We start from the raw sequence: 55,862 nt of genomic DNA, 5'->3' as shown, positions 1-55,862 counted from the left end.
CGGATGCTTGGGCGGGCGCATGATGGAACTGACGGTTGTCGGCTTGGCAGCGGCACAAGCGGACAGGATAAGGCCAAGTCCAAGAACCAGCGGCATGCCGGCCCTGGGGCTTGATGCCGACTTGGTCGCACTTACGTCGTTACGCATGATCTGGGAACGATACACGTTCCACTCTCCCCAGCATCGGCACTCCGTTGCAGAGTGCCACCCCAAGCCAAGATGCCAATCTAGTCCCCGATGGTTTCCCGGCCCTTAACAGCCGGGATAACCGATCGGGACCAGTCTTTAGCGGCCGCTGCCAGATGCAGCGGGGGCGGGAGCGCCGTCGGCCAGGGCTTCGACGGTACCGGAGATGACGCCGCCGCGCTCGATTTCGAGCTGGCCATAGCGGATCTTGCCGAGCACCTTGCCCGTGGCGCGAATGGTGAGGCGCTGACGCACCACCAGATCGCCGTCGAAGCGACCGGAAATGTCAGCGGATTCGATTTCAGCGGAACCGCGGAATTCGCCCGAGCCGGCGATGTCGATCGCGCGGCAGTCGGAAAGGACGGCTTCGACCTTGCCCTCGACAACCAAGCTGTCGCAGGTGCGGATCTCACCGTTGAGGAAGATGTCGCGGCCGACGATCAGCTTCTTCTGTTCGGCTTCCGGGGCGCGCGGGGTCGCGGCGACGCCAGCACCGGCCGGGCGCGGCGCAAAGGCGCTCATATCCGGGCCACGGCGGGCGATATCGGGGTTCATTGCCGGTCGCGACGGCGCCGAGGCCGGGGCGCCGGCCTCCGGCTTTGCATAGCTCTTGCTTTCGCCATCCGCTGCGGGCGCGGCGGCCTGAGTCGGTTGCTCGTCTTTCTTTTTGCCAAACATGAAAAGCTGGTCCCTAGCCTGAAACGTGAGAACTGGCCCGGATTGACCCCCGGGTGGTGTGCGCCGGCCGTCCCGTCTGCCGCCCGATTTTCAACGTTCGGCCTACCCCTAGTTAATCCTAGCTGGGCGCGGCTCCAGATTTACCACAGATTCAAAGATATGCACCATAAAAGCGATGCCGATGACGGGTGCGATGAGGTTGAGAAACGGGATCGTGCCCAGGAAGGCGATGCCGACCCCAGCAAGGACGAACTTGGCCCGCCGGCGCTCGAAAAGCGCCTTCGCCTCAGCCCGGGGCAGGCGGCGGAACGCCGGCATCTCGTAATACTCGCGCCCCAGCAGATAGCCGTTCACGCCATAGGCGACACAGGCATAAACCGGCGGGAAGAAGAGCAGGGGCAGGGTGAGGACGTTGGCGACAAAGGCGATGCCGGCGAGCTTCAACCCGTCGAGGACCATTTCCAGGATGCTCACCTTGAAGGGCATGGCGCGACCGGGATAGTGCCGCGCCATCACCGCATCGATCACTTGGTCGGCAAAGAGGGCGGCGAACGTCGCCATGACGATGGGAAAGGTGAACCAGGCAAAGAGGAACGTGCCGGCCCCGCTCAACAGCGCACCCAACCAGCCGTCGACATTGAAAAAGGCCGAAAAGGCATAATCGGCCGCAAAATAAAGACCGGCGAAGGTGGCCACGGCAAAGAGGATACTGATCAGGATCAGCTTCTGGATGCGCGGGTCGGAAAGCTGCCCGAAGGCCAGCGACAAGGCTTGGAGCAAAGGAAATATCCAGTTCTGTCAGAATGTTGCCACTTTTTAGCGGAAAGCTCGTAAGCTAACAACAGACGGGAAGTGCAAGGATGGGGCACCAAGGAAATAAGCGTATGAGCCGCTTCTGCAAGGGTTTGGCCGCCCTGCTCACGGCATCGTTTCTTCTGGCTGCGCCGGGCGTCCGGGGAGCGGAGCCCGAGCGCCTCTATGGCTCCTGGTGCGACGAAACCGGCTACCGAATCGATATCGGACCCGAGGCGATCCGCTTCCGCGACCGTCAGATGGGCGATCCGCCCGCCGGCACCAACCTCAAGATCAGCGACGGTGTCGCCACCTACAGCCAGGACTTCCGCACCAGTCCCTGGCCACATATCGGCCTCCTCGACTGCACCCTGCGCCTCTTGGGACCGAATGCCGCTGCCGAGAGCTGTACTGGCACCGGCTATGGCTACATGCCCTTCTTCGCCCTGAAACGCTGCCCCCAGGATGTGATCAGTTGAGCGGGAGCCGGGGCCGAGCCATATGCCGTCGACCTTGCTTGCCCATTCGCCCTCGATCCCTATACTCCGGCCCGAAATGCGCTCGGACAGGGGCGCGCAGCATCGATTGCGGGGATGAATGACCGACAAGCTTTTTGACGTCTGCGGTATCGGCAATGCCATTGTCGATGTGCTCTCGCATTGCGAGCTCGATTTCATCGACCGGATGAGCCTCAACAAGGGCACCATGACCCTGATCGACGCCGCCCGCGCCGAGGAGCTCTATAACGCGATGGGCCCGGCGGTCGAAGTTTCCGGCGGTTCCTGCGGCAACACCATTGCCGGTCTCGCCAGCCTTGGCGGCAAGGGCGCCTATTTCGGCAAAGTCGGCAACGACCAGCTGGGCGGCATCTTCCGCCACGACATGCGCGCCAGCGGCGTCCATTTCGAAACCGCGTCGGCCGCCAGCGCCACGCCCACCGCGCGCTGCATGATCTTCGTGACGCCCGATGCCGAGCGCACGATGAACACCTATCTCGGCGCCTGCGTCGAGCTCACGCCCGATGATATCGATGCCGCGATCGTGTCCCGGTCCAAGGTGACCTACATGGAAGGCTATCTGTGGGATCCGCCGCTGGCCAAGCAGGCGTTCCTGAAGGCCGCCAATATCGCGCACGGGGCGGGGCGCGAGATTTCGCTGTCGCTGTCCGATCCCTTCTGCGTACAGCGCTATCTGGCCGAGTTCCAGGATCTGGTGAAGAACCATGTCGATATCCTGTTCGCCAATGAGCACGAGATCACGGCGCTGTGGGAGACCAGCGATTTCGATGCGGCGGTGAAGGCGACCCGCGAGCATTGCTCTCTCGCCGCCATCACGCGGAGCGCCAAGGGTTCGGTCATCGTTTCCGAAAACCAGGTGATCGAGGTACCGGCCTGGCCGGTCAAGCAGGTGGTCGACGTGACGGGTGCGGGCGATCTCTATGCCGCCGGCTTCCTCTATGGCTACACGCAGGGGCGCGAGCATGCCGACAGTGCCCGCATCGCGTCGCTCGCGGCCGGTGAGGTCATCAGCCATTTCGGTGCCCGGCCGGAAACCCCGCTCTCCGAGCTTCTGTTGCAGCAAGTGGGCTAATCAGGTAAAAGCCCGCCCTGAAACAACACCCTCATTCCAGCCGCGCCCTTGGAAGACTTCTGGGCGCGGATGAGGTCTAGGCCACCACGGCTTGGTGGCTGCTAACTGGTTGCCATTCCACAATAATTTCCTCCGCCGGGCAGGGCCGGACAAGAGGAATAGGTGAGGGGCGGCCGATGGCGATTGTAACAATCGCCATGGGATGATGGGCGTTACGGCAATTTTTGGATCAAGTGACGTCATGAAACTGCGCAATATCGCCATCATCGCCCACGTCGACCACGGCAAAACCACCCTGGTCGATCAGCTTCTGAAGCAATCCGGCGCCTTCCGTTCGAACCAGCAGGTCGCGGAACGCGTGATGGACAGCAACGATCTAGAAAAAGAACGCGGCATCACGATTCTGGCCAAGTGCACCTCGATCCAGTGGCAGGACACCCGCATCAACATCGTCGACACGCCGGGCCACGCCGATTTCGGCGGTGAGGTCGAGCGTATCCTCAGCATGGTCGACGGCGTGGTTCTCCTGGTCGACGCCGCCGAAGGCGCGCTGCCGCAGACCAAGTTCGTGACCACCAAGGCGCTGCGCCTCGGCCTCCGGCCCATCGTCGTCATCAACAAATGCGACCGTCCGGATGCCGACCCGCATGCCGTGCACGACCAGGTGTTCGACCTGTTCGCCGCCCTCGATGCCAGCCCTGAGCAGCTCGATTTCCCGACGCTCTTTGCTTCCTCGAAGCAGGGCTGGGCGACGACCGATCTGGAGAAGGGGGAGCGCACGGATCTGTCGCCGCTCTACAACCTCATCGTCGATCACGTGCCGGCGCCCAAAGTCGAGGACGACAAGCCGTTCTCGATGCTGGTGACGACGCTCGAATACGACAATTATCTGGGCCGCGTTCTCACGGGCCGCATCCAGACCGGCAAGGCGCAGGTCAACATGCAGCTCCGCGCCATGCGCCCCGACGGGACGCAGGTCGAAGTGGGTCGCTTGACGAAGCTGTTGGCTTTCCGCGGCATCGAGCGCACGCCGGTCGATACGGCGGAAGCGGGTGACATCATCGCCATTGCGGGCCTCACGGAGAGCACCGTTGCCGACACCATCGCCGCGATGGAAGTCGAAGTGCCCTTGAAGGCGCAGCCGATCGATCCGCCGACGCTTGCCATGTCCTTCTCGGTCAATGACAGTCCGCTCGCCGGCCGCGACGGCGACAAGGTGACGAGCCGCATGATCCGCGATCGCCTGATGCGCGAAGCCGAGGGTAATGTTGCCATCCGCATCACGGAGACGGAAGACAAGGACGCGTTCCAGGTCGCCGGCCGTGGCGAATTGCAGTTGGGCGTGCTCATCGAAGTGATGCGCCGCGAAGGCTTCGAGCTTTCCATCAGCCGGCCGCGCGTCATCTACCAGAACGATCCGAAGACCGGGCAGCGCCTGGAGCCGATCGAAGAGATCGTCATCGATGTCGACGAGGAATTCACCGGCGTCGTCATCGACAAGTTGGGCCAGCGCCGCGGCGAACTGGTCGAGATGCGCCCGTCGGGCGGTGCGAAGACGCGCCTCGTCATGCTGGTGCCGGCCCGCGGCCTCATCGGCTATCACGGCGAGTTTCTGACCGATACGCGCGGCACCGGCGTCATGTCGCGCCTGTTCCACGGCTATCAGCCCTATAAGGGTCCGATCGAAGGCCGTCGCAACGGCGTGCTGATCTCCAACGCCAACGGCACCTCGGTTGCTTACGCGTTGTGGAACCTTGAGGAGCGCGGCAAGCTCATGATCGATGCCGGCGTGCCGATCTATGAAGGCATGATCATTGGTGAGAACAGCCGCGCCAACGATCTGGAAGTCAACCCGCTGAAGTCGAAGCAGCTCACCAACATCCGCACGACGTCGAAGGACGAAGCCATTCGCCTGACGCCGCCGATGAAGCTCAGCCTCGAACAGGCGCTGGCCTACATCCAGGACGACGAGCTCGTCGAAGTGACGCCGAAGGCGGTGCGCATTCGCAAGGCGATCCTCGATCCCAACGAGCGCAAGAAGGCCGAACGCGCCGCGGAAGCAGCGCAAGCCTGATCGGCGCAAGTATCGTCGCAAGACAAAAGGGCCGCTCTTATCGAGCGGCCCTTTCTGTTTCTATCTGGCGCCGAAGATCGCCGTGCCGACGCGAACATAGGTCGCGCCGAATTGGATGGCGGTCTCGTAATCGCCGCTCATGCCCATGCTGAGCTCAGCGAGACCGTTGCGCTTGGCCATCTCGCGCAGCAGGGCGAAGAAGGGTGCCGGGTGTTTGTCGGCGGGCGGGATGCACATCAGTCCGTCGATGGCGAGGCCGAGTTCGTCACGACACAGATGGACGAAGGCATCGACATCCGCCGGGGCGATGCCGGCCTTCTGCGGTTCCTCGCCAATATTGACTTGAATGAAGAGGCGCGGCGTGCGGCCCTGCTTCTTCATTTCGTCGGCAAGGACACGCGCCAGCTTTTCCCGGTCGACGCTTTCGATGACGTCGAAGAGCGCCACTGCGTCATGCGCCTTGTTGCTTTGCAAGGGACCGATGAGATGCAACTCGAGATCCGGATGTCGGGTCTTCAATGCCGGAAACTTCGCCTGCGCCTCCTGCACCCGGTTCTCGCCGAAAACGCGCTGCCCGGCGGCAATCGCCTCAATGACGGCATCGGCCGGGTGGGTCTTTGAAACGGCAACGAGATGAATGTCCGCTGGCTGTCGGTCGGCCGCTTTGGCCGCAGCGGTCATCTTGTGACGAATCTCGTCGAGACCCGGGCGGATGTGAGTAAAGGTTTGGTCGGTCATGGCAGTGGGCAGAATGATGATGGTCAGTCCTCGGGCAAGACTACAGGGACCGGCGAAGAGATGACAGGGATTGGGGTGAGAAAGCGCCCGCAATTGAGATCGCATGATCTTATTCTGGGGCCCAAAAGCAAGAAGGGGAGCGATTGCTCGCTCCCCTTCAAGTGCTTGTCTCATACCAAGCCGGCTTGCGCCGGGTCGATATTAGAAGCTGATCGACGAACCAACCGCGAACTCGAGCGAGTCGTAGTTGTCATTGGCCGAGGTGTCGTCAGCCGTGTCGAGCCACGTGTAGAACAGGCCGGCGTCGAGGGTGATCCCCGGGCCCATCTCGTACGCGCCGGTCACGCCAACGCGGTTCTCGACGGACTCGTCGCCGAAGCCTTCGACTTCAGACTCCAAGTGAGCCCAGCCAGCGCCAACGGTCCAGGCGTCGACGTTGTAGCTCAGACCCGTGCCGATGACCCAGGTGTCTTCGCCATCGCTGTTCGCGAAGTCGTTGCCGTTGCCGAAGCTGGTGTTGACCAGGTAGGTACCGGCAACACCGACGGTCAGACCGCCGAAGTTGACGTTGATACCAGCGTTGTAGGCCGACTGCTCGTCGTTGTTGGCGCCCTTCTGCTGGATGTCACCTTCCCAGTAAGCCGCACCACCGAGAGCGAGGCCCCAGCCGTCGCCTTCGTAGTCATAGTGCAGGCCAAGGCTGATGTTGTTCTCAGCATCGCCCGAATCGCTATCCGCACGCCATTGCTGGTCAGCGTCGTCGCCGTTGTTGTAGTCCTTATTGTTGTCGTTCGGCGTGTAGCTGACGCCGAAGCTGAACCCGCCCCAGGTCGGCGAGTAGTACGAAATCTTCTGCGACTTGTCCTGATTGGCAGTCGAGCCAACCGGATCGAAGTAGGCCGGCGAAGCCAGCGAGGTGCCGATGCTGTTCGGCGAATACGGGCCGAAGTTGTTCGACGAGCCCGGGGGCAGCATGTACAGGTTGGCAGCGGCATCAGCCTGCGCACCGATACGGATGTCACCGAAGCCGCCCTTGAAGTAGGCGTAGGCTTGGTCGAACTGGTCGTTGTTCTCGTCACCACCTTCGAGCTCGAAGCGGGCACCAACGGTGATACCGTTGTCCAGCGTCACGCTGCCGAGGAAGTAGATTTCAGCGTCCGTGCCAACGCCGACATCGTTCTTGTTGTCGCCGCCTTCACCGTTGCTGTCGTCGTCGAAAACGACGCCCATCTGGTTGCGGATAAAGCCGCCGAGGCTCAGTTTGACACCATCGGACGCCTGAGCGGTACCGGCCAGGAGGCCGACGCCGAGCAGAGCCGAGGTCCCCAGGAGAACTTTCTTCATCTCGAGATTCCCTAAGTTTGCGATTGCCACCGAACTTTCCCTCGACCTTTTTGGTCTTAAGAGAAGGCCCGGATGCCCCTCGTTCGCGGACCGGCTTGCTGGGTCGGTTTTGCCAAGTACTTGACGAAATCGACTCAAAAAGCCCGCTCAGCCCGGAACACGGTGTACCTTCTCGGAATGACGGGGGGGTGTCAAACCATTTGAGCCTAACACTGTGGCATTTTCCGCGTTCTGTTGCGCGAATGCCACAGGGCTGACTGAGATTTCATCGCCTCGTGGCGCCCCGAGGGCAGGGGCGGGTCGGCCCTGGAAACAAAAGGGAATCCGGTACTCCCTGCCAGGCCGGGCGGCGGATTTGGCGCTCCAGCGCGCTATCGATGCAACACCGCGCCGACCCTGTCGGCCCCACGTGGCCTTGGGGCGCACAACCCGGTCGAAGGCCGGAATTGGTCGTCTTGGCCCGGCTGCCTGCTGGACATTTGACCCGTCGAGCGGCGCCTATTTTGGAAGCGGCCAGTAGCCGAACCGCTCCATTTGTTCTTTATGCTGCCCGACAATGCGGTCGATTTGGGCCTCGGTCAGGGTGTCTTTCCATTGCCCGGACTTCCCGACGCGGAAGAATTTGCTGCCCTTGGTGGATTTCTCTTGGAATCCCTTGGCTTCTTCCTGCTGACGCAAGTTCTTGAACGAGGAAAGCTCGATCGCCCGATCCAGGCGCGCCCTAGGCACGTTGAGGCCGAGAAACTTCGAAATGCCCCCGAACGTATGGAGCGGCTTACCCAGCATGTCTTCATAGCGCACGACATGCAGGCCCCGATGCGGCCGTTGGGTCCAGCTTTTGACGTGAATGGACCAGGAAGAATGGACTTCGAAGACTATATTCCCATCCGCCAGACCGCCATTGTTGGGATCGTTCATGACCTCGATCGCCTTGTCGATATCGACGCCATAATGATCGGCCAGCGAGATGACCAGATCGAGCGGGTTGCGCACCACATAGATGGCACCGGCCGTGAGGTCCATCTCGATGGTGCTGTGACCTCGGACTTCGACCAATGCATTGTGCGTCTTAACGATAACCGTATCGGGCTTGGAGGCGACAATGGCGAGCTGGGCACCGCGCCGCATGCGGGCCACATCGTCGCGGGTCCATTCAAGCGGCGGCCGGGAATCGAGGTGGCGATACCATTGCACCAGGGAATCCCCGGTGGTGAGGGTCGCCATGCTATTGATGTCGGTGCCGCCGACGTCGCCCACCTTGGGCGTGTTCATCAGATTGTGAATGAAGGCGCGAAGCCAGGTATTCCCAGACTTGGGATAGCTCGCCAACCATAAGATCTTGCCCATTCGGTCCCATTACTCCGCGGTCTGCCCGGTGCCCCGGCGCCAGCACGATCTCGAAACGGCCAACTCCCCATGACCGAGAGCCTGCTCGACGACCGAGAGCCTACTCGGTTGACGAAAGACGGCCTTTCGCATACCAGTCTGGGGCCGCTTTCCATGCCGGTCGCCGCTTGGCCCTGGCCTTCAATAATTCAGGTGGGTGGCTTTAGGGGTAAGAGCATCGGGCCGTCAATATGAAACTCCCACAACGTCGTACTGACCAATCCCGTTTTCCGGATCGTTCCTGGATGCGGTGGCGCCCTGTACTCCTCGGCCTGGCCGCGGCGATCAGCTTGGCTGCCTGCAATCCGGATCTCGGCGGCGAACAGAAGTTCCCTGAAAAGCGGAACCGCGGTGACTCTGGTCCGCAATATGGTGACAAGGGGAACGCAACCATTTTCGGCGAAGGCGGCCTGTTCGGCGCGCCGTCCAAGGATGATGGGTCGGGCGGGGCCGGTGTCGGCGTCAACTCGCTGCTGTGGCGCGCCAGCCTTGATACGATCTCCTTCATGCCGCTGGTGTCGGCCGACCCCTTCGGCGGCGTCATCATTACCGACTGGTACACGCCGCCGGCGACCCCGGACGAGCGGTTCAAGGTGAACGTCTATATTCTTGGCCGGGCACTGCGCGCCGACGGTATCCGCGCCTCCGTCTTCCGCCAACAGAACCAGGGCGGCACCTGGATCGACGCGCCGGTGGCGCTCAATACGGCGACCGACCTTGAGAACGCCATCCTGACCCGGGCCCGCCAGCTGCGGCAGTCGGGTCAGCAGGAATAGGCCGCGCCGGGCGGACCACCCACGACTTTCCGGATTGTCGCTGACAAACGCGTGGATGGTCGGCCCGCCCGACCATGACGATTGAAGAAGCGAAACTGGAACTCATGTCGCGATACAATTTCCACGAAGCGGAAGGCAAATGGCAGGCGGCTTGGTCGGCCCGCAACTGCTTTGCCAGCTCCGCCGATACGTCGAAGCCCAAATATTACGTCCTGGAGATGTTCCCCTATCCGTCGGGGCGCATCCATATGGGCCATGTGCGCAACTATACGATGGGTGACGTGGTCGCCCGCTACAAGCGCGCCAAGGGTTTCAACGTGCTGCATCCGATGGGCTGGGACGCTTTCGGCCTGCCGGCTGAAAACGCCGCCCGCGACATGAAGATCCACCCGGCGCGCTGGACCTACGACAACATCGCCACCATGCGCGCCGAATTGAAGCGCATGGGCCTGGCGCTCGATTGGTCGAAGGAACTGGCGACCTGCCATCCCGGCTATTACGCGCACCAGCAGGCGATCTTCCTCGATTTCTTCAAGGGCGGCCTCGCCTACCGCAAGGAAGCCTTCGTCAATTGGGATCCGGTCGACCATACCGTGCTCGCCAACGAGCAGGTCATTGACGGCAAGGGCTGGCGCTCTGGGGCGCCCGTCGAGAAGCGCAAGCTCAGCCAGTGGTTCCTGAAGATCACCGACTACGCCGATGAGCTTCTCTCGGCCCTGGGCTCGCTCGATCGCTGGCCGGACAAGGTCCGCCTGATGCAGGAGAACTGGATCGGGAAGTCGACCGGCGCCCATGTGCGCTTCAAGATCACCGGTTCCGATAAGAGGATCGAGGTCTTCACGACCCGGCCCGACACGCTGTTCGGCGCGAGCTTCATCGCCGTCTCGCCCGACCATGCCATTGCCGAGGCCGCGGCCAAGGAAGATCCGGCCGTCGCCGCCTTCATCGCCGATTGCCGCGCCGCCGGCACGTCGGAAGCCGCGGTCGAGACGCAGGAGAAGAAGGGCTACCGCCTCTCGCTCGAGGTCGAACATCCGCTGGTGAAGGGCAAGACGCTTCCCGTCTACATCGCCAATTTCGTGCTGATCGAATACGGCACCGGCGCCATCTTCGGCTGCCCGGCCGGCGACCAGCGCGACCTCGATTTCGCGCGCAAATACGGTCTTCCCGTCATTCCGGTGGTGCTGCCGCCGGGCGAAGATCCGAAGACCTTCGCGATCGGCGACACCGCCTATACCGACGATGGCACCATCTTCAATTCCGGCTTCCTCGACGGGCTCGATACCGAGAGCGCCAAGAAGAAGGTGGGCGCGGTCCTCAAGGACCAGGGCGACGGCGAGGCGACGACCATCTTCCGCCTGCGGGACTGGCTGGTCAGCCGCCAGCGTTATTGGGGTTGTCCGATCCCGATTATCCATTGCGATGCCTGCGGCCCGCAGCCGGTGCCGGCCAAGGATCTGCCGGTGCTGTTGCCCGACGATGTCACCTTCGACAAGCCCGGCAACCCGCTCGACCATCATCCGAGCTGGAAGCATGTGAACTGCCCGGCCTGCGGCAAGGCCGCGCGGCGCGAAACCGACACGTTCGACACCTTTGTCGATTCATCCTGGTATTTTGCCCGCTTCTGCGCCCCGCGCCACGGCGCGGCGATCGACCAGGCGCTGGTCGATTACTGGCTGCCGGTTGACCAATATATCGGCGGTGTCGAGCACGCCATTCTCCACCTCCTCTATTCGCGCTTCTTCACGCGGGCCATGAAGAAGGTGGGGCTGGTGAAGCTCGACGAGCCCTTTGCCGGCCTCTTCACGCAAGGCATGGTCTGCCACGAAACCTATCGCGATCCCAAGACCGGCGAATGGCTGCAGCCGGGCGAGATCGAGAAGCGCGGCGAAACGGCCGTCCGCCGAGACACCGGGAGCGCCGTTGACGTCGGCCGTTCCGAGAAGATGTCGAAATCGAAGAAGAACGTGGTGGCGCCGGACGTCATCATCGGCGGCTACGGGGCCGACACCGCCCGCTGGTTCGTGCTGTCCGACAGCCCGCCCGAGCGCGACATGGAATGGACGGCGGCCGGCGTCGAGGGCGCCTGGCGCTTTTCGCAGCGCCTGTGGCGCCTCCTCAGCCAATGGGTCGAGGCCCATCCGGCGCTTAATGGCCCCAAGGGTGGGCAGCCGGCGAACTTCCCGGAAGCGGCACTCGCCCTGCGCCGCGCCACTCATAAGGCGATTGCCGGCGTTTCCGAGGATATCGAGAAATTCCGCTTCAACCGCGGCGTCGCCAAGCTCTACGAATTCGCCAACAGTCTGGGTGAAGTCGCCGACAAGGACCTCGCCGACGCGCCGGGCCTTTTTGCCCGGAAGGAAGCGCTGGAGGCCCTGGCTCAGCTGATCGGCCCCATGATGCCGCACCTGGCCGAGGAAATGTGGGCCGCCCTCGGCCACGCGACGCTCCTTGCCGAGACGGCTTGGCCGGAAGCCGATCCAGCGCTTATCATCGACGACCAGGCCACCGTCGCCGTCCAGGTCAACGGCAAGCTGCGCGCCACCATCCAGTTGCCGCGCGACTGCCCCAAGGACCAGGCGGAAGCGGCGGCCTTGGCCGAGGATGCGGTGATCCGCGCCCTTGATGGCAAGAGCCCGAAGAAGATCGTCGTCGTGCCGAACAGGATCGTCAATGTCGTGGTCTAGAAGAGACGTCATTCGTTTGAGCCTCAGCGGCATGGCCCTGGCCGCCGCCGGCCCACTTTTGTCGGCCTGTGGCTGGAAGCCGCTCTACGGCAAGGCGAGCACTGGCCCCAGCGGCAGCGCGACGGTCGACGCGCACCTTGCCGCGATCGGCATCAAGGAACCGTTCTGGGAGCGGAGTGCGGCACCCTTCGGCGATTTCAGCGCCGGCAGCCGCGCCAAATACGATGCGCGCACCGCGCAGATCCTGCACAACGCGCTGCGCGACGGGCTCAATCCCTACGGCCAGCCGGCGGCACCCGCCTATACCCTGACCATCGAGCTCTCTGAATCGATCAACCGCACCGTCACCGCCGACGAAGGCGATGCGCGGCGCGAGGATCTGACGTTGAAGGCCAATTTCGCGCTGCGCGACTTGAAGGGCAACGAGCTGGTCAAGGAAAAGACCCGCTCGGTCGTTGCCTATACCGTCCTGCAGGATCCCTATCAGGATATCGAGGCGCGGAATGATGCGCGTGATCGCACCGCGCGCCAGCTGGCCGAACTTATCAAGCAGCGCATCTCGGCCTATTTCGCCGCGCACGCCTGAACCGCCGCCGGTCGGCCGATGAAGCTCGAAAAACAGCCGCTCGAGAAGTTCCTCAAGGACCCGGCGCCCCATATCGCCGCTGTGCTCATCTTCGGGCCCGACGAGGGCATGGTGCATGAGCGCGCCGGCCTCATCAGCCGCGCGATCCTCGGTGACGGCAACGATCCCTTCCGTCTCTCCGAACTGACCGGCGACGATATCAAGGCCGATCCCGCGCGCCTTATCGACGAGGCCCGCGCCATCGCCATGATGGGCGGGCGCCGCGTCGTGCGCGTGACCCGCGTCAGCGACACGCATGAAGGTGCCTTTGCAAGTCTCCTTGCCGACCAGAAGGACGGCGCCCAATGCCTGACCGTGATCGAAGCCGGCGATATCGGCGGCAAGTCGTCGCTGAAGCGGCTCTTCGAAAATGCGTCCAACGCCGGCGCCATCGCTTGTTATCGCGATGAGGCGGCGGCCCTGCCGGCGCTCATCACGCAGCATCTCAAAGCCGCCGGCCTTGAGATCGACCGCGACGCCGTTGCGTATCTCGCCGCCAATCTTGGTGGCGATCGCGGCATCACGCGTGCCGAGCTCGACAAGCTCGTCCTCTATATGGGGCCCATGCTTCAAGGCGGCGGCAAGAAGGTCAGCCTCGAAGACGCGATGGCCAATGTCGGCGATCTCGCTGCGATCGGGCAGGACGATCTGTGCGCGGCCATCGGCCTTGGCGATCTGAAGGGCCTCGAGCGGCAGATCGAACGCAACCTCGCCGAGACCAACGAGATCTCGCTCATCCGCAGCGTCGCGCGGCACTTCATGCGCCTCCACCAGGTTGCCGGCCGCGTCGCCGGCGGCGAAGGATTGGAAAGCGCCATGACCGGGCTGCGCCCGCCGGTCTTCTGGAAGGCGGCCGAGGGTTTCAAGAACCAGTGCCGCCGCTGGAATGTTGAATCGATCGGTCAGGCGCTGTTGCGCCTGACCGAGATCGAGGCCGAGGCGATGCGCCAGCATCAATTCGCCGACACCCTCACCCGCCGTGGGCTGATGGAGATCGCGGCGATGGCCCGCCGCTAGCGCCCGCCTTACGCATTCCCCTCGCGCGGACGGCCGAAGGGACTGAGACCCAACCAGGCCTGCATCGAGCGCGCCAGATCCTTTTCGCCGGTCAGCTGCAGCCGGTCTGCCGCCAGCTCGGCGGCGACATTGGAAAGACCCATCCAGATCGAGGTCATGCTGCGCAACGGACATTCGACATAGAGGTCGATGTCGTAGCCGGGATCGGTTTGGCAGAGGTCGACATGGCCGTTCTCGATCACCAGCCACCAATCGCGCCGGTTCGCGAGTTCGGGATAGGTGAACTGCACCACATGGCGCCGCCCCGGCACGACACCCGTCATGGATTGCGGAATGAGGTTTCGGCGCATGTCCCACATCAACAGAGATGGGTCCAGATTCTTAAGGCTCTTCTGCGTATCGACCCAGCGCGATCCCCAGAAGCCGAGGCCCATCACCAGGTCCCTGAGATCCTCGCCCGCCTTGGTGAGGTGATATTGGCCGTTCCTTGCCTCAAGCAGGCCCATCTGCTGCATCTCCTTGAGGCGCTTCGACAGCAGCGTCGGGGAGATGCGCGGCAGGCCCCGCTTCAAATCGTTAAAATGATGGCTGCCGCACAACAACTCGCGCAGAATCAAGGGCGTCCAGCGGGTGCAGAAGATCTCGGCGGCCATGGCGATGGGGCAGAACTGGCCATAGCCGCTGCTCTCGCTCTCGACCTCGCTCGTCAAAGTACTCAGATTCTGCCGATCCATGCGCACGCATCCTTCCACTGGGAGGCGGCCGGCCCAAGGCCAGCCAGTCTACATCAAGGTTCCGTTCCCAGGGCAGCTCATATCGCCGATACAGATTCTGAAGCGTCTACCGATCGGTAGATGCCGCAGGTAAAGCGCTCAACGGGCCCACGCTACAGGTCCTGGACTAGAGGCCCCGGCCCCCTCGGTGCTTTCCTCATGGCAGGGATGAAACGCCATTCAAGAAGACAGAGGAGAACGCCCATGACCCCGGTCGCCGCCCTCGCGGAACGAACGTCCACCACTGAAATTCCATCGCCCACCCAGATTCCTTCGCCTGCCCAGATCGCGGCAAAGCTCGGCCCCGATTTTGCGGCCCGTGCCAGTGAAGCCGATGCCGGCGACATCTTCGTCGCCGAGAATTTCAAGGCGCTGAAAGATGCCGGCCTCGTCGATGCCGGTGTCCCTGCCGATCTCGGCGGTGGCGGTGCCGGAATCACCGAGCTTTGCGCCATGCTGCGCGAGATCGCGCATCATTGCAGCGCCACGGCCCTGTCCTTCGCCATGCACACGCACCAGGTCGCCATTCCGGCCTGGCGTTGGTCGCGGCAGCAGGCGGCCCCGGTGGCACCGTTGCTGAAGCGTGTCGCCGCCGAAAAATTGGTGCTGCTCTCGAGCGGCGGTTCCGACTGGGTTGCCGGTTCCGGCAAGGCTGAGAAGGTCGAGGGCGGCTACCGGATTTCAGCGCGGAAGGTCTTCACCTCGGCCTCGCCCATCGGCGATCTCTTGATGACCGGCGCCGTCTGGGAAGAGGCACCCGATGGTCCGGCGGTTCTTCATTTTGCGGTCCCCATGAAATCGCCGCAGGTGAAGCTGCTCGACACCTGGCGAGCGATGGGCATGCGCGGCACCGGCTCGCATGACGTGCTGATCGACGGCCATGTCGTACCGGAAGAAGGTGTGGCCTTGAAGCGCAAGCAGGGTGAGTGGCACCCCCTCTTCCACATCATCAGCATGATCGCGTTCCCGCTCATCTACGCCGCCTATCTCGGCGTTGCCGAAGCCGCGCGTGACCGCGCCGTGGCGATGGCCGCGAAACGCCGCATGAGCGATCATGTCGTCGCCCTCATCGGCCGCATGGATACCGAGCTGTGCGCCGCCCAGCTCGCCCATGCCGAAATGGTGCGTGTGGCGGAAACGGCAACACCCGGCGCCGCCACCACCAACGAGACGATGATCTGCCGCGCCCTCGTTGCGCGTCACGCCATCGCCGCGGTCGAACTCGCTCTCGAAGCGGCCGGTGGCGCCGGCTTCTATCGCGAGGCTGGATTGGAGCGCCTCTTCCGCGACATCCAGGGCGCAAGATTCCACCCGATGCAGCAAGGCCCGCAAGCCGACTATGCCGGCCGCGTCGCATTGGGTCTCGATGTGTCGACGGTGTTTTGAGAACGCCGCATCGCGTTTCAACGACCCCTCTCTAACTCTCCCCCTCAAGGGGGGAGAGGATTGGAGCGCGTTGTTGCCGACACCTCGGTGCAAACTCCCTCCCCCCTTGAGGGGGAGGGTCGGGGTGGGGGGTGAGCGACTGATAACTGGTGCCTTCCAAAACCCCACGCGAACTTCCCTGTCCCTCACTCGACTCACGGTCGGTTGCACCGACTCAAATAGGCACCCCTGATAAGGGGATGCGTCGCGTCCTTCTCATCGGCCTCTTCCTCGCCCTCAGCTCACCCGCTCTCGCCACCGTCGACACCGACGGCCGCTACGATTGGCCGGTGATCGGTGTCGTCGACGGCGACACGCTGAAGGTGCATCTTCCCGGCCTGCCGATGGAGTTGCAGCCGCTCAAGGTCCGTGTACGCGGTGTCGACACGCCGGAGCGGAAGGGGAAATGCGCGGCCGAGAAAGCAGCTGCCGAAAAGGCCGGCACCTTCACGCGACAACTTGTCGAGAAAGCGCAGGCCAAGCAACGCCCGATCATTTTCTCGAAGATCGATTGGGACAAGTATGGTGGCCGCATCGATGCCGATGTCGCCATCGACGGCCGCAGCCTTGCCGACATGCTGGTCGGCGCCGGCCTCGCCCGCCGCTATGATGGCGGCAAACGCAAGGGCTGGTGCTGAGATGACGGCGCAAACCCCCACCCTGACCCTCCCCCTGAAGGGAGAGGGGATTGGATCGAGGGTCGCAACGACGTTTCAACGAGCTCGGTGAGATTCCCTCTCCCTTCAGGGGGAGGGTCAGGGTGGGGGTGCGCGAAGCGAGTGGGAGTGTCGCGCCAGCGAGTGGGCACCCGGTAACGGGCGCTACCCCAATTTCGCGATGATCGTGTCGAGCTGATCGAGGCTCTTATAGTGCAAGGTGACGCTGCCGCCCTTGCCGTTGAACTCGATCTCGACCTTGAAGCCCAATTTCATCGACAGATCGTTTTCAAGCGCCTTGGTATCGGCGTCCTTTTCCTTGGGCGCCTTCTTCGCTTTCAGAGTCTTCAGCAGCGATTTAGGCTTGTAGTTCTCGGCGAGCTTCTCGGTCTGGCGGACGTTCAACCCTTGCGCCACCACTTCGGACGCGAGGCTCACCGGGTCCGAACATTTGAGGAGCGCGCGGGCGTGCCCTGCGCTAAGGCGCCCGTCATTCAGCATCAGGCGCACCGCATTGGGGAGATCGAGCAGGCGCAGCAGATTGGCGATGCCGGAGCGCGACTTGCCCATGCGCGTCGCCAATTCTTCCTGCGTGTATTTGAACTCGTCCATCAGGCGGCGATAGCCTTCCGCTTCTTCGAGCGGGTTGAGGTCCTGGCGCTGGATGTTCTCGATGAGCGCGATTTCGAGCGCGTCGCGGTCGGTGAGGGTCTTTTCGACCACCGGCACTTCATGGAGCTGCGCCAATTGCGCGGCACGCCAGCGCCGCTCGCCGGCGATGATTTCATATTGGCCGCTGGGCTTGGTGGGATGCGGCCGCACCAGGATCGGCTGCAGCACGCCATTGCTGCGGATCGACTGCGCCAGATCTTCGAGCGCCTGCGCGTTAAAGGTGCCGCGCGGCTGGTACTTGCCGGGATGCAGGAACTCGATCGGAATATGGCGTTGGCCGGCAACCGGTGCCGCCGGCACAGCCTCGGCCGGCGCCGTCGTCGCCACGACCGCCGGATCGCTCCCCAACAAGGCTGATAGCCCACGTCCCAGATGTTTCTTTGCCATGATTCTAGTCTTCTTCGCGCTCTATCTAGTCTTCAGTCACTCACCCCCCTCTCTAACTCTCCCCCTCAAGGGGGGAGAGGATTGGAACGAGTGGTTGCGACTGCTCGGTCAAAACCCCCTCCCCCCTTGAGGGGGAGGGTCGGGGCGGGGGGTCTCTCTCCGCCGCTCAGTCCTTCACGCCACCTTCAGCGATTTGCCTTCCAGCCCCTGCTCCCGCCGCAGCAATTCGGAAGCGAGATGGATATAGGCCTGCGACCCCGCGCAGCGGATATCGTAAAGAAGGGCCGGCTTGCCATAGGACGGAGCCTCGGCGATGCGGACATTGCGAGGGATCGCCGTCTCATAGACCCGGGGCCCGAAATAGGCGCGCACGTCGGCCGCCACCTGTTCATTCAAGGATGAGCGCTTGTCGTACATGGTAAGGACGACGCCCTGGATCTCCAGCACCGGATTGAGATTCTGCTTCACCCGCTCGACCGTCTTGATGAGCTGACTCAAGCCCTCCAGCGCATAGAACTCGCATTGCAGGGGCACCAGCACGCAATCGGCCGCCACCATCGCATTCAAGGTGAGGAGCGAGAGCGAAGGCGGGCAATCGATGAGGACGAAATCGTAAGTCAGCGTCGCCGCGGCGAGCGCGTCCTTCAGCCGGTATTCGCGCCGCTCAAGATCGATGAGCTCGATTTCGGCGCCGGCCAGATCCGGTGTCGTCGGCACGATCGACATGCCGGGGACGATGGTGGGCTGGGTTGCCTCCCCGATCGTCGCCCCGTCGATCAGCACTTCATAGGAACCGGTTTCGCGCTGGGCCGCTTCCAGGCCCAGACCGGTCGAGGCATTGCCCTGGGGATCGAGATCGATGATCAGGACTTTTTTCCCACACGCTGCCAGGGCCGTCGCCAGATTGACGGTGGTGGTCGTCTTGCCCACGCCGCCCTTCTGGTTGACGACAGCCATGATGCGGGGATGCAAGGTGATGGGTGGCGTTTGACCAGCGCTCAATTCTGTCCCCTGCGCTCGATGTTGGAGAGCTTCAAGATGATGCCGCTGGGGTCGGTGAGACTCCCGTGGCGCGTCACCGCCATATTCCAGGAGCGGCTTGCCAGGGTCAATTCATCTTCCACCTTGGCCCCTTTGAGGAAGAGGCAAACCGTCTCTTGCGTCATGAACGGCTCGGCCCAGGCAAGGAGCTGGTCGAGGGCGGCCAGCGCCCGGGCGGTGATGATCGGCGCCTTCCAAGCGTCAGCGGCTTCGATCCGGGTCGTATGCACCTTGACCCGGTCGAGCACGCCGGCCTGCCGGGCGCATTCGATCAGGAAGGCGCCCTTGCGCTGGTCTGAATCGACGAGGTGCACCTGGCGCTCGGTCATGATGGCGAGAACCAGGCCTGGGAAACCGGCGCCGGAACCCAGATCCGTGATCGGATCGTGGCCAGGTGGCAGCAGCGGCAGCAGCTGGGCGGAATCCAGAAAGTGCCGCCGCCAGAGATCCTGGAGACTGTCCTTCGCCACTAGATTGATTTTCGCCTGCCACTTCCGCAGCAGGGCGTCATAGGTCTCGAGCCTGGAAAATGTTTCACGTGAAACATTTTGCCCGAGCTGGCTCATTTCGGACGCGAATTGGGCGGGAGTCATCGGCGATACCCCCCGCCCCGACCCTCCCCCTCAAGGGGGGAGGGGGTTTCGACCGAATAGTCGCAACAACCTCGTTCCAATCCTCTCCCCCCTTGAGGGGGAGAGCTAGAGAGGGGGGTAAACGACTGAAGACTCCCGCCGCAGCTGATCACGCGCTCTGCCGCTCCGCCTTCTGGCGCCGGACATGGCGCAGCAGGACCGTGAGGGCGGCCGGGGTGATGCCGGAAATGCGGCCGGCGGCACCCAGCGAGGTGGGCCGCGCCTTCTTGAGCTTTTCCCGCACCTCGGCCGAGAGCGAGGCCACCTGATCATAGTCGAGATCCGCGGGGAGCAGCAGCGCCTCATCCTTGCGGAAGGCGACGATGTCGGCGTCCTGGCGCTTCAGATACCCGGCATAGCGGCCGTCGATCTCGATCTGCTCGGCGATTTCCGGGGCGAAGCCGGCCACTTCCGGCCAGATCTCAGCCACGCGGGCGAGGTCGATCTCGGGGTAAGCGAGCAGCCCCATCGCCGTCCGGCGCTGGCCGTCCTGGTTGATGGTGAGGCCGTGATTCTTGAGTTCGTTGGGCGTCGCCGACAGGGTCGCCATGAGGGCGCGGGCCTTTTCGAGAGCCTCCATCTTGGCGGAAAAGGCCGTTTCGCGGGCACTTCCGACGCATCCCCAGGCGAGCCCCAGGGCGGTCAGGCGCTGGTCGGCATTATCCTGGCGCAGCTGCAGCCGGTATTCGGCGCGGCTCGTGAACATGCGGTAGGGCTCGGCTGTTCCACGTGAAACAAGATCGTCGATCATGACGCCGATATAGGCCGTGGCGCGGTCGAGGGTGACGCCCTCCCCCGCTCCGCCGGCAAGCCGCGCGGCATTGAGACCTGCCATCAGCCCCTGCGCCGCCGCCTCTTCATAGCCCGTGGTCCCGTTGATCTGCCCGGCCAGGAACAGGCCCGGCATCGCCCTGAGTTCCAAAGTCGGCTTCAAGGCACGCGGATCGACGAAATCATATTCGATCGCATAGCCCGGCCGCAGCATCACCGCATGTTCGAGGCCCGCGATGGTCTTCAGAAGCCCGGCCTGCACATCGGCCGGGAGAGAGGTCGAAATGCCGTTGGGATAGACGGTGTCGTCGTCGAGCCCTTCCGGCTCCAGGAAGATCTGGTGCCGGTCCTTCTCGGCAAAGCGGACCACCTTGTCCTCGATCGAGGGGCAATAACGCGGCCCCGTCCCCTCGATCTGGCCCGAATAAATGGGCGCCCGGTGCAGGTTGCCGCGGATCAGCTCATGCCCAGCCTGGCTGGTATAGGTGATGCCGCAGGCGATCTGCGGCGTCGTGATTTCCCGGGTCAGGTACGACATCGGCGCCGGCGGGTTGTCGCCGGGCTGCGAATCCAGGGACTTCCAATCGATCGTGCGCCCATCGAGGCGCGGCGGGGTCCCGGTCTTGAGGCGCCCCAGCGGCAGGTCGAGCCGCCTCAGCGTCTCGGCCAATTTCACCGACGGCGCCTCGCCGACCCGGCCGGCGGGCACCCGCTCCTCGCCGCAATGGATGAGGCCGTTGAGGAAAGTCCCGGTCGTCAGCACCACGGCACCGCAGCCGAGACGCGTCCCGGTCTCGGTCACCACGGCAGCGACGCGGCCATCCGCTCCGATCTCCAGATCGGCGGCGGCACCGGCCATGATGGTGAGGTTGGGCTGCTCGGCAAGGAGCGCCTGGACCGCCTGGCGGTAAAGCTTGCGGTCGGCCTGGGCTCGGGGGCCGCGGACCGCAGGACCCTTCGACTGGTTGAGCATGCGGAACTGGATGCCGCCCCGGTCGATGGCGCGCGCCATGATCCCGTCGAGGGCGTCGATCTCGCGCACCAGATGCCCCTTGGCCAAACCGCCGATCGCGGGGTTGCAGGACATCTCGCCGATCTTCAGCGGGTCGTAGGTCAAGAGCAGGGTCCGGGCGCCAAGGCGCGCCGCCGCCGCCGCCGCTTCCGTACCGGCATGGCCACCACCGACCACAATGACGTCGTATGTCTGTTCAGCGTTCATGTTTCACGTGAAACAATTTCAAATATGCCATATATGTCAATGGCTTGGTACGTTTTCACTTGCCGATGCAGAATTCTCGAAAGATCAAATCGAGAACATCATCGACTTCCACCCGGCCGGTAATCCGGCCCAGGGCCTGGACCGCGATCCGCAGATCCTCGGCCTTCAGTTCCACCACGGGCACCTGGAGCCCCCGTTCGAGGGCGCCGAGGCACCTTTCCAGGGCCGACCGGTGCCGCAACCGGGTCAATGCCGGTTGCGATCCGGGGTTGAGCGCCTTGGCGGCCTTTTCTGCGATGGCTGCCACCAGGGCCTCAAGACCCGTCCCAGTGACCGCCGAAACCTGCAAAAAATCCCGCCCGAAGAGCGCCGCTTTTGCCCCTTTCGCGAGTTCGGCCTTGTTCAATACGACAATCGCCTCGGCGTCAATCTGCTCGGCGACCGAGGGGTCGAAATCGGGCCAAGTCGCCCCGTCGAAAACGATGAGCTTGAGGTCGGCATGCTCGGCGCGCCGGAGCGCCCGCTTCACCCCCTCCTGCTCGATCTCGTCCGGGCTATCGCGGAGGCCCGCCGTATCGGCGATGAGGACCGGATAGCCGCCGAGGTCGAGCTTCACCTCAATGACGTCGCGCGTCGTGCCGGCCTGCGCCGAGACGATCGCCGCCTCACGCTTGGCGAGGCGATTGAGGAGCGACGATTTCCCCACATTGGGCGAGCCGATGATGGCGACCGAAAAGCCGTCGCGCAGGGTTTCGCCGCGATGATTGTCAGCGAGGTGTGCAGCGATCTCTTCGGCGAGCACCCGCATCGTCGCATCGACATTGGCGATGAGATCGTCGGGCAGATCCTCGTCCGGAAAATCGATCGCCGCTTCCATGCGCGCAAGCGACGAGATGAGCGCCCCGCGCCACTTTTCATAGAGCGCCGACAATTCGCCCTCGGCCTGGCGCAGGGCCTGGCGACGCTGTGCTTCGGTCTCGGCCGCGATGAGATCGGCGAGGCCTTCGATCTCGACCAGATCGAGCTTCCCGTGATCGAAGGCGCGGCGCGTGAACTCGCCAGGCTCGGCCAACCTTAAGCCCAGTGCGGCGAGCGCCTTCGCCACCGCCGCGATGATCGCCGGGCCACCGTGAACATGCAGCTCCACGACATCTTCGCCGGTGAAGCTCGCCGGACCCTTGAAATAAAGGACAAGTGCGTCGTCGAGGGGACCGTCTTGCGCATGAAGGCGCCGCTTCACCGCGATGCGTGGTGCCGGCAGTGGCTTCCCCGTCAGCGTCGCCAGCGCCTCACCCGCATGCGGGCCGGAGAGACGAAAGATGGCGACACCTGATCTGCCACCGGGTGTCGCCAGGGCAAAGATCGTGTCGGGGGCAAAAATGGTTTCGGCGCTCATTGCTCCGCTTTGGCGAGGCGGTCTTCCGGCAGCTTGTCTTCAGGCTGCAGCATCAGGCGCTCGACGCGCTCGCCCTTGATGAGGTGGCGCTGGATGATTTCCTCGGCATCTTCGACCGTGTGATAGGTGTACCAGATGCCTTCCGGATAGATGACGAGGGTCGGCCCCAGCTCGCAGCGGTCGAGGCAGCCGGACTGATTGATCCGAAGATTGTCGAGACCCAGTTCCTTGGCGCGCGCCTTCATGTAGTTGCGCAAAGGCTCGGCGCCGCGCGATTTGCAGCAGCCGCGCTTGTGGCCGGCCGGCCGCTCGTTCACACAGGCGAAGACATGGGCTTCGTAATAAGGTGCCGGATCGCCCGGTTTGCTGCGATCCGTTGTTTTGGGGTTGCTCAATTTACTTGCCGCCCTCTTTGCTGCTGCCGCCCGTGGCGCCGAAGGCGTTCCAGAACATTTTCTGCATCTGCTCGAGCCCCGCGGCGCCGCCCGGCATCCAGGTCTTCAGCAGGGTTTCGGCATCGGTGCCCCGCATCGCCGCCACGACCCGATCCTGCATTTCCTTCATCACCGCCGCCTGCATCGGCGCCACATCCGGTAGGCCGAAAAAGGCGCGGGCTTCTTCCGGCGTGCAGTCGATATCGACATTGATCTTCATCAGGAACTCCTGCCCAAGAAGGGCTTAAGATACCAGCGCCATTTGCTGATGGGATACTTGCTGAATGGACACTAGCCGAAGGGATACGCGAACAAAAGTATTACAGGCCGTATCTCCGCTTTGGGAACACCGACCTGCATGCTAGAGGGGTTGCCTCACAGGCATATCGATCGAATGACCGGTTACATCAACTATCTCGACCATCATGATCCGCGCATCCGCGCGTTGAGCGATATCTGGTTGAAGCTGAAAGGTGACGCCGCCTTTCCGACCTTCAACGCGGCGGCGCTGGCGGCGTTCGCCCACGTCCATGACCGCCTGTCGGTCGTTGAGATTCGCGAAGAACCGGGCCGCAAGCGGCCACGCTATTTCTTTGTGGCCGACGGGCCCGAGATCGCCAAGGAGCTGGGCTTCGACCTCACCGGCCGGTATCTCGACGAAATCGCGGAAATGCCGGAATTCCAGACCATGCTGGAAAGCGATTATGACACCGTCCGCACCAGCCGCGCCCCCCGGGCCTATGCCGAGGAACATCATCTCGACAATCTGCTGCGCCGGATCGTCGGCGTTCAGTTCCCTTTCGGCGCCGATGGCGAGACCGTCGACCACATTCTGGAAGTGACCTATCGCCTGGACTATTCCGCCCCGGCAGGCGCCGAAACGCCCAAGACATAAGTGTCGCCCCAAAGCTTCAGGGCGGCGATGACCGGCTGCAGCGACCGGCCGCGCGGGGTCAGTGAATAATCGACCCGGGGCGGCACTTGCGCAAAGACCTCGCGGTGGATGAGACCGTCCGCTTCCAGCTCGCGCAGCTGGTTGGTCAGCATGCGCTGGGTGACATTGGGCAGCTTCCGCTGCAATTCATTGAATCGCATGGTCTTTTCAAGAAGATGGTAAAGGATGACACCCTTCCATTTGCCGTCGATGAGCTGCAGCGCGCCCTCGACCGGGCAGCCGGGTCCGCAGCTCAGATCCTTGTGCTTCGCCATTCGAATCCTCCAATAGTACCCTTTTCGACACTATAGGCGAAAATTGTGCGTTCTTGCGCAAATCGAGCCTAGTCCTCCATTTGATGCCAAGCAAGACCAACGCATCCAATGGAAGGACCGAGCCCCATGCGCGCCGTCGCTTACGAAATCCCCCTGCCCATCGCAGACGCAAGTTCGCTGATCGATGCCGATCTCCCAGAACCTGCCGACCTCCGGCCCCACGATCTGCTGGTCGAGGTGAAGGCCGTTTCGGTGAACCCGGTCGACATGAAGATCCGCAGCAGTGTGACACCGCCCGCCGGCACGAAGAAAATCCTCGGCTGGGATGCGGCAGGTATCGTGCGCAAGGTCGGTCCGCAAGCCACAGGCTTCACCGTCGGCGATGAAGTCTTTTATGCCGGTGCCATCGACCGACCCGGCTCCAATGCCGAACTTCATGCCGTCGATGCGCGGATCGTCGCGAAGAAGCCGCGGAGCCTCGGCTTCGCCGCGGCGGCAGCGCTGCCGCTGACCAGCATCACCGCCTGGGAGACTCTGTTCGACCGGCTGCGGATCAAGGACCCGGTTCCGGGCGCCGCGCCCGCGATCTTCATCATCGGCGGTGCCGGCGGTGTCGGATCGATGGCGGTGCAGCTTGCCAGAACGCTCACCGACCTCACCGTGATCGCCACCGCCTCGCGCCCCGAAACGCAAGCCTGGGTCACGGAACTCGGCGCACATCACGTGATCGATCATGGGAGGCCCCTGGCGGCACAGATCGCCGCTCTGGGGATCGGTGCGCCGGCCTTCGTCTTTTCAACCACGAACACGGAACAGCATCTCGCACAGATCGTCGAACTCATCTCACCGCAAGGGCGCTTCGCGCTCATCGACGATCCCAAATCGCTCGACATCAATCCGATGAAGCGCAAGAGCCTGTCGGTGCATTGGGAGTTGATGTTCACGCGCTCGCTCTTCAACACCGCCGACATGGCCGAACAGGGCAAGCTGCTCGCCGAAGTCGCGCGTCTCATCGATGGGGGCACAATCCGCACGACCTTGGCCGAGCATTTCGGCACAATCAACGCGCAGAATCTCAAGCGCGCCCATGCCGCCATCGAAACCGGCCGCACCAAGGGCAAGATCGTGCTGGAAGGGTTTTGAAATCTGCTGTGGATTTTTGCAGACGGCACCACCTCCCTCTCCCTTCAGGGGGAGGGTCGGGGTGGGGGCGGGGTCGGAACACGCTCTCGGAAAACCGTCACCCAGACCCCCACCCAACCCTCCCCCTGAAGGGAGAGGGCTTTGCAGACGGTTCAGAGATAGGCCCAGCATGATTAAGGTTGATTAACCTCGCCTTGCGCCCACATTGTGCTGGCATGACCAGACATGCCGCACCCTCGCATCCGACCAAGCCGAACCCGCTGAATCTGCTCGGGGCCGAAACCTCGCCCTATCTGCTGCAGCACAAGGACAATCCCGTGAATTGGCGGGGGTGGAACGATGCCGCCCTCAAAGAGGCGCGCGAGCAGGACAAGCCGATCCTGCTGTCGGTCGGATACGCCGCCTGTCATTGGTGCCATGTGATGGCGCATGAAAGTTTCGAGGACGATGAAATCGCGGCGCTCATGAACGCGCGTTTCGTCAACATCAAGATCGACCGCGAGGAACGGCCGGACCTCGACCAGATCTATCAGCAGGCGCTGGCATTGCTCGGCCAGCAGGGCGGCTGGCCGCTCACCATGTTCCTGACACCCGATGGCGCGCCCTATTGGGGTGGCACCTATTTTCCGAAGGAACCCCGATACGGAAGGCCAGGCTTCGGCCAGGTCCTGACAGCGCTTTCCGACGCCTATCACAATGACAAGAGCAAGGTGGCGCAGAATGTCGCCGGCCTTGCCGAGGCCATGCAGCGGCTCTCGACACCGCAAAGCGGCGGCATCGTCACGCGCGACGTCATCGACCGTATTGCCGAACGGCTGCTGCAGGAAGTCGATCTGGTGCGTGGCGGCATCGGCGGCGCGCCGAAATTTCCGCAGGCACCCGTCATGAATTTGCTGTGGCGCGCCTACCTCCGCACCGGCGACGGCCGGTACCGCGAAGCCGTGCTGCTCAGTGTGACGCGGATGATCCAGGGCGGCATCTACGATCATCTGGGCGGCGGGCTAGCGCGTTATGCCACAGATGCCGATTGGCTGGTGCCGCATTTCGAGAAGATGCTATACGACAATGCCGAGCTGCTCTCGCTTTTGTCCGAACTGTGGATCGCCACCGGCGAGCCGCTCTTCGAACAACGCGCCGGCGAGATCGTCGAATGGCTGCAACGCGAGATGCTCGCGGAAGCAGACAGCACGGGCATGCGCGCCTTTGCCGCTTCGCTCGATGCGGATTCCGAAGGTGTCGAAGGCAAGTTCTATGTCTGGGACGAAGCCGAGATCGATGACGTGCTGGGCGCCGACGCGCCCTTCTTCAAGCATGTCTATGGCGTGACGCACGACGGCAATTGGGAAGACGTCAACATCCTCAATCGGGGCGACCAGATGGGCCTGCTCGCTCCCGCCGACGAACGGCGCCTCGCTGCCGCACGTGCCAAGCTGCTGGCCCGGCGTGCCGATCGTATCCGGCCCGGTTGGGACGACAAGGTTCTGGTCGATTGGAACGGCTTGATGATCGCCGCCCTTGCCAAGGCATCGCTGGTCTTTGCCCGACCCGATTGGCAGCAATTGGCGGCCGACGCCTTTGCCTTCATCGATCGCAACATGCGCGATGGTACGGGCCGCTTGAAACATGCATGGCGCGCAGGCAAGCTCGCCCATCCCGCGACCCTCGACGATCACGCCAATTTCGCACTGGCGGCCCTTGCGCTGCATCAGGCAAGCGGCGACGCGTCCTATCTCGATGTCGCGCGCGGCACCGTCGCCGATCTCAATGCGCATTACTGGGACAAGGGTGGCGATGGCTATTTCTTCAGCGCCGACGATACGGCGGACATCATCATCCGGACCAAATCCGCGAACGACAATGCGACACCCGCAGGTAACGGCACGATGCTCGAAGTGCTGGAACGGCTCCATCACCTGACCGGCGAAGCCGATTACGAGCAACGTGCCGACTTGCTTTCCAGCGCCTTCGCGGGCGAGGTACAACGGAACTTCTTTCCGCTTGCCACCTACCTGAATGGGCTCGATTTCCGCATGGCCGCGACCGATGTCATCATCATCGGCGCGCGCGATGCCGCCGATACCGCAGCCCTTCTCGGCGCACTGCTCACGCAGCCCCAGGGGCATATCGTTCTACAGATCGTCGCCGATATGTCGGGCTTGGCCGCCGATCATCCCGCCGCTGGCAAAACCGCCGTCGGCGGCAAGGCCACCGCCTATATCTGCCGCAACCGCACCTGCTCGGCACCGGTCACAGATCCTGCCGATCTTTCCGCAACCCTTGTCCGATCCTGATATTCCGAAAGCGATCACGCCCATGCCCGACTCCCGCCGCGTCGCCATCGTGCTGTTCAATCTTGGGGGACCGGACAGCCTGTCGGCAGTGCAGCCATTCCTTTTCAACCTCTTCAACGACCGCAACATCATCAACCTGCCGCAGCCCTTCCGCTGGCTGCTCGCCAAGCTGATCTCGACGCGGCGCGCACCGATCGCCACCCATGTCTATGAACAGATGGGCGGCCGCTCGCCGATCCTCCCCAATACTGAGGCACAGGCCACGGCCCTCGAAGCGCAGCTTAGCGGCAGCGACAAAGTGCGCTGCTTCATCGCCATGCGCTATTGGCGCCCGTTCACCGAAGATGCTGCCAAGACGGTGAAGGATTGGGGCCCGGATGAGATCATCCTGTTGCCGCTCTATCCGCAATTCTCCACCACGACGACCGCCTCCTCGTACCGCGTCTGGCAAGATGCCGCGCAGACGATCGGCCTCTCGGCACGCCAGCGTCTTGTCTGCTGCTATCCGGACGAGCCGGGTTTCATCGCAGCACTTGCCGACATCACCGCAACGGCTATCGCGACCGCGCGGAAGCAGGTGCCGGACCAAGCACCGGCCATCATCTTTTCCGCCCACGGACTGCCGCAGAAGATCGTCGATGCCGGCGACCCTTATGTCACTCATGTCGAGGCGACGGTGGCTTCCGTGGCGGCCTCCCTCGGCCTTGATCGCAGCGCCTATCAGATCGCCTATCAAAGCCGTGTCGGCCCGCTGAAATGGGTGGGACCTGCAACCGACGAAACCATCCTGGCTGCCGCGAAAGCCAACAGGCCCATCGTCATCGTCCCCGTGGCCTTTGTTTCCGAACATTCGGAGACGCTGGTCGAACTCGACATCGAATACGGGCATCTTGCCCAGGAGAACGGTGCTGCCGCTTATGTCCGCGCGCCGACTGTCTCGACGCACCCATCCTTCATCAAGGGCCTCGCCGATCTTGCCCGCGCCGCCCTCGCCGAAGATGGTCCCGTGCTGCATGATGCGGGAAAGACAAAAGGATCGTGCTTAAGGTAGTACGGCATGACAAAGATTGCCTCCTGAAATTGGGAGGCGAAGAAGAGAAGGCAAATGGCAACCGACCTCTATTCCTGGCTCAAGGCACTCCACGTCATATCCGTCATCGCCTGGATGGCGGGCATGCTCTATCTGCCGCGGCTCTATGTCTATCATTGCAAGGCCAAGCCGGGTTCCGAGCTCAGCGAGACATTCAAGGTGATGGAGCGGCGCCTCCTGCGCGCTATCATCAATCCGGCGATGATGGCGACCTGGGTCTTCGGCCTCTCCATGGCCTGGCTCGGCGATTGGTGGAGCGCTGGCTGGTTCCACGGCAAACTGGCACTTCTTCTCGGCATGCAGCTCATCCATGCCGGCTATGCCCGCTGGCGCCGCGCTTTCGCCAACGATGCCAACCGCCACGATGAAAAATTCTTCCGCATCGTGAACGAGGTGCCGACGCTGCTCATGATCGGCATCGTCATCCTGGTGATCGTGAAGCCCTTTTGACCCCGAAGAGATAGCGTCGCAGTCTTCGCGCAAATTCCGACCGGTCGGTCAATGAAGGGGGCGTCCACCGCCCTTTTTCATGCTCATTTGACTTCAGCCCCGAATTCCGGTAGGGCTTTTCGCAAGGACCAAGGTTCGCCATTCGGATGAAACCGGCCCTTGTCTTCTTGTGACCTCCGCTCCCATATCATGTTGGCCGGCCCGGGAACGAAACGGGCAATGACGTGAGGCAAGTGCGGTCCCAAAGGTCCGAAGACCACTTTCCCGGCACCGCCGATTCCAGCCTTTTCCGCGACATCGAAAAGCCGACCGCCCTGGTCCCAAGCTCCACAAATCCAGAAAAAACATGAATTTACAAGAACTTAAGCGCAAGTCCCCCGCCGAACTCCTGGAGTTCGCCGAAAGCCTGCAGATCGAAAACGCCAACTCACTCCGGCGCCAGGACATGCTGTTCGCCATCCTGAAGCACCTCGCCGACAACGACACGGCGATCTTCGGCGCGGGCGTTCTTGAAATCCTGCAGGACGGGTTCGGCTTCCTCCGGTCGCCGGAAGCCAATTACCTGCCCGGCCCGGACGACATCTATGTCTCGCCCTCCCAGGTGCGCCGCTTCGGTCTCCGCACCGGCGACACGGTCGAAGGGCAGATCCGGGGCCCCAAGGATGGCGAACGCTATTTCGCCCTCCTCAAGGTCAACACGATCAATTTCGAGGATCCGGACAAGATCCGGCACCGCATCAACTTCGACAATCTGACCCCGCTCTATCCCGATGAGCGGCTGAAGATGGAGCTTGAAGGCAAGGGCGACGACAAGATGCCCGAGCCCGAGGCGCTGCCGAAATCGGAAGCCGCCCGCACCGTCGAGATGAGCCGCCGTGCCTTGAAGGCGCGCGAGAGCAAGGATCTCAACAAGGTCGACATCACCGGCCGCGTCGTCGATTTGATCTGCCCGATCGGCAAGGGCCAGCGCGCGCTCGTCGTGGCGCCGCCCCGCACGGGTAAGACGGTGATGCTGCAGAACATCGCCAACTCGATCGCCACCAATCATCCGGAAGCCTATCTCATCGTGCTGCTCATCGACGAGCGCCCGGAAGAAGTGACCGACATGTCGCGCTCGGTGAAGGGCGAGGTCGTCTCCTCGACCTTCGACGAACCGGCCGCGCGCCACGTGCAGGTCGCCGAAATGGTGATCGAAAAAGCGAAGCGCCTGGTCGAGCACAAGCGCGACGTCATCATCCTCCTCGATTCCATCACGCGCTTGGCACGCGCCTACAACACCGTCGTGCCATCATCGGGCAAGGTCTTGACCGGCGGTGTCGATGCCAACGCCCTGCAGCGCCCGAAGCGTTTCTTCGGTGCCGCGCGCAATATCGAGGAAGGCGGCTCGCTCACCATCATCGCGACCGCGCTCATCGATACCGGCAGCCGCATGGACGAAGTCATCTTCGAAGAATTCAAGGGTACCGGTAACTCGGAAATCATCCTCGACCGCAAGCTCTCGGACAAGCGCACCTTCCCGGCGATCGACATCACCAAGTCGGGCACGCGCAAGGAAGAATTGCTGGTCGACCGCTCGACCCTCTCCAAGATGTGGGTGCTGCGACGTATCCTCATGCCTATGGGTGTGACGGACGCGATGGAGTTCCTGCTCGACAAGCTGAAACATTCCAAGACCAATGCCGATTTCTTCCAGTCGATGAACCAATAGCGACCGGAAACAGTCTGGAAACAAAAAAGGCCGGTGCGACAAATCGCCGGCCTTTTTCTTTTCCGGCAAATGGTTGGAAGCCGGCCTTCGATTTTAACCGAAGGTAAACCATCAGGCGGGATAGTTGACCCTGATGAAGCCCGGACTGCGGGGAAGGCAGGTCGGGCCGCTTATCACGAAAATAGGGACATCCACCGTTCATGAAGCTGCTACGTGCCTTGCTGGCCGGCCTTCTCCTTCTGCTTGCGCCACTGGTCGGCGGCCGCGCCTTGGCGATCGAACCGCTGCCGGCACCGACGGGAGAAGTGATCCTGGTCATCGACGGCAAGCTTGGCGCCAGCAACAGGCCGGACGGCAAGGCCGCCTTCGACCTCGCCATGCTGCAGGCCTTGCCCAAGACGAGCTTCACCACCACCACCATCTGGACCGATGGACCGCAGACCTTCGAAGGCGTGCGCATTGCCGACCTGCTGGCGCGCCTGGGCGCCGCCCCTGCCGAGATCAACGCCGTCGCCACCAATGATTATGAAATACGCTTCCCCGCCAGCGATGCCACCGACAATGACGGGCTCATTGCCTACGTAGCAAACGGCGCACCGCTGCCGGCCGACAATAAAGGTCCGTTGTGGATCGTCTATCCTTACGACCGCACTGCATCGCTGCAAACCGAACGCTTCCTCAGCCAGTCGGTCTGGGGCGTCGACAGTATCTCGCTCTACTGACATGAAATCGAAGCCCATCCAAAACAAGGCAAGTCTCTGGCGACGCTGCAGCACGATCTTGTTCGGCGTTGTCGTCTGCGCGCTGTTGTTGACCCTTCTCTTCCTGCGCGACGATGTTTCGCAGCATTTCGACCGCATGCGCCGCGCCACCGCAGGTGCCCTCATCTGGAACACCGCGCAATACGAAGTCGATCTCGCCCGCTTCGGCACGGCATTCGCCACCATCCGGGATGCGTCCTCCGGTCAGCTGCCGCCCGATGTGATGCGACGCTGGCGGGCACTGCAGAACCGCAACGCCGTTCTCAATGCCGGCACCGTCCATAAGGAGCTGATCGAAAATCCAAACACAGCGGCGCTCCTCCCCGGCATCCAATCGGATCTCAATACCCTTGCCGATATGCTGGAAGGTCCCGGCGCCGAACCGCTTGGTCATGTGGACCTGATCAATACCCTGGTTGCCGGGCTGCAGGTGAAGGCGCACCGTCTCGCGGTCCTCACCACCACCAGCGCCGCCGCCAAGGATGAAGAGGCGCGCGAATCGCTGGCCGATCTCATCGACACCATCGCCGCCGTGCGGATCGCGCTTGGCGTCGTCCTGGCCATCGGCATCGTCACCTTGTTCCTGCAGCAGAAGCGTTTGAAGCGCCTTACCAACGAGCTCGCCCGCGCCAAGATGCAGGCCGAAGCCGCCAACCGCGCCAAGACCGATTTCCTGGCGCATATGAGCCACGAATTCCGCACGCCCCTGAATGCAATCATCGGCTTTTCGGGCCTCATCAAGGCCGAGATCTTCGGCGCCGTCAGTCCGCCGCGTTACAAAGAATATATCGGCGACATCGCCGATGCCGGCGCGCATCTCCTGGGTCTTGTCGACAAGGTGCTCGACGTTGCCAAGATCGAGGCCGGCAAGGTCGAGCCACGCCCGCAACCGATCGACATTCCGGACTTGCTGCAGACCTGTGCCGACCTCATCCAGCAACCGCTCGACGAAGGCGCCATCAAGCTCAACATGCACCTGGCGCCGGAACTCCCCTCTGTCGTTGCCGATCCGCAGCATCTCAGGCAGATCCTGCTCAATCTTCTCAGCAATGCGGTGAAGTTCACGCTGGCCGGCGGTGAGATCACGCTGGGCGCCACGCGCAAGGCCGCGAATGACGAAGACGGGATCGAAATCTGGGTCAGCGATACCGGCATCGGCATTGCGCCCGGCGACATCGCCAAGGCACTGGCACCGTTCGGTCAGGTACGGACCAACGTCACCACGGCGCAGCAGGGAACGGGCCTCGGCCTTCCCATCACCAAGTCGCTCACCGAACTCAATGGCGGGCGCTTCGAAATCCAAAGCGCACCCGGCAAGGGTACGCGCGTCTCGATCCACTTCCCCCGCACCAAGATCGCCGGCAAGAAGCTCGCCGCCTGACTCCTCTAGCGACCTGAACGGTCAGGGCAGCAGAATGACCGAACCCGTCGTCTTGCGGGCTTCGAGATCGGCCTGTGCCTGTGCTGCATCCTTCAGCGCATAGGTGTGGCCGATATTGATCTTCACGATCCCCTTCGCGACGACGTCGATCAACGCATTGGCGGAAAGTTCCAGATCGGCGCGCGTTGCGGTATAGGCCATCAAGGTCGGGCGCGTGAGGAACAGCGAGCCCTTCTGCGACAGCAGCAAGGGTTCGATGGGCGGCACGGGACCCGATGCATTGCCGAAGGTCACCAGATAGCCGCGGGGCCGCAGGCAATCCATCGACGGGATGCAGGTGTCCTTGCCGACACCGTCATAGACGACATGGACGCCCTTCCCCTCGGTGATCTCCTTCACCCGCTTCACCCAATCCTCGGCCCGGTAGTCGATCACGTGATCGGCGCCCAGCGATTTGGCGATGGCGCATTTCTCCTTACCGCCCGCCGTGCCGATGACATTGGCGCCGAGATGCTTCAGCCACTGCACGGCGATCGATCCGACGCCACCTGCCGCGGCATGGAACAGAACCCAGTCGCCGGCTTTCACCGGATAGGTGCGCTTGATGAGATATTCGACCGTCATGCCCTGCAGCATCATGGCGGCGGCTGTGTTGAAATCGATGCTGTCCGGAATCTTCACCAGCTTCTCGGCCGGATAGTTGCGCCATTCGGAATAGGATCCAAGCGGCGCCGCGCAATAGGCGACGCGGTCACCGACCTTCAGCGTCGTGACGCCAGCACCCACCGCCTCGACAATGCCGGATCCTTCAAGGCCGATCCCCGAGGGAAGCGGCACCGGGTAAAGGCCGCCACGGTGATAGGTGTCGATGAAATTGAGCCCGCAGGCCTTGTTGCGCAGCGTCACCTCGCCTGCGCCGGGAGCGGCAAGGCTGATCGTTTCCCATTTCAAGACTTCCGGCCCACCGGTCTGGTGAAAACGGATGGCATTGGTTTGGGTCGGGATCGTCATGGGAGGGGCTCCGCGGCGGCTGATAAGACTGCCCGGAGATTACCGCTCTGCCGGCATCAAAGAAAACCCTCTCCCGTATCGAGAGAGGGTTGTCATTTCCGACTAACTCCGACGCCTCAGGCTGCCTTTGCCAGCAAGCTCTGCCGATAGGCGACGATGTCTTCGATGGTGAGGACCGGGAAACCGTTGCGGCGGCCATAGGCCTTCGCCTGCCGGCCACGCAGCATTTCACCGTCGCGGGTCATCAATTCGCACAGGATCGCAGCACTGCCGAGGCCGGCGATCTGAGTCAGATCGACCGATCCTTCCGTGTGGCCACGACGGACCAGAACGCCGCCCGGCGATGCCCGCAGCGGGAACATATGGCCGGGGCTGACGATATCCGATGCCTTGGCATTCGGCGCGATGGCGGCACGCACGGTGGTCAAACGGTCGGCCGCAGAAACACCGGTTGTAACACCGTTACGGGCCTCGATGGAGACAGTGAAGGGTGTTCCGTAACGACTTTCGTTGCGGACAGCCATCATCGGCAGTTCCAGCCGCTCGACCGTGGCGGCGTCTAGGCAAAGACAAACGATACCGCTGCAATCGCGGATCATCCGGGCCATGACGTCATGGGTCAGGTTACTGGCGGCAGCAATGAGATCCGCCTCGTTTTCACGGTCGTCATCATCAAGAACGATGACGGGCAATGCCGATTGCATCGCTTGGACGGCTGCATCGATGCGGCCGACAACACGCGACATTTCTGCTTGGGAATAGTGCTTGGTCATGTGAAACGCTCCTCGCATGGTTTTTGCGACAAACGTTCCAGGGCAAGATACCGGGCGCTGCCGGAACTGGTACCAATCGTCCACAGACGACCAGCCACCGGCGCGTCAGCGCCACGATCTCGTCTTCTTCCATCCGGACTGTAACCGTCGGCTCAGGATTTCGACCTGATCTGCTTGACCCGTGCCGGATTGCGCCGGCACGGCGCTCGCGGGCTCGACAGGCCGGGCTTTCACCCGAATTGTCCTACCGCCGGTGGGGATTTTCACCCCGCCCTGAAGACGTATTGACCGGGGCAACATGGCAGGACCGCCCGGTTCCCGTCAAGCAAGGCAAAATTGCGGGTTCACGAGGAAAACTCAGAAAAGCCGCCCTTGGCCCTTCTCCAGATCGAGCAGAAACCGCTTGGCCGTGAGGCCCAGATCGCTCGAATACCCACCGAGTTGAGTGGTGCCGATGACACGATGACAGGGAATGATAATGGCGATGGGGTTCTGCCCGCACGCGGTCCCGACAGCCCTTGCCCCTGTGTAATCCTGTTGATCCATAAGGGTCGCCAAATCGCCATAACGCCGCGTCTCGCCATAGGGAATGCGCAATAAGGCGTTCCACACGCCACGTTGAAAATCGCTGCCTGGGTAAACGAGCGGCAGGTCGAAATCCGTCAGGCGGCCATCGAGATAGGCCACCATCTGTTTCTTCGCCTCTTCAGCCAATGGCGACGAAACCATGACCTTGGGTTCAATCTTGCGCCAATGACATGTGATGATCGCCTGCTCATCGCAGCGGATCTCGATCCAGCCAATCTTGGCACGGAGAACTGCGCCGATTGGAATACCGTTATGCGCAGGTTCGTCGTTCACCGATGCCAGGCCTGGACTTGCTTCACCAAATCCTCAACATGCTGCGGCGGTGTTTCCGGCACGATGCCGTGACCCAGATTGAAAATGAACGGCCCGTGGCCCCAGGCATCCAGGATCTTGCCGGCCGCCGAACGCATCGCCTCGCCACCCGCGACCAGCAATTGGGGATCGAGATTTCCCTGCAATGCCACGCGGCCCTGCAATTGCGTAAAGGCCCAATCCAGCGGTACGCCGGAATCGAGGCCCAGCCCGTGCATGAACGCGGTCCGGGCGAAATCGAGATAGCCGGCCCCACAGGCGCGCGGGAAGACAATCACCGGCACTTCCGGATGCGACATCCGCACCCGGTCCACAATCGCCTTCATCGGCTGAAGGCTCCAGCGCAGCAGGCCAGCATGATCCAAGGCACCCGCCCAGCTGTCGAAAATCTGCAGCACTTCGGCGCCGGCTTCGATCTGGGCAATGAGATAGCTCGCCGTCGCATCGACCAGCAGGTTCATCAGGCGCTGGAAGCTCTCGGGACGCTGATAGGCCCAGGCTTTCGTCTTGGCATAATCCCGCGACGACCCACCCTCGATCATATAGCTCGCAACCGTCCAGGGAGCCCCGGCAAAGCCGATCAGCGCCGTCTCCGGGGGGAGAGCCGTCCGCAGGCCCGCAACGGCCGTATAGACCGGCTTCAGCCGGCTGTGGAACTGGTCCATCGCCAGGCGTGCCATGCCGGCATCGTCCACAATGGCATCGAGGAGCGGCCCGCGGCCCTCTTCAAAGCGCAGTTCCTGGCCCAACGCGTGCGGCACGACGAGAATGTCGGAAAAGAGGATCGCGGCATCGAAACCGAAACGGCGAATGGGCTGCAGCGTCACTTCGACGGCCAGTTCCGGATTGTAGCAAAGATCCAAGAACGAACCGGCTTTGGTCCGTGTCGCCCGGTATTCCGGCAGATAACGGCCGGCCTGGCGCATCAGCCAGATGGGCGGGCGTTTGACGCTCTCCCCCTTCAATGCCTTCACCAGCAATTTGTCGGCCGTCTGCATGGTCTTTGCTCACTTCCAAACTTGGCCCGGTCATTCAGGGCTGGTCTTCGCCTTATTCAGTGCTCTTCCTACATCTCTAAAAGATAAGACTCTAGGAGGAAGATGATGATGTGCGGTGGATAAGGAGAATCCCCGTTCTTGGATTCCTGTCCTCACTTTGGTCTTGGAAAAAGCTGCCACGGGGTCGCAGGTGAAGGATATGGACAAGCCTGTGGGCATTCCATCCGCTTGTTGCTGGCCTTTTGCATGTCCCAAGCTGCCGACCGGCGGCAAAAGATCCTGGGATAAGGGCAAATTCAAATGGGTGAATCCTGTGGATGATCCGGCGATCCTAAAGTGATCCACCTTATCCACGGGATTCGACCTTATTCCGACCGGCTCTTGTCAGGCGGGAAAAGCGGTGCCATGAAAAGCTGATGACTATGAACAACCGGACCGGCCTTCCTTCATCCACAGGGTCCAGGCTTCTTATCAACAATCGGCCTGTGGATGGCAGATGGTCCGGCCCCTCGATCAGGTAAAGGCCGCTTCATGCCCAACACCGATTCCGGCCGGCAGTTGCACATCCATCTCGTCTCCGATGCGACGGGCGAGACATTGAACAGCATCACCCGTGCCTGCCTGGTGCAGTTCGAGCGCGCGCATCCGATCGAACATCATTGGACCCTCATCCGCACCACCGGACAGATGGACAAGGTCCTGGCCGGGATCGAGGCGCATCCGGGCCTGGTCCTCTTTACCGTCGTCAATGACAAGCTGCGCCAGTATCTCCTGGAAGGCTGCCGGCAGCTCGGCGTCAAATTCGTTTCGGTGCTGGACCCCATCATCAATGCCCTGACCGATCATTTCGGTCAGGCGGCGCGCGGCCAGTCGGGGCGGCAGCATGCGCTCGATGCCGAATATTTCGACCGCATCGCGGCGATGGATTTCGCCCTCACCCATGATGACGGCCAATCGGCACGCAATTACGAGGAGGCCGATGTCATCCTCATCGGTGTCAGCCGCTCGTCGAAGACACCGACCTGCATCTATCTCGCCAATCGTGGCATCAAGGCAGCGAACATTCCCCTGGTGCCGGGCTGTCCGCTGCCGCCGGAACTTTTCCAGGTGAAGAAGCCGCTCATCATCGGCCTCACCAAGGATGTGAATTCGCTGGTTCAGATTCGCCGCAACCGCCTGCTGATGATCGCCAAGGACGAGGATTCCGATTACGTCGATCCGCAATCCGTGCGCGAAGAGGTCGCCCAGGCGCGGCGGCTTTGCACCGAGCATGGCTGGCAGATGATCGACGTCACCCGCCGCTCGATCGAGGAAACAGCGGCAACCATCATCCAGATGCTGTCCGAACATCGCGACGCCATGCTTGATGCCGCGGAAGCCCGCGAACAGGCATGAGCGAAGTCCTCGTTCTCGCTTCCGGCAGCACCGCGCGTGCCAAGATGCTGAAGGATTGCGGCGTCGCCGTTGAAATCGTGAAGCCGGCCGTCGATGAGAGCGAACTCAAGGCCAGCTATCGCGCCGAAGGGGCCAATGTCATCGATACGGCGGTGGCGCTTGCCGAAATGAAGGCATTGGCGGTGAGCCGCCGCCTCAATGGCCGCTATGTCCTGGGTGCCGACCAGATGCTGGAATGCGAAGGCACCTGGTTCGACAAGCCGGTGGACAGGGACGCAGCGCGGCGCCAGTTGAAGGCCCTCAGCGGCCGCGCGCACCATCTGGTCAGTGCCGCCGTGTTGATGAAGGATGGCGAGCGCCTGTGGCATCATGTCGACCGCGCGGAACTCACCATGCGGGAACTCGGTGACGATTTCCTCGATTGGTATCTCGCCACGGTCGGCGATGATGTGACCGCTTCAGTCGGCGCCTATCATCTGGAAGGTCTGGGAGCCCAGCTGATGACACGGGTGCGCGGCGACTTCTTCACCGTGCTGGGCCTGCCGCTTCTTCCCGTCTTGGCGATCCTGCGCACGCATGGCATGTTGCGCGCATGAACGAGATCCGCACGCAATCCGGAAAGACAAGGGTGGCCGGTGTTTTCGGCTGGCCCGTCAATCATTCGCGCAGCCCCCGCTTGCATGGGTACTGGCTCGCGAAATACGGCATCGACGGTGCTTATCTCCCTTTCTCCACACGGCCGGAAAATCTGGTCGACGCGATCCGCGCCTTGCCTAAGCTTGGGTTCAGGGGTGCCAACGTGACCCTGCCGCACAAAGAGCGCGCCCTCGACGCCGTCGATCATTTGAGCGACGTCGCGCGCCGCATCGGTGCGGTCAACACGCTCATCGTGCAGGAAGACGGCAGCATCCTTGGCGACAATACCGATGGCTTCGGCTTCGTCGAACATCTCAAGGTGAGCGCGCCCCATTGGCGGGCCGGTGGCAAGGCGGTGATCCTCGGTGCCGGCGGCGCCGCCCGCGGCATCATTGTCGCTTTGCTTGATGCGGGTGTCTCACAGATCGTCATCACCAACCGCACCGCTGCCCGCGCCGAGACACTGGCGAGCTCGCTCGATGGTCCCATCGACATGGTGGGTTGGGACGATCGCGCCCATGCGCTCAAGGAGGCGACCTTGCTGGTCAACACGACGCAGCTTGGCCAAGCGGGCCAACCACCGCTCGAGATCGACTTGCAGCATCTGCCGCGCGAAGCGGTGGTCGACGACATCGTCTATGTGCCGCTCGAAACCGATCTGCTGAAACAGGCCAAGGCTCGTGGCAACGCCACCGTCGACGGCATCGGCATGCTGCTCCATCAGGCCCGTCCCGGCTTCAAGGCCTGGTTCGGCCAGGAACCGGAAGTCGACACGGCACTGCGTGACTTCGTGCTGGCCGGATAAGGGGCGCTAGGCCCGCTTCGTCAGCATGGCCGCGCCGGTCTCTGCTGCCTGCCTTGTATCAAGCCCGCTCTCCTGAACCAGAGAGCGCCAGGTGTGAAAGCTGATGGCGAGCCGCAGCAGCGGCATCTGCTTCTGGTTGAGCCCTTCGCTCAACACCTCGATGACCAGAGCAAGGCGCGGTCCCCAGCGCAAATCGGAAATCTCGCGCACCAGATCGTGACTTTCCGCATCGCGCAGAACGCAGGCGGCGAGGCTGGCATTGCGCCGGTACCAATCATAGATCTCTATGAGGCCCTGTTTCAGCCGTGGGAGCCCAGGGGCGATGTTCCGCCAGGGGGCGGCATCCGGGAAGGGATCCCGTGCCATCGTCTCGCCGGAGCAGGCCATCAACAGGCTGCGCTCGTCCGGGAAATGGGCGTAGAGCGTGTGCCTTTGCACACCGGCCTTCTCGGCGATCATGCTGAGCGTCGAGCGGGCGGGACCGACCGTGGAATGGAGTTGCACCGCTGCGTCGACAATCCGGCGGCGTGTGTCGGCGGTCTGCTCGGCACGGCGGGTCTGTCGGTAGGAGCGTTTCTCGGGAATCCGGCGGGCCATAATTCGATGCACACGTGTGTATTTTGAATATTGACAAGCACACAGACTTTAAATACACACGCCCGTGCATTCAATATAAATCGCGCCTGTTCGGGATGGGAGCGCGCCCTGTCAGGAGGAAAGATTTATGGAAACACGCATCGATGAGATCGGCCCCGGCATCTATCGCCTGTCGACTTATGTGGCGGATATCGCACCGCCCGCTGGCTTTACCTTCAACCAGTTCCTGCTGCTGGGTGATGAACCGCTGTTGTTCCACACCGGTCTGCGCCGCATGTTCCCCGGCATTCATGCGGCGATGGCACGCGTCATGGACCCGGCACGCTTGCGCTGGATCACTTTCGGCCATGTCGAAGCCGATGAATGTGGCGCGATGAATGAATGGCTGCGGGTGGCGCCGCAGGCACAAGTGGCGCATGGGCGAACCGGCTGCTTCGTTTCCCTGAACGACCTTGCCGATCGCGCGCCGCGCCCGCTCGCAGATGGCGAAACCATCGATCTCGGCAACGGCAAGCGCGTCAGCTATCTCGACACGCCCCATGTTCCGCATGGTTGGGAGGCCGGGCTATTTTTCGAAGAATCGAGCGGCACCCTGCTGTGCGGCGATCTCTTCACTCAGCTCGGCAACGGTAGCACCTTGACCGATGGCGACATTGTCGGACCCGCCATCGCGGCCGAGGACATGTTCCGCTCTTCCAGCCTCAACCCGAATATGGGCGCCACCATCCGCCGGCTCGCCGATTTGCAGCCGCAGCGCCTTGCCCTCATGCACGGGCCGAGTTTCGAAGGCGATGCGGCGGCTGCACTCATGGCTCTCGCGGCGGATTACGATCAGCGCCTGAAAGCGGCCTGAATTCAGGACCGATTGAACTGGGGCGCCTGTCTTGGCCAAGCGTCGCTTAGAACCGGCCCTCAAAATTCATCTGCTCGCCATTGACCCAGCCTTGGCCGGCCGCAATGGCACCCTTGCGGTTCATGACCAAACCGGCAAATTCGGGCTTTGATTTCTGCGCGCGCAGAAAAGAGAGGATGAAGAGATCGCGCCATTCTTTCGGCACCGTGCCGCGCCACAAAGTGGCATTGCGCCAGCAATCCTTGAAACCGGCATGGGCGGCAGGGATCGTCGCCATATGATCGCAAATCCGGCCGATCGCCTTTTCGGCATTGCCGGCCGCGGCGGTGAAGGCATTTACCTCCTTGAGGCCGACACCCTTCAAGCCGCCATTCTGGGTGACAAGGTCAAAGAACCAGCAGAAATCCCGCTTGGCTTGCGGTGCCGTCCCGCGTGATGCCGCCCATTGGCCGGCTGCTTTGTCGGCGCGCCGCGCCACGGCACCTGCCGCCCTCATCTGCTGTGCCACCATGGCACTCCCGGCCAGGAAGAAAACCAGCTCGGCCTTCACCTCCGGTTTCAAGCGCGCGCCCATCTGCCAGCCGCGCACGATGGCCATCCCTGCAGCCTTGGTGCCGTTGCAGGCTTGCCAAAACGCCGCGCCGAATTTCGGCATGGTCGCCATCACGGCATCGCGGCCCGCGCCAATGACAAGCGGCTGCAGAGAAGATGAGCCGATATTCCACTGCAGCACGCCGCAGGAAAGTCCCATACCGTCGAAATCCCCGGTAACCCCGGCCCAAGGATTGCCAGAGGTCTCAAAATCACCGGTCGTCTCCAAGGCGGCCGCCAGCCAGGCATCGTCAACCATTGTGGTCCCCGGTTGATTGTAACGCGCGTGCCTTCGGCACGCGCGATAGACTAGAATGATATTGGCGCCAGACCACCTCTAATTGTTTCCGCCGTCCCCGGGACCTGACCCGAAATGGCCTCCGGTACCCCGCCGAACCAGCTTAATGGCTTGAAAAGGGGCATTTTTTCGCTGGTTGATAATAGCTGGCGGCACCCCTATCTTGCGCCGCGACAGAACTCCCGAAATTCCCCAGTCTTTCATGGGCCAAATGACCGATCTCGCGCATATCCGCAATTTCTCCATCGTCGCCCATATCGATCATGGCAAGTCGACCCTCGCGGACCGGCTGATCCAGGCGTGCGGCGGCCTCTCCGACCGCGAGATGACCGAGCAGGTGCTCGACAATATGGAGATCGAGAAGGAGCGCGGCATCACCATCAAGGCGCAGACCGTGCGCCTGATGTACAAGGCCGACAATGGCGAGACCTATCAGCTCAACCTGATGGACACGCCCGGCCATGTCGACTTCGCCTATGAAGTCTCGCGCTGCCTTGCCGCCTGCGAAGGATCGCTGCTGGTGGTCGATGCGTCCCAGGGTGTCGAGGCGCAGACGCTCGCCAACGTCTATCAGGCGATCGACCATCACCATGAGATCGTGCCGGTCCTGAACAAGGTCGATCTCCCCGCCGCGGAACCGGAACGCGTCAAGCAGCAGATCGAAGACGTGATCGGCATCGACGCGTCGGAGGCGGTCGAGATCTCGGCAAAGACCGGCCTCAACATCAAGGGCGTTCTGGAAGCCATCGTCACCAAACTGCCGCCGCCCAAGGGTGATCGCAACGCGCCCTTAAAGGCGATGCTGATCGACAGCTGGTACGACCCCTATCTCGGCGTCGTCATTCTGCTGCGCGTCATCGACGGCGTGGTCAAGGTGAAGACAATGGCGCGCATGATGGCGGCGGATGCCGTCTATGAAATCGATCGCGTCGGTTGCTTCACGCCGAAGCAGACGCTGACGGGTGAATTGGGGCCGGGTGAAGTCGGCTTCATCACCGCCGGCATCAAGGCTGTCGCCGATTGCCGTATCGGCGACACGATCACCGACGACAAGAAGCCTTGCGCGGAAGCGCTGACCGGCTTCAAGCCCTCGGTCCCGGTGGTGTTCTGCGGCCTCTTCCCCATCGATGCGGCCGATTTCGAAACCTTGCGCGACAGCATGGGCCGCCTGCGCCTCAACGACGCCAGCTTTCAATACGAAATGGAAACCTCGGCCGCACTCGGCTTCGGTTTCCGCTGCGGCTTCCTGGGGCTCTTGCATCTCGAAATCATCCAGGAGCGGCTCGAGCGCGAGTTCAATCTCGACCTCATCACCACCGCACCTTCTGTCGTCTACAAGATCCACATGCAGAACGGCGATCTCATCGAGCTCCACAACCCGGCCGATTTCCCGGATGTGGTGAAGATCGAGAAGATCGAAGAGCCGTGGATCAAGGCGACGATCATGGTGCCCGACGAATATCTCGGCGCCATTCTGAAACTGTGTCAGGAACGGCGCGGCCTGCAGGTTGATCTCACCTACGCCGGCAGCCGCGCAATGGTCGTCTATCGCCTGCCCTTGAACGAAGTCGTGTTCGATTTCTACGACCGCCTGAAGTCGATCAGCCGCGGCTATGCGAGCTTCGACTATCACCTCGACGGCTATGAAGAGAGCGACCTGGTGAAGCTCAACATCATGGTCAACGGCGATCCGGTCGACGCGCTTTCCTGCATCGTGCACAAGAGCCAGGCGGAAAGCCGCGGCCGCGTGCTGTGCGAGAAACTGAAAGACCTCATCCCGCGCCAGCTCTTCAAGATCGCCATCCAGGCGGCGATCGGCGCCAAGGTCATCGCCCGCGAAACCGTCTCGGCCCTCAGGAAGGACGTGACGGCGAAATGCTATGGCGGCGACATCAGCCGTAAGCGCAAGCTCCTCGACAAGCAGAAAGAGGGCAAGAAGAAGATGCGCCAGTACGGCAACGTCGAAATCCCGCAATCGGCCTTCATCGCCGCCTTGAAGATCCACGAATAGACGCGTGGCCCCCGGGCCGTTTATTTAGGGCTGGGCATCGTCCTTCTTCGTCGTGAAGAACAGGATGATGCCAAGGATCAGCATGTGGACCCACAGCGGCAGCATGAGGAGCGGCAACAGCACGCGCTGCCACATCATGAGCGAGATGTTGTTCTCGATGAAGGTCTTAACGGCCTTGATGCTCGCTGGCCAGATGATCGACCACAGATAACCGGTCGCCATGCCGTTCCAGCTGCTGTTGGTGAAATTCTCCAGCCCGTCGAGCACCAGCAAAATGCTGGCCGAGGCAAGAAGGGCTAGGGCGCAAAGTCGAATTGGGTTCATAAGATCCGATATTGCCGGAACACCAGCTTCCGGTCGAGCGGTCAGATGCGCTGAAAACGTCGCCGCTAGGGCCTTTATTCCCCTGTAACAAAAGGATTTCCACCGCCCGCCGCGATCGCTATTGCCAGCGGGGCGGCCCTTGGCTAGTTTCCGGCCCGCGCCAGCCACGGCGTCAGCCGGGGACACCCTCGGCCGCTGGTGAGGAGAGATGGCCGAGTGGCTTAAGGCACACGCTTGGAAAGCGTGCATAGGGTAAAACCTATCGTGGGTTCGAATCCCACTCTCTCCGCCACCCGACACGGCAGGCGCCACCGACATGGCGCTGTCACCTTCTGGTCGGTCATTAATTATTTGCGCCGGTGATTCCGCAGCGCCTAGAGTTGCGGCCGGCAACAGTTCTGAGCGTCATGAAAAGACGACATTTCCTGCTGGGTGGCACATCCGTCTTTCTGGCTTTGTCCCGGCGCGCCGGCGCGCAGGACAAAAGGCTGCGGATCGCCTATCCCGACAAATCGCCGCCCAATTCCTGGCTGGACTCCCTCGGCGGTGTCTCCGGCCTGACCGTCGACCTGATGGCCGAGGTGGCGGCGGCGGCGGGCTTGGCCTTCCTGCCGGTGGCGCGGCCGCTGCCCCGCGTCCAGCTGGAGGTCGAAACCGGTCTTGCCGACGGCATGTGCCTGGCGGTGACGCCGGCACGACGTCTCTATGCCCAGGCGGCGAGCGAACCGCTGGTTTCCGGCCCCGTCACCATGTTCGTGCGGCGGGACAATCCGGCGTTGAAGCGCCTTGAGACCGTCCGCTCGCTCGACGATCTCGCCAAGGCCGATGTCACGGTCATTGCCATCGCCGGCAATGGCTGGATCAAGGAGAATATCGAAAGCCGTGGCATTCGTACCGAACATGCCAGCGGCACGACAGGCACCGTGCGGATGTTGTTGGGCGGGCGCGGCGACGTCATCGTCGACATGTCGTCGCAGATCAACTGGATCCTGAAGGCCCAGGCCGAGGCATCAAATGTTATCGAACTGCCGACCGTGATGGCCAATGTCGATTGGCATCTTCAGATCAGCAAGAAGTCGCCGGTCATCGAGGATCTGCCGAAACTCTCTGCGGCGATCAAGGAATTGAAAGCCTCGCCGCTCTACGAAGCGACCCTCAGGAAATACGGCATGAAGGCGTGAGCCGCCACGGCTTGCTCACCCGCGGCCAACTTATGGCGTGATATCCGGCATGTCGACCGAGGCGATGGATTGTGCCAGCGCCAGGCGCTCCGCGTCCGTCGCATTGATGTCCACGCTGCGGCACAGATCGACCACGGTATGCGACCCGTCAGCGTTTTTGGTAAAGGCGTCGACACAGACATGTCCGACAGAGCCGATATCGAATGTCGACACCTGTGCCGGGCCTGAATTGCCGGCAAGCTTCTCCGGCGTAACGGCAGACAGCTTCCTGAAGTTCCTGTCCTGCTCCAACGTGTCTTCATTGAAACTGACTGGCGCGCCATCGAGCGGGCCGTAGGCGCGCATAATCACAGACCAGAGCTGCTTTGTTGCGTCCTGACCCCGATGAAAAGCGCCCAAGCGATATATTTCGACATATCCTTGCCCGCCCGGATGATACTTGCGCTCGCATGCGGGCTTCTCGGTAAAAGCGCCGATTTCCGACGCCAGCACCGACTCTTTCTTAATGAATCCGTCGCAGGAGATCGATCCCGCACTCTTGCCGGTCGCACCTGGGCTGACGCCTTGCGCACAGGAAGCGAGCAGTAGTGGCACGCACAGCAATGCGGCGGGGAACAGATACGCAGGTTTCATCGAGGAAATCACTTAGCTCAAGGATTGACGGCTGCAAAGTATTCGGCAGCGATCTGCTGTGCCCGCTCCATTGCCGCGGTATCGTCCGCGAACACAGCGACAGGCTGGCAGATCTCGACAATCGTGCGGGATTTGTTCGGGTTGCGCGCAATTCCGGTGACGCAAACACGGGTCACGTCGTTATGATCGGTTTCGAAACGCGCGACCCGTCCTGGGCCTTCTGCATTCAGCAGTTGAGTCGGAAGATTTTCCGAAATGACACGGAAATTTCTGTTGCCCTTGATATCCTCCGGGGACACCGGTACCGCAGACTCGTCGGAATTGAAATAACGATAGATGAGAATGAGACCCCTCTCATCCTTTGTCTCTTCCGTCACATTCCTTTTTGAGAGGCCAACAGCTTCCAGAGACTCGACATAACGCCCTTGCGGTCCGTAACGCGTCTCGCATCCCTTGGTCTGATAACTCGCGATTTCTTCAGCAAGCACGGAGCCCGCGTCGACGAAGGGTCCACAATCGAGCGGCGTCTTGTCGCCGTCCTGATGCACGGCTTTGCTTCCTTGGGCGCATCCGCTCAGAAATGCCAGCGTCGCACAGACAATCGCAATGGTCGGACGGCGCATAGGTTGTGTCATCAATGATTGTTATGGATCAGAAAGTAGAGCGCTGTTCGGCGTCATGCAAGCGGTCCATTCTGCAATGACGGACTACTTCTTCACCTTCTTGATGACCTTTTCGAGGAAGGTCGGATGCTTGCCCCATTCGACGCGCTCCGGAATGGGCTCGCGCGTGGCGCGGTCAACCAGCTTTTTGCGCATGTCGCGGATCATGCGACCCACTTCCTCGGCATCCACATTTTCCGCCACCGTCTCGGTGGCGCGGCTGAGGCCCAGTTCCTGTTCGGTGATTTCCATTTCGCTTGCTGCCTGGACGATGCGGTCCGAAATCTGTTGTGGCGAGACGCCTTCACCGTGGAGCACCGCATAATGGCCGGCCTCCGGCTTGGTGACGACGCCGGTATCGGTTGCTTCCACCAGCACTTCGCCGATGCGCTTGTCGAGCGCCTCGCGGCGTTCCGGCGTCATCTTGCCGAAGCTGCGTTCGGAAACCGCCTTGGACTGGAACATGGTCATGCCAAGCTTGCCGCCACCTTGCCGTGCGGCACTGATGGCAAGGTTGCCGAATTCCTCGTCGCTTGCCATCGGATCGGTGTCGACAATGTCCGAGAGGTGCTGGTAGCCGCGCGCGTTCGTGGCTGACAGCATCAGCCACCAAGTCTTCGGCCGGCTGCCGTTGCGGGCGTCGAGTTCGAAGACCTTCTCACCGATGATGGGCGTGTGGATGCGTGCCGTCGCCGTCGTGATCCCCGTCTGCAGCAACAGCTTCGCCATGAAGCGCAGGAACAGGATGCGATCCTCCTGCGCCACGAAATTCACCAGGTGATCGTCGACGAGACCACGCAAGGGTCTGCCGAAATGCTTGCCGAAATTGCCACGCGCCTCGTGGATTCGGGTCGCCTGGTCGATGAGAAAAGACATGTCCCAGCTGTCGGACATTACGCCCCCGCGTCGGTGATATATGCCGGCCGCCCCAATCCGTAAGTTTTGGCCCGGGATGGTTAAGTAATAATGAAATATCCGATGATTTGCGTGTGCGTGCACGCGCAAATATTCGCCATAAACACGCTTAAAATCGGTACGAATACGTAGCGGATTTCAGCTTTCCAGCGGGTCGATCACGATCTCCAGGTCGCTCGGCGCAGCCGCAGTGAACCAGGCCGAAATCGCCGCGATGTCGCCGCTCCCGGCCAGGACCAGGTAAAGCAGGCGGCGCCCGCTCTCATTGTCGGTGCGCAGTTGCCGAAGACCATCGTCAAGACGCGAGCGCAACTTCCGCAGCAGGGCAGGCGTCAGGCTGGCGTCTCGACCGAGATGAAGCGTTTTCACTTCGCAGCGGATCGGGGTTTGCTGGTGCTTGGCGCGTAGATCGGGCGAGGCGAACAGATAATCGCGCGGACAAAATGCGATATCATCGCACCCGATCTTCGCCAGATGCCGATAGGCCCGGGCTTCATTGAAAAGGTCCAGCGCCTGAGCCCAGCCTCTGGCGGGATTGTGCTGGTCGACCTGTGCGAGGATGCCGGCCTTCCATGTGCCCCAGGCGGCGTCAGGAATGGTTGCCAGCAGGGCATCCAGCTGCAGCAACGCTTCCGGCGTCAGCGACATAAGATATTGCTGCCAGGCACGCCGCCGGTTCGTCCCGGCGATGCCGCTGACAAAATCATCGAGGCGAGGCAAGGCGCCCAGACCTGATCCCGAAGGCTCCGTGCTGCAATCCTACCGAGCCAGCGAAGCGCTGCTGGCGGCGGCGCGACTGCCCAAGATGCTGACGATGGAGGCCAGCAGGAAGCCGGCCGAGGAGCAGAATTCCAACACTTCGACCAGGGCTCGTGCCGGCGTGCTGGGATCGCCGACCAGATCGCCGGCAACAGGTGAAGCGATCGCGACCAGAAGAGCAGCAATGAGGATCGAACGCCCGGCGACATTGCCTTCGCTCGCCCGGTAGCGGGTCAACGCATAGACCAGGAACAGCAGCAACATGGCGCTGAGCAACAGACCCGACCAGGATTGTCCGTCGAGATTGTCCGGCTCGAACAGGGCACCGATGAGTTCGCTGATTTCGTAAGGCAAAGGCCCGGCGACGGCGCCCTTCGCATTGAGGAAGCCAACCAGGCCGATCGACATAGCGGCCAGCACCGGTACCTGCAGCCACCGGACGCCACGCGTCACGAGAGCGCCGGCCGCGACGACCACCGAAAGAATGCTGCAAAGGACCGACAGCCGGTCCAGCGGACCATTGTCAATCACCCAGCTCTGGACGGAATGGGGTGCCAGCAGAATGGCCATCAGCGCCATCGCGACGGCGCCCATGACACCGGCAAGATAAGCGTTGGTGAATTTGGCTTCGCCGAATCCGGCACTGCTCTGCGCGGCGCTGACGGCAGCTGGCGCGGCCTCTGCTGCCCGGTGCGCACGGCGGCCGGGTTCTTCGATCAACTCCAGCGCGTCATGGCGGATGTAGTTCAGCGCCATGGCTTCCTTGATTTCATCCAGGCCGACCGCACCGGCTGCGACACATTCCTTCAGCAGCGTGAAGAACAGCTCTGCCTGTTTCGGATCCGGATGCTCTTTGTAATGACCCTCGGCGGAAACGGGTTTGGTGAGTGCCCGCGACCAGGGCAGCCATTTTGCCGACAGAATGCCACCGCTCCGCTGCCGCACGGTAAAGTCAACCGGCAGTCCGGCTTTCCAAGGTTGCGTGCGCCGCCTGGTGTTGTGCAGGATCCGCGTCTCCGGCGTCAGGCGATCGAGATCGTTCCAGATGCGCGGCAATTCGCCGATCGAGCCTTCCGGTTCGTAATTGAGGTTGATCCAATCGACATAATCGCGGGCGAAGGCGAACATCGCGTCGAACTGCTCCCGCGTGCGCCAATGACCCAGTTTTGCGCAATCGAGCAGCATCACCGAACTGGCCCAGGTCCGGTTGTTGTGTTTGGCCGATCCACGCTTGGCAGCCCAGATCGCCTTGCCTTGCATGTCCATGTCGAAAAGTTCGCGCACGTCGCCGACGGCGAAGCAATCCGGGTCGATGACGATGGCGCGGCCCTGGAAATCCATCAGTTCCGGCGGCATGAAGCGCAGGGGCGTGAAGCTCTGCAAATCCGCCATCCGCCAGATGCGCTGCTTGGAGTTCCACAGATAGGGCTGACCTTCGCGTGCCGCCAGAAACGGGTGGTCGGGCGCATTCATGATGAAGACGTCGAAACTCTCCGGTGCGGCCGAATTGCGCTTTAACGCATAGGCGGCAACCTTGGCGCCCAGCAATTGCTGGGGATTGGCCTGAATGAAAACGGCGTTGCGAAGAGTGCCGGACATGTTTGTTCCAGTCGACTGTCACCTATTCGCAACATTCTGCTGGTTCCGCCGCATTCTGACAAGGCTGGGCAGGCGTCATACGCCCCCGTTTTCGCCCCGAAAAGACTGGATTCCTTACCCCTTTCAACCCCTTTCACTGTCCAGCATCGCCATCTGGGCCGCCGCATATCGATCGCCCGCAGCGGCGCCCTTGGGTACAAAGCGCTCGATGGTGGCAAGCTCGTCCTTGCTCAACGTGACCTGCAGCGAACCGATGGCCTCCGCCAGGCGGTCGCGGCGGCGGGCACCCACCAGCGGCACGATATCGGCGCCTTGCGCGAGGACCCAGGCAATGGCGATCTGGGCGACGCTCGCTCCCTTGTCGGCGGCAAAGCGGCGCAGGGCCTCGACCAGGGCCAGGTTGCGATCCGCATTCTCGCCCTGAAAGCGGGGAGCGTAACTGCGGAAGTCGCCCGCACCCTGCAGCGACGTCTTCTGCCAATGACCGCTGATGAGACCGCGCGAAAGCACGCCATAGGCGGTGATGCCGATCCCCAGCTGGCGGCAGGTCGCCAGGATGTCGTCCTCGATATCCCGGGAAATCAGCGAATATTCGATCTGCAGATCCGTGATCGGATGCACCTTGGCGGCGCGGCGGATCGTTTCCGACCCCATTTCGGAAAGACCGATCTGGCGCACATATCCGGCTTTCACCATGTCGGCGATGGCGCCGATCGTCTCTTCGATGGGAACATCGGGGTCGAGCCGCGACGGCCGATAGATATCGATATGGTCGAGCCCAAGCCGATTGAGCGAATGCGCGAGGAAGTTCTTCACCGCCTTGGGGCGGGCATCGTAGCCGAGCCATTCGCCATTGGGTGCCCGCAAGGCCCCGAACTTCACGCTGACAAATGCCCTGTCGCGCTTGGTGCTGGATTTCAGCGCCTCGCCGATCAGCATTTCGTTATGGCCCATGCCATAAAAATCGCCCGTGTCGAGCAGCGTGATGCCGGCCTCAAGCGCGGCGTGGATCGTGGCGATGCTCTCGCCCCGGTCGCTCGGCCCGTACATCCCCGACATCGCCATGCAGCCAAGGCCCAGAGCCGACACCTCGCTGGCACCGCTGCCTGTACCCAAAACACGCCGCTCCATGATCCGCACTCCGCAAATATGTCGATACCCAGCAAGATAGAAGCTGCGCCTTCGTGCGATAATCCGATACAATCGATACAGGCTGTACGGATTTTCGCACAATGAAGCAGATCGATCTGGCTGATCTCGATGCCTTCCGGGCCGTGGCCGAGGCGCGCAGCTTTCGCCGCGCCGCCAAGCTGCGCAACGTCTCGCCCTCGTCCCTCAGCGCGGCGCTGCAGCGGCTGGAGGCGGGATTGGAGATCCGCGTTCTCAACCGGACGACCCGCAGCGTCACGCCGACCGAAGCCGGGCAGCGGCTTCTGGAAAGATTGCGGCCGGCCTTCGCCGAAGTCGGGGCCGCCATCGATGCCATCAACGATTTCCGCGCGACGCCGACCGGCACGCTGAAGCTCGATGTCCCCACCATTGTTGCCAAGCATGTGTTGCCGGCCATCGTGGCGCCGTTCCTCGCTGCAAATCCGGGCATCGTTCTTGAGGTCCGGGCCAACGACACCTTCATCGATGTCGTGGCGGAAGGGTTCGATGCCGGCATTCGCTATGATGAATCGCTGGCAAGGGACATGGTCCGCCTGCCGATCGGCCCGCGCCGCCAGCGCTTCGTCCTGGCAGCATCCCCGGCCTATCTGGAGCGGGCCGGAACGCCCCGCCATCCGAAGGAATTGGTCGGCCATGCCGCCATCAGGCACCGCTTCGCCAGCGGCGTCAGCCCGCTCTGGGTGTTTGAAAAAGGCCGCAGCCATGTTCGCATCGACCCCACGGGCCCCCTCATCGCCAGTTCCAGCGAACTGGCCGTGGCGGCGGCCGAAGGTGGCCTCGGTTTCGTTCTGACGTTTGAAGAATTTGTGGCGGCGGGGCTGCAGGCCGGCCGGCTGATCGCCCTGCTGCAGGATTGGCTGCCCGATTTCTCCGGACCCTATCTCTATTATCCCAGCCGTGCCCTGATGCCGGCGCCGCTCCGCGCTTTTGTGGATTTCATCAAGGCGCAGCCGCGGCCTTGAGCCCGTAACGACCCGTTCGTGTCCTGATGGATGACGGTTCAATGTCCCGGCGGGTCTTGTGACGCAGATCACAGACGCTGTGGCCGGCCGGGTTTATATGTTTTCCCATGAAGCGGGGTCACCCAACCGTCCCCATCTCCGCTTCATCTCGCGGGCGCCCGGTGCCATCCCCACCTGGCGCCCGCAACTAATTCCGGGACCTTTTTCCTTTATGCGCCGATCTCATCCGGCACGGAGAGCTGGCTGGGGCTGAAATCGCCCCGTGCGAGCACCCGGATGCAGGCATCGACGACCTTGTCGTCGAGCCGGCTGCCCTTCTGGCGCAAAATCTCCTCGCGTGCGCGATCGAGTCCCAATGCCGGTCGGTAAGGCCGGTCGGATGACATGGATTCGACGATATCGGCGACACTCATGATCCGCGCCTCCAGCATGATGTCGCCAGCCTTCAGTCCGCGCGGATAACCGCTGCCATCCATCGCCTCATGGTGCTGATGGACGATATCGGCAACGGGCCAGGGGAATTTGATGCCCTTCAACAGCTGGTACCCGGTCTCCGGATGCTTTTTGACGATCGCAAACTCGATCGGATTGAGCCGTCCCGGCTTGGTCAGGATTTCGGCCGGGACACGGATCTTGCCGATGTCGTGGACGATCCCGGCCAAATGCAACGCCTTCAACTGTTCGGGCGACATGCCCAGTTCGCGGCCGATGGCGACGGCGAGATCGGCCACCGAGCGTTGATGACCCGCGGTATAGGGATCCCGCTGCTCCAGCATGGCGGCAACGGCCGCCAGCGCGTCCTCAAGGGCATGCTCCAGCGTCTCCGCCTGAACGGTGCGCTCCTTCAAGGCCGCATCGTGCGCCGCCCGCATGCGCCGGGCCTCGATACCGAAGGCGATATTGTCGGCAAGTTCCTTGAACAGCGTGACTTCGCTTTGGCTGAAGACGTCGAAATCATTGCCGTAGATCACGATGGCGCCGGCGACGCGCCCGTCCAGGTGGATGGGGATCGAGACCGAGGCACGAATGCCGACATTGAGAGCGCGTTCCCGCCACGGCGCAAAGGCTGCTTCATCGATCAGCTTGTTGTGGACTTCGACGCGGTCCTCGCGGATACAGCTGCCGGTTGGGCCCCGGCCCGAGGGCGATTCGTCCCAGGTAATGTTGAGGCCATCAAGATAGTCTTGCGCCACACCGGCCTTTGCGATGATGCGGATGGTTTTCTCGGCATCGTGTTCGGCCCAGCCGACCCAGGCGAGGGAGTAGCGGTTGTCGGCCGTCAGCGCCGCGCAGATGCTGTTAAGGAAATCCTCTTCACCATCGGCCGACACCATGGCGCGATTGCTGCGGCTGATCGCCTGCAGCGCCCAATGCTGGCGCAGCAATTCGTCCTTGGCCTGCCGCTTCTCGGTCATGTCGCGATAGATCAGGATCACGCCTTCCAGCGATCCGTCGGCGCCGAAGACCGGTGCCTTGGTGGTGCGGATCCAGCGGGTCTCGCCGTTCTTCTCCCAGCAATCCTCCCGCGTGACGGTAACGCGGTTGCGCATGATGTCGAGATCGTCCTCACGGTAACGCGCGCCTATCTCGGCAGGCAGGAAATCGGCCTCCTTGCGGCCGACAAGTTCGTCGATCGGCGCGCCGATATCATTGGCGTAGCTTTCATTGGCAAAGACGATGACCGAGTTGACGTCCTTGAAGGCGATGCCGTGCGGCAGCCGATGGAGTGCCGCGCGCAGTCCGTCGAGCGTCAGATTCTCGATCCGCTCGGCGTCGGTCATTCGGCGGCCTTTGCCAGTGGCTTAAGCTGGTACCGACCGCCGGCCAGCAATTTGATGCCGGCCTCTGCCACCACGGGATCGAATTGCCGTCCGCTGCCGGCCTTCAGTTCCGCAACCGCATAGTCGATGGTGCGCGCGCGCCGGAAAGGCCGGTGCGACAGCATCGCTTCGATACTGTCGGCGACGCGGACAATGCGCGCCTCCAGCAGAATCGCGTTGCCCTTGAGACCGCGCGGATAGCCGGTCCCGTCGAAATTCTCATGATGCTGGTGGATGATCTCGGCAATCGGCCACGGAAAGGCGATGCCGTGAAGAATATCTGCCCCAGCCTCGGCATGCATCTTCAGCAGGGCGAACTCTTCCGCGCCGAGGCGCTGCGGTCGCAGCAGGATTTCGGACGGAACCTGTATCTGACCGACATCATGCACCATGGCGGCAAGACCCAACCCTTCCAGCCGCTCCGGGTCCAGTTTCAATTCGCGGCCAATGGCGGTCGCAAGGTCGGAGACGCGGTCCTCATGGCCTGCCGTCGTCTGGTCGCGATGCACCATCGCGGTGGACAGCGCGCGGATGGTTTGCTTCAGCGCATGCTTCAGGGCCAGGCTCTTTTCCTCGAGCTGCTGCTCCGCCTTCTTGCGATCCGAGATGTCGCGCAGGAAGACGTAGATCGAACCTCCATCCATTTCCGAATAGACGGCAACGGCTTCGACCGGGAGTGTCGACCCATCCTTGCGACGATGTACGGTCTCGATGATCAACTTGCCATCGCGAACGATGTGCCGCAGTGCATTGTCGATCTCGTCGTCGCTCAAGGTTGCATTGCGCTTGCGGATCGGCATGCCGATCAGTTCGTCACGGGTATAGCCGGACCACCGCACGTAGGAATCGGCTACTTCGGTGATGTTGCCTTTGAGATCCAGCTTCATCAGGCTGTCCGTCGTGGCCGTGATGGCGCCGGCACGAAAGGCTTCTTCCTCCAGCATCGACTTGCGGCTGCGCAGCCGCTCCTCCTCTACCTGCGCACGGGCAGCCCGCATTTCCCCCTGGATCTTGAGAACGGTCCCAAGCACGAGCGTGGCGATCAGCTGAACCAAAAACAGGGTCGGGCCCTCAGTGCGAAAAATAAAGGCCCCGTACTCCCAGCTTCCGATCAACAGGAGTGACAGCGCTTCTCCCGCGCCCACGGCGCAGCCGGCTCCCACCAACATGCGAAATGTGGTGACACCTGTCTCTCGGTGGCGCATTGCCCACACCAGCAGGGAGCAGAAAGCAAGATCAAGACAGATGCCCGAAACACCGGCCAGGGTCGCCGATCCCCCAACCCAAGCGCGGGCAAGTACCTCCGCCGCCGCCGTCAGGACGGCGACGGGAATGCCGCCGAACAGAGAGGCCAGCGCTATTGCGGCACCGCGTTCGTCGACGATATGACCCATGTCGGCATGGCCCAGTGGTCCGACAGCCCCAGTATGAATGTGGAAATAAATCGTGGCCGGGCCGAAAAGAATGAGCAGCGCGTTGCGTATCAGTTGCTGATGGCGGCGCTTGACCAGATGAAGGCAAGCAAGGTCAATCGCCAGAAAGCAGACGACGAAAAGAACGAGTGAACCACCGGCATTGAGAATATGAAGGATATTGACCAAACCGAGCGCTCCGGACATCCGCGATCTGAAGTCGAT

The 55,862-nt window shown here is 62.3% G+C and carries 54 protein-coding genes, 1 tRNA gene and 1 riboswitch (1 of these 56 running past the window's edge); of the genes, 25 read left to right on the top strand and 30 right to left on the bottom strand.

What is annotated here, in order from left to right:
- The 3 genes from ACE3PP_RS09500 to ACE3PP_RS09490 all read right to left on the bottom strand — a co-directional run.
- Positions 1-165, bottom strand: partial view of a hypothetical protein gene (locus ACE3PP_RS09500; RefSeq protein ID WP_374381051.1) — the 5' portion only. The gene continues 354 nt to the left of window position 1, outside the view; 165 of the gene's 519 nt are visible here — the first part of the coding sequence; it begins with the start codon at positions 163-165; the stop codon falls past the left edge of the window.
- Positions 166-285: 120 nt separating this feature from the next.
- Entirely contained in the window at positions 286-864 is a 579-nt protein-coding gene (locus tag ACE3PP_RS09495; RefSeq protein WP_374381048.1) for a polymer-forming cytoskeletal protein, read from the bottom strand.
- 108 nt (positions 865-972) lie between these two features.
- On the bottom strand, positions 973-1,644 hold the full coding sequence (locus ACE3PP_RS09490) for an EI24 domain-containing protein (RefSeq protein ID WP_374381046.1): 672 nt from the start codon (positions 1,642-1,644) through the stop codon (positions 973-975).
- 104 nt (positions 1,645-1,748) lie between these two features.
- Here ACE3PP_RS09490 and ACE3PP_RS09485 point away from each other — a divergent pair, with 104 nt between their 5' ends.
- The 3 genes from ACE3PP_RS09485 to typA all read left to right on the top strand — a co-directional run bounded on the left by ACE3PP_RS09485 (position 1,749) and on the right by typA (position 5,320).
- Positions 1,749-2,135: a hypothetical protein gene (locus tag ACE3PP_RS09485; protein WP_374381043.1), complete on the top strand. Its 387-nt coding sequence runs from the start codon at positions 1,749-1,751 to the stop codon at positions 2,133-2,135.
- A 118-nt stretch (positions 2,136-2,253) separates the two neighbouring features.
- The gene (locus tag ACE3PP_RS09480) at positions 2,254-3,246 is read left to right on the top strand and encodes an adenosine kinase (protein WP_374381042.1); all 993 of its coding nucleotides are present in this window, start codon (positions 2,254-2,256) and stop codon (positions 3,244-3,246) included.
- Between the two features lie 241 nt (positions 3,247-3,487).
- Positions 3,488-5,320, top strand: a complete 1,833-nt coding sequence (typA, locus tag ACE3PP_RS09475) for a translational GTPase TypA (protein ID WP_374381040.1) — start codon at positions 3,488-3,490, stop codon at positions 5,318-5,320.
- A 60-nt stretch (positions 5,321-5,380) separates the two neighbouring features.
- Here the strand turns inward: typA and ACE3PP_RS09470 are convergent, their stop codons facing one another.
- The 3 genes from ACE3PP_RS09470 to ACE3PP_RS09460 form a co-directional block, all read right to left on the bottom strand.
- On the bottom strand, positions 5,381-6,058 hold the full coding sequence (locus tag ACE3PP_RS09470; RefSeq protein ID WP_374381227.1) for a YggS family pyridoxal phosphate-dependent enzyme: 678 nt from the start codon (positions 6,056-6,058) through the stop codon (positions 5,381-5,383).
- 201 nt (positions 6,059-6,259) lie between these two features.
- Positions 6,260-7,402 carry a porin gene (locus ACE3PP_RS09465; protein ID WP_374381038.1) on the bottom strand — a complete coding sequence of 381 codons (1,143 nt, stop codon included), beginning with the start codon at positions 7,400-7,402 and terminating at the stop codon, positions 6,260-6,262.
- Between the two features lie 498 nt (positions 7,403-7,900).
- The gene (locus tag ACE3PP_RS09460; protein WP_374381036.1) at positions 7,901-8,749 is read right to left on the bottom strand and encodes a sulfotransferase domain-containing protein; all 849 of its coding nucleotides are present in this window, start codon (positions 8,747-8,749) and stop codon (positions 7,901-7,903) included.
- 284 nt (positions 8,750-9,033) lie between these two features.
- Here ACE3PP_RS09460 and ACE3PP_RS09455 point away from each other — a divergent pair, with 284 nt between their 5' ends.
- The 4 genes from ACE3PP_RS09455 (at position 9,034) to holA (ending at position 13,893) form a co-directional block, all read left to right on the top strand.
- Positions 9,034-9,564 carry a DUF3576 domain-containing protein gene (locus ACE3PP_RS09455; protein ID WP_374381033.1) on the top strand — a complete coding sequence of 177 codons (531 nt, stop codon included), beginning with the start codon at positions 9,034-9,036 and terminating at the stop codon, positions 9,562-9,564.
- A 104-nt stretch (positions 9,565-9,668) separates the two neighbouring features.
- Positions 9,669-12,251: a leucine--tRNA ligase gene (gene leuS, locus ACE3PP_RS09450; protein ID WP_374381224.1), complete on the top strand. Its 2,583-nt coding sequence runs from the start codon at positions 9,669-9,671 to the stop codon at positions 12,249-12,251.
- Between the two features lie 16 nt (positions 12,252-12,267).
- Complete coding sequence (gene lptE, locus ACE3PP_RS09445) at positions 12,268-12,837, top strand: LPS assembly lipoprotein LptE (RefSeq protein WP_374381030.1); 570 nt, start codon at positions 12,268-12,270, stop codon at positions 12,835-12,837.
- Positions 12,838-12,855: 18 nt separating this feature from the next.
- Positions 12,856-13,893: a DNA polymerase III subunit delta gene (gene holA / locus ACE3PP_RS09440; protein WP_374381027.1), complete on the top strand. Its 1,038-nt coding sequence runs from the start codon at positions 12,856-12,858 to the stop codon at positions 13,891-13,893.
- 8 nt (positions 13,894-13,901) lie between these two features.
- Here the strand turns inward: holA and ACE3PP_RS09435 are convergent, their stop codons facing one another.
- Complete coding sequence (locus ACE3PP_RS09435) at positions 13,902-14,627, bottom strand: winged helix-turn-helix transcriptional regulator (protein ID WP_374381024.1); 726 nt, start codon at positions 14,625-14,627, stop codon at positions 13,902-13,904.
- Between the two features lie 243 nt (positions 14,628-14,870).
- On the opposite strand from ACE3PP_RS09435, the gene ACE3PP_RS09430 reads away from it, so the two are divergent.
- Positions 14,871-16,052, top strand: a complete 1,182-nt coding sequence (locus ACE3PP_RS09430; RefSeq protein WP_374381021.1) for an acyl-CoA dehydrogenase family protein — start codon at positions 14,871-14,873, stop codon at positions 16,050-16,052.
- 239 nt (positions 16,053-16,291) lie between these two features.
- Complete coding sequence (locus ACE3PP_RS09425; protein WP_374381018.1) at positions 16,292-16,729, top strand: thermonuclease family protein; 438 nt, start codon at positions 16,292-16,294, stop codon at positions 16,727-16,729.
- Between the two features lie 183 nt (positions 16,730-16,912).
- Here ACE3PP_RS09425 and ACE3PP_RS09420 read toward each other — a convergent pair whose 3' ends face one another.
- The 7 genes from ACE3PP_RS09420 to ACE3PP_RS09390 form a co-directional block, all read right to left on the bottom strand.
- Entirely contained in the window at positions 16,913-17,806 is an 894-nt protein-coding gene (locus ACE3PP_RS09420; RefSeq protein WP_374381016.1) for a ParB/RepB/Spo0J family partition protein, read from the bottom strand.
- A 174-nt stretch (positions 17,807-17,980) separates the two neighbouring features.
- Entirely contained in the window at positions 17,981-18,763 is a 783-nt protein-coding gene (locus tag ACE3PP_RS09415; protein WP_374381221.1) for a ParA family protein, read from the bottom strand.
- Between the two features lie 41 nt (positions 18,764-18,804).
- The gene (gene rsmG / locus ACE3PP_RS09410) at positions 18,805-19,440 is read right to left on the bottom strand and encodes a 16S rRNA (guanine(527)-N(7))-methyltransferase RsmG (RefSeq protein ID WP_374381013.1); all 636 of its coding nucleotides are present in this window, start codon (positions 19,438-19,440) and stop codon (positions 18,805-18,807) included.
- Positions 19,441-19,588: 148 nt separating this feature from the next.
- On the bottom strand, positions 19,589-21,469 hold the full coding sequence (gene mnmG / locus ACE3PP_RS09405; protein ID WP_374381010.1) for a tRNA uridine-5-carboxymethylaminomethyl(34) synthesis enzyme MnmG: 1,881 nt from the start codon (positions 21,467-21,469) through the stop codon (positions 19,589-19,591).
- 55 nt (positions 21,470-21,524) lie between these two features.
- Positions 21,525-22,865, bottom strand: coding sequence for a tRNA uridine-5-carboxymethylaminomethyl(34) synthesis GTPase MnmE (gene mnmE / locus ACE3PP_RS09400; protein ID WP_374381007.1), 1,341 nt, complete (start codon positions 22,863-22,865; stop codon positions 21,525-21,527).
- Positions 22,862-23,260 (bottom strand): ferredoxin, encoded by a 399-nt coding sequence (locus tag ACE3PP_RS09395; protein ID WP_374381004.1) that lies wholly within the window; start codon positions 23,258-23,260, stop codon positions 22,862-22,864. The genes mnmE and ACE3PP_RS09395 overlap by 4 nt, the downstream gene beginning before the upstream one ends.
- Before the next feature lies 1 nt (position 23,261).
- Complete coding sequence (locus tag ACE3PP_RS09390; protein ID WP_374381001.1) at positions 23,262-23,519, bottom strand: DUF6489 family protein; 258 nt, start codon at positions 23,517-23,519, stop codon at positions 23,262-23,264.
- 174 nt (positions 23,520-23,693) lie between these two features.
- On the opposite strand from ACE3PP_RS09390, the gene ACE3PP_RS09385 reads away from it, so the two are divergent.
- On the top strand, positions 23,694-24,194 hold the full coding sequence (locus ACE3PP_RS09385) for a hypothetical protein (protein WP_374381000.1): 501 nt from the start codon (positions 23,694-23,696) through the stop codon (positions 24,192-24,194).
- Here the strand turns inward: ACE3PP_RS09385 and ACE3PP_RS09380 are convergent.
- Entirely contained in the window at positions 24,155-24,508 is a 354-nt protein-coding gene (locus ACE3PP_RS09380; RefSeq protein ID WP_374380998.1) for a winged helix-turn-helix transcriptional regulator, read from the bottom strand. The two genes, ACE3PP_RS09385 and ACE3PP_RS09380, sit on opposite strands and share 40 nt — an antisense overlap.
- Before the next feature lie 126 nt (positions 24,509-24,634).
- On the opposite strand from ACE3PP_RS09380, the gene ACE3PP_RS09375 reads away from it, so the two are divergent.
- The 7 genes from ACE3PP_RS09375 to ACE3PP_RS09345 all read left to right on the top strand — a co-directional run bounded on the left by ACE3PP_RS09375 (position 24,635) and on the right by ACE3PP_RS09345 (position 33,332).
- Positions 24,635-25,651 (top strand): zinc-binding alcohol dehydrogenase family protein, encoded by a 1,017-nt coding sequence (locus tag ACE3PP_RS09375; protein WP_374380996.1) that lies wholly within the window; start codon positions 24,635-24,637, stop codon positions 25,649-25,651.
- 215 nt (positions 25,652-25,866) lie between these two features.
- Positions 25,867-27,942, top strand: coding sequence for a thioredoxin domain-containing protein (locus ACE3PP_RS09370; RefSeq protein ID WP_374380993.1), 2,076 nt, complete (start codon positions 25,867-25,869; stop codon positions 27,940-27,942).
- Between the two features lie 22 nt (positions 27,943-27,964).
- Entirely contained in the window at positions 27,965-28,993 is a 1,029-nt protein-coding gene (gene hemH / locus ACE3PP_RS09365) for a ferrochelatase (RefSeq protein ID WP_374380990.1), read from the top strand.
- Between the two features lie 54 nt (positions 28,994-29,047).
- Positions 29,048-29,482 carry a protoporphyrinogen oxidase HemJ gene (hemJ, locus tag ACE3PP_RS09360; protein ID WP_374380987.1) on the top strand — a complete coding sequence of 145 codons (435 nt, stop codon included), beginning with the start codon at positions 29,048-29,050 and terminating at the stop codon, positions 29,480-29,482.
- Between the two features lie 346 nt (positions 29,483-29,828).
- Entirely contained in the window at positions 29,829-31,190 is a 1,362-nt protein-coding gene (gene rho, locus ACE3PP_RS09355; RefSeq protein ID WP_374380985.1) for a transcription termination factor Rho, read from the top strand.
- A 200-nt stretch (positions 31,191-31,390) separates the two neighbouring features.
- A complete protein-coding gene (locus tag ACE3PP_RS09350) occupies positions 31,391-31,912 on the top strand; it encodes a molybdopterin-dependent oxidoreductase (RefSeq protein ID WP_374380982.1) in 522 nt (173 codons plus the stop codon).
- Positions 31,913-31,970: 58 nt separating this feature from the next.
- Positions 31,971-33,332 (top strand): sensor histidine kinase, encoded by a 1,362-nt coding sequence (locus ACE3PP_RS09345; protein WP_374380979.1) that lies wholly within the window; start codon positions 31,971-31,973, stop codon positions 33,330-33,332.
- A gap of 21 nt (positions 33,333-33,353) precedes the next feature.
- On the opposite strand, the gene ACE3PP_RS09340 is transcribed toward ACE3PP_RS09345, so the two are convergent.
- The 4 genes from ACE3PP_RS09340 to hemE all read right to left on the bottom strand — a co-directional run bounded on the left by ACE3PP_RS09340 (position 33,354) and on the right by hemE (position 37,014).
- Positions 33,354-34,343 (bottom strand): quinone oxidoreductase, encoded by a 990-nt coding sequence (locus tag ACE3PP_RS09340; RefSeq protein WP_374380976.1) that lies wholly within the window; start codon positions 34,341-34,343, stop codon positions 33,354-33,356.
- A gap of 116 nt (positions 34,344-34,459) precedes the next feature.
- Positions 34,460-35,116, bottom strand: a complete 657-nt coding sequence (gene ribB, locus ACE3PP_RS09335; protein WP_374380973.1) for a 3,4-dihydroxy-2-butanone-4-phosphate synthase — start codon at positions 35,114-35,116, stop codon at positions 34,460-34,462.
- Positions 35,117-35,233: 117 nt separating this feature from the next.
- Positions 35,234-35,401, bottom strand: a riboswitch (FMN riboswitch).
- Positions 35,402-35,473: 72 nt separating this feature from the next.
- Positions 35,474-35,977: a methylated-DNA--[protein]-cysteine S-methyltransferase gene (locus ACE3PP_RS09330; protein ID WP_374380970.1), complete on the bottom strand. Its 504-nt coding sequence runs from the start codon at positions 35,975-35,977 to the stop codon at positions 35,474-35,476.
- Positions 35,974-37,014 carry a uroporphyrinogen decarboxylase gene (hemE, locus tag ACE3PP_RS09325; protein ID WP_374380967.1) on the bottom strand — a complete coding sequence of 347 codons (1,041 nt, stop codon included), beginning with the start codon at positions 37,012-37,014 and terminating at the stop codon, positions 35,974-35,976. The genes ACE3PP_RS09330 and hemE overlap by 4 nt, the downstream gene beginning before the upstream one ends.
- Positions 37,015-37,545: 531 nt before the next feature.
- On the opposite strand from hemE, the gene ACE3PP_RS09320 reads away from it, so the two are divergent.
- Genes ACE3PP_RS09320 through ACE3PP_RS09310 form a run of 3 tightly spaced genes read left to right on the top strand, consistent with a single transcriptional unit; the run spans position 37,546 to position 39,850 of the window.
- Positions 37,546-38,409 (top strand): pyruvate, water dikinase regulatory protein, encoded by an 864-nt coding sequence (locus ACE3PP_RS09320; protein WP_374380964.1) that lies wholly within the window; start codon positions 37,546-37,548, stop codon positions 38,407-38,409.
- On the top strand, positions 38,406-39,005 hold the full coding sequence (locus ACE3PP_RS09315) for a nucleoside triphosphate pyrophosphatase (RefSeq protein ID WP_374380961.1): 600 nt from the start codon (positions 38,406-38,408) through the stop codon (positions 39,003-39,005). Before ACE3PP_RS09320 ends, ACE3PP_RS09315 begins: the two co-directional genes overlap by 4 nt.
- On the top strand, positions 39,002-39,850 hold the full coding sequence (locus ACE3PP_RS09310) for a shikimate dehydrogenase (protein ID WP_374380958.1): 849 nt from the start codon (positions 39,002-39,004) through the stop codon (positions 39,848-39,850). The genes ACE3PP_RS09315 and ACE3PP_RS09310 overlap by 4 nt, the downstream gene beginning before the upstream one ends.
- A gap of 6 nt (positions 39,851-39,856) precedes the next feature.
- Here ACE3PP_RS09310 and ACE3PP_RS09305 read toward each other — a convergent pair whose 3' ends face one another.
- Entirely contained in the window at positions 39,857-40,447 is a 591-nt protein-coding gene (locus ACE3PP_RS09305; protein ID WP_374380955.1) for a TetR/AcrR family transcriptional regulator, read from the bottom strand.
- Between the two features lie 127 nt (positions 40,448-40,574).
- Between ACE3PP_RS09305 and ACE3PP_RS09300 the strand changes: the two genes are divergently transcribed.
- A complete protein-coding gene (locus tag ACE3PP_RS09300; RefSeq protein WP_374380953.1) occupies positions 40,575-41,300 on the top strand; it encodes an MBL fold metallo-hydrolase in 726 nt (241 codons plus the stop codon).
- 46 nt (positions 41,301-41,346) lie between these two features.
- On the opposite strand, the gene ACE3PP_RS09295 is transcribed toward ACE3PP_RS09300, so the two are convergent.
- A complete protein-coding gene (locus ACE3PP_RS09295; protein WP_374380950.1) occupies positions 41,347-42,150 on the bottom strand; it encodes a hypothetical protein in 804 nt (267 codons plus the stop codon).
- A 250-nt stretch (positions 42,151-42,400) separates the two neighbouring features.
- On the opposite strand from ACE3PP_RS09295, the gene lepA reads away from it, so the two are divergent.
- Positions 42,401-44,200, top strand: a complete 1,800-nt coding sequence (lepA, locus tag ACE3PP_RS09290) for a translation elongation factor 4 (RefSeq protein ID WP_374380947.1) — start codon at positions 42,401-42,403, stop codon at positions 44,198-44,200.
- A gap of 24 nt (positions 44,201-44,224) precedes the next feature.
- Here lepA and ACE3PP_RS09285 read toward each other — a convergent pair whose 3' ends face one another.
- Positions 44,225-44,524, bottom strand: coding sequence for a hypothetical protein (locus ACE3PP_RS09285; protein WP_374380944.1), 300 nt, complete (start codon positions 44,522-44,524; stop codon positions 44,225-44,227).
- Between the two features lie 202 nt (positions 44,525-44,726).
- On the opposite strand from ACE3PP_RS09285, the gene ACE3PP_RS09280 reads away from it, so the two are divergent.
- Both ACE3PP_RS09280 and ACE3PP_RS09275 read left to right on the top strand, forming a co-directional pair.
- Positions 44,727-44,816, top strand: a tRNA-Ser gene (locus ACE3PP_RS09280).
- A 115-nt stretch (positions 44,817-44,931) separates the two neighbouring features.
- The gene (locus ACE3PP_RS09275) at positions 44,932-45,705 is read left to right on the top strand and encodes a substrate-binding periplasmic protein (protein WP_374380941.1); all 774 of its coding nucleotides are present in this window, start codon (positions 44,932-44,934) and stop codon (positions 45,703-45,705) included.
- A 30-nt stretch (positions 45,706-45,735) separates the two neighbouring features.
- Here the strand turns inward: ACE3PP_RS09275 and ACE3PP_RS09270 are convergent, their stop codons facing one another.
- The 6 genes from ACE3PP_RS09270 to ACE3PP_RS09245 form a co-directional block, all read right to left on the bottom strand.
- Complete coding sequence (locus tag ACE3PP_RS09270; RefSeq protein WP_374380938.1) at positions 45,736-46,350, bottom strand: hypothetical protein; 615 nt, start codon at positions 46,348-46,350, stop codon at positions 45,736-45,738.
- Positions 46,351-46,355: 5 nt separating this feature from the next.
- Positions 46,356-46,961, bottom strand: coding sequence for a hypothetical protein (locus ACE3PP_RS09265; protein WP_374380936.1), 606 nt, complete (start codon positions 46,959-46,961; stop codon positions 46,356-46,358).
- A gap of 84 nt (positions 46,962-47,045) precedes the next feature.
- Positions 47,046-47,894, bottom strand: a complete 849-nt coding sequence (locus tag ACE3PP_RS09260) for a hypothetical protein (RefSeq protein WP_374380933.1) — start codon at positions 47,892-47,894, stop codon at positions 47,046-47,048.
- A 159-nt stretch (positions 47,895-48,053) separates the two neighbouring features.
- Complete coding sequence (locus tag ACE3PP_RS09255; protein ID WP_374380930.1) at positions 48,054-48,563, bottom strand: hypothetical protein; 510 nt, start codon at positions 48,561-48,563, stop codon at positions 48,054-48,056.
- A 111-nt stretch (positions 48,564-48,674) separates the two neighbouring features.
- Entirely contained in the window at positions 48,675-50,273 is a 1,599-nt protein-coding gene (locus tag ACE3PP_RS09250) for a hypothetical protein (RefSeq protein ID WP_374380927.1), read from the bottom strand.
- Between the two features lie 123 nt (positions 50,274-50,396).
- A complete protein-coding gene (locus tag ACE3PP_RS09245; RefSeq protein ID WP_374380925.1) occupies positions 50,397-51,404 on the bottom strand; it encodes an aldo/keto reductase in 1,008 nt (335 codons plus the stop codon).
- A 101-nt stretch (positions 51,405-51,505) separates the two neighbouring features.
- On the opposite strand from ACE3PP_RS09245, the gene ACE3PP_RS09240 reads away from it, so the two are divergent.
- Positions 51,506-52,405, top strand: coding sequence for a LysR family transcriptional regulator (locus ACE3PP_RS09240; RefSeq protein WP_374380923.1), 900 nt, complete (start codon positions 51,506-51,508; stop codon positions 52,403-52,405).
- Between the two features lie 209 nt (positions 52,406-52,614).
- Here ACE3PP_RS09240 and ACE3PP_RS09235 read toward each other — a convergent pair whose 3' ends face one another.
- Positions 52,615-54,186 carry an HD domain-containing phosphohydrolase gene (locus tag ACE3PP_RS09235; RefSeq protein ID WP_374380921.1) on the bottom strand — a complete coding sequence of 524 codons (1,572 nt, stop codon included), beginning with the start codon at positions 54,184-54,186 and terminating at the stop codon, positions 52,615-52,617.
- Positions 54,183-55,826 carry an HD domain-containing phosphohydrolase gene (locus ACE3PP_RS09230; RefSeq protein ID WP_374380918.1) on the bottom strand — a complete coding sequence of 548 codons (1,644 nt, stop codon included), beginning with the start codon at positions 55,824-55,826 and terminating at the stop codon, positions 54,183-54,185. Before ACE3PP_RS09230 ends, ACE3PP_RS09235 begins: the two co-directional genes overlap by 4 nt.
- Positions 55,827-55,862: the final 36 nt, after the last annotated feature.

Source organism: Dongia sp. (assembly GCF_041910485.1).
Taxonomy (GTDB): domain Bacteria; phylum Pseudomonadota; class Alphaproteobacteria; order Dongiales; family Dongiaceae; genus Dongia.
Note: the sequence above shows the minus strand (reverse complement) of the source record. Positions and strands in the feature narration are given on the sequence as shown.

Excerpts from the sequence above, each read along its gene's own strand:
- ACE3PP_RS09380 (WP_374380998.1), bottom strand. The coding sequence starts at position 24,508 with ATGGCGAAGCACAAGGATCTGAGCTGCGGACCCGGCTGCCCGGTCGAG.
- ACE3PP_RS09430 (WP_374381021.1), top strand. The coding sequence starts at position 14,871 with ATGACCCCGGTCGCCGCCCTCGCGGAACGAACGTCCACCACTGAAATT.
- ACE3PP_RS09465 (WP_374381038.1), bottom strand. The coding sequence starts at position 7,402 with ATGAAGAAAGTTCTCCTGGGGACCTCGGCTCTGCTCGGCGTCGGCCTC.
- ACE3PP_RS09260 (WP_374380933.1), bottom strand. The coding sequence starts at position 47,894 with ATGTCCGACAGCTGGGACATGTCTTTTCTCATCGACCAGGCGACCCGA.
- ACE3PP_RS09250 (WP_374380927.1), bottom strand. The coding sequence starts at position 50,273 with ATGTCCGGCACTCTTCGCAACGCCGTTTTCATTCAGGCCAATCCCCAG.
- ACE3PP_RS09460 (WP_374381036.1), bottom strand. The coding sequence starts at position 8,749 with ATGGGCAAGATCTTATGGTTGGCGAGCTATCCCAAGTCTGGGAATACC.
- ACE3PP_RS09470 (WP_374381227.1), bottom strand. The coding sequence starts at position 6,058 with ATGACCGACCAAACCTTTACTCACATCCGCCCGGGTCTCGACGAGATT.
- ACE3PP_RS09285 (WP_374380944.1), bottom strand. The coding sequence starts at position 44,524 with ATGAACCCAATTCGACTTTGCGCCCTAGCCCTTCTTGCCTCGGCCAGC.
- ribB (WP_374380973.1), bottom strand. The coding sequence starts at position 35,116 with ATGACCAAGCACTATTCCCAAGCAGAAATGTCGCGTGTTGTCGGCCGC.
- ACE3PP_RS09420 (WP_374381016.1), bottom strand. The coding sequence starts at position 17,806 with ATGGCAAAGAAACATCTGGGACGTGGGCTATCAGCCTTGTTGGGGAGC.
- ACE3PP_RS09425 (WP_374381018.1), top strand. The coding sequence starts at position 16,292 with ATGCGTCGCGTCCTTCTCATCGGCCTCTTCCTCGCCCTCAGCTCACCC.
- ACE3PP_RS09495 (WP_374381048.1), bottom strand. The coding sequence starts at position 864 with ATGTTTGGCAAAAAGAAAGACGAGCAACCGACTCAGGCCGCCGCGCCC.
- ACE3PP_RS09255 (WP_374380930.1), bottom strand. The coding sequence starts at position 48,563 with ATGTCGCTGACGCCGGAAGCGTTGCTGCAGCTGGATGCCCTGCTGGCA.
- ACE3PP_RS09455 (WP_374381033.1), top strand. The coding sequence starts at position 9,034 with ATGCGGTGGCGCCCTGTACTCCTCGGCCTGGCCGCGGCGATCAGCTTG.
- typA (WP_374381040.1), top strand. The coding sequence starts at position 3,488 with ATGAAACTGCGCAATATCGCCATCATCGCCCACGTCGACCACGGCAAA.
- ACE3PP_RS09320 (WP_374380964.1), top strand. The coding sequence starts at position 37,546 with ATGCCCAACACCGATTCCGGCCGGCAGTTGCACATCCATCTCGTCTCC.
- hemJ (WP_374380987.1), top strand. The coding sequence starts at position 29,048 with ATGGCAACCGACCTCTATTCCTGGCTCAAGGCACTCCACGTCATATCC.
- ACE3PP_RS09295 (WP_374380950.1), bottom strand. The coding sequence starts at position 42,150 with ATGGTTGACGATGCCTGGCTGGCGGCCGCCTTGGAGACGACCGGTGAT.
- leuS (WP_374381224.1), top strand. The coding sequence starts at position 9,669 with ATGTCGCGATACAATTTCCACGAAGCGGAAGGCAAATGGCAGGCGGCT.
- ACE3PP_RS09315 (WP_374380961.1), top strand. The coding sequence starts at position 38,406 with ATGAGCGAAGTCCTCGTTCTCGCTTCCGGCAGCACCGCGCGTGCCAAG.
- ACE3PP_RS09275 (WP_374380941.1), top strand. The coding sequence starts at position 44,932 with ATGAAAAGACGACATTTCCTGCTGGGTGGCACATCCGTCTTTCTGGCT.
- ACE3PP_RS09435 (WP_374381024.1), bottom strand. The coding sequence starts at position 14,627 with ATGGATCGGCAGAATCTGAGTACTTTGACGAGCGAGGTCGAGAGCGAG.
- ACE3PP_RS09310 (WP_374380958.1), top strand. The coding sequence starts at position 39,002 with ATGAACGAGATCCGCACGCAATCCGGAAAGACAAGGGTGGCCGGTGTT.
- ACE3PP_RS09375 (WP_374380996.1), top strand. The coding sequence starts at position 24,635 with ATGCGCGCCGTCGCTTACGAAATCCCCCTGCCCATCGCAGACGCAAGT.
- lepA (WP_374380947.1), top strand. The coding sequence starts at position 42,401 with ATGACCGATCTCGCGCATATCCGCAATTTCTCCATCGTCGCCCATATC.
- mnmE (WP_374381007.1), bottom strand. The coding sequence starts at position 22,865 with ATGAGCGCCGAAACCATTTTTGCCCCCGACACGATCTTTGCCCTGGCG.
- mnmG (WP_374381010.1), bottom strand. The coding sequence starts at position 21,469 with ATGAACGCTGAACAGACATACGACGTCATTGTGGTCGGTGGTGGCCAT.
- ACE3PP_RS09390 (WP_374381001.1), bottom strand. The coding sequence starts at position 23,519 with ATGAAGATCAATGTCGATATCGACTGCACGCCGGAAGAAGCCCGCGCC.
- ACE3PP_RS09245 (WP_374380925.1), bottom strand. The coding sequence starts at position 51,404 with ATGGAGCGGCGTGTTTTGGGTACAGGCAGCGGTGCCAGCGAGGTGTCG.
- ACE3PP_RS09370 (WP_374380993.1), top strand. The coding sequence starts at position 25,867 with ATGACCAGACATGCCGCACCCTCGCATCCGACCAAGCCGAACCCGCTG.
- ACE3PP_RS09385 (WP_374381000.1), top strand. The coding sequence starts at position 23,694 with ATGACCGGTTACATCAACTATCTCGACCATCATGATCCGCGCATCCGC.
- ACE3PP_RS09235 (WP_374380921.1), bottom strand. The coding sequence starts at position 54,186 with ATGACCGACGCCGAGCGGATCGAGAATCTGACGCTCGACGGACTGCGC.
- ACE3PP_RS09305 (WP_374380955.1), bottom strand. The coding sequence starts at position 40,447 with ATGGCCCGCCGGATTCCCGAGAAACGCTCCTACCGACAGACCCGCCGT.
- ACE3PP_RS09340 (WP_374380976.1), bottom strand. The coding sequence starts at position 34,343 with ATGACGATCCCGACCCAAACCAATGCCATCCGTTTTCACCAGACCGGT.
- ACE3PP_RS09240 (WP_374380923.1), top strand. The coding sequence starts at position 51,506 with ATGAAGCAGATCGATCTGGCTGATCTCGATGCCTTCCGGGCCGTGGCC.
- ACE3PP_RS09350 (WP_374380982.1), top strand. The coding sequence starts at position 31,391 with ATGAAGCTGCTACGTGCCTTGCTGGCCGGCCTTCTCCTTCTGCTTGCG.
- holA (WP_374381027.1), top strand. The coding sequence starts at position 12,856 with ATGAAGCTCGAAAAACAGCCGCTCGAGAAGTTCCTCAAGGACCCGGCG.
- ACE3PP_RS09300 (WP_374380953.1), top strand. The coding sequence starts at position 40,575 with ATGGAAACACGCATCGATGAGATCGGCCCCGGCATCTATCGCCTGTCG.
- ACE3PP_RS09485 (WP_374381043.1), top strand. The coding sequence starts at position 1,749 with ATGAGCCGCTTCTGCAAGGGTTTGGCCGCCCTGCTCACGGCATCGTTT.
- hemE (WP_374380967.1), bottom strand. The coding sequence starts at position 37,014 with ATGCAGACGGCCGACAAATTGCTGGTGAAGGCATTGAAGGGGGAGAGC.
- hemH (WP_374380990.1), top strand. The coding sequence starts at position 27,965 with ATGCCCGACTCCCGCCGCGTCGCCATCGTGCTGTTCAATCTTGGGGGA.
- rho (WP_374380985.1), top strand. The coding sequence starts at position 29,829 with ATGAATTTACAAGAACTTAAGCGCAAGTCCCCCGCCGAACTCCTGGAG.
- ACE3PP_RS09265 (WP_374380936.1), bottom strand. The coding sequence starts at position 46,961 with ATGCGCCGTCCGACCATTGCGATTGTCTGTGCGACGCTGGCATTTCTG.
- ACE3PP_RS09480 (WP_374381042.1), top strand. The coding sequence starts at position 2,254 with ATGACCGACAAGCTTTTTGACGTCTGCGGTATCGGCAATGCCATTGTC.
- rsmG (WP_374381013.1), bottom strand. The coding sequence starts at position 19,440 with ATGACTCCCGCCCAATTCGCGTCCGAAATGAGCCAGCTCGGGCAAAAT.
- ACE3PP_RS09415 (WP_374381221.1), bottom strand. The coding sequence starts at position 18,763 with ATGGCTGTCGTCAACCAGAAGGGCGGCGTGGGCAAGACGACCACCACC.